Source organism: Kosakonia sp. AG348 (assembly GCF_003337365.1).
In the GTDB taxonomy this organism is placed as follows: Bacteria; Pseudomonadota; Gammaproteobacteria; order Enterobacterales; family Enterobacteriaceae; genus Kosakonia.
The window spans coordinates 343,952-398,938 of the sequence record NZ_QPJR01000001.1; the positions used below are offsets into that span (position 1 = coordinate 343,952).

The 54,987-nt window shown below is 52.2% G+C and carries 63 protein-coding genes and 5 pseudogenes (2 of these 68 only partly in view); 26 read left to right on the top strand and 42 right to left on the bottom strand.

From position 1 onward, the window contains the following. The 4 genes from poxB to DFO56_RS01735 form a co-directional block, all read left to right on the top strand. A protein-coding gene (gene poxB / locus DFO56_RS01720) for a ubiquinone-dependent pyruvate dehydrogenase (protein WP_020457208.1) crosses the window boundary here: on the top strand, positions 1–525 show its 3' end. Its footprint begins 1,194 nt before the window's first position; 525 of the gene's 1,719 nt are visible here — the last part of the coding sequence; the start codon falls outside the window, past its left edge; its stop codon occupies positions 523–525. A gap of 38 nt (positions 526–563) precedes the next feature. Further along, positions 564–1,562, top strand: coding sequence for a low-specificity L-threonine aldolase (gene ltaE / locus DFO56_RS01725; protein ID WP_045506634.1), 999 nt, complete (start codon positions 564–566; stop codon positions 1,560–1,562). A gap of 10 nt (positions 1,563–1,572) precedes the next feature. Continuing rightward, on the top strand, positions 1,573–3,009 hold the full coding sequence (locus tag DFO56_RS01730) for an SDR family oxidoreductase (RefSeq protein ID WP_045506631.1): 1,437 nt from the start codon (positions 1,573–1,575) through the stop codon (positions 3,007–3,009). A 94-nt stretch (positions 3,010–3,103) separates the two neighbouring features. Next, positions 3,104–4,117 (top strand): NAD(P)-dependent oxidoreductase, encoded by a 1,014-nt coding sequence (locus tag DFO56_RS01735; RefSeq protein ID WP_020457205.1) that lies wholly within the window; start codon positions 3,104–3,106, stop codon positions 4,115–4,117. 5 nt (positions 4,118–4,122) lie between these two features. On the opposite strand, the gene DFO56_RS01740 is transcribed toward DFO56_RS01735, so the two are convergent. From DFO56_RS01740 to DFO56_RS01750, 3 genes are all read right to left on the bottom strand, one after another. Beyond that, entirely contained in the window at positions 4,123–4,656 is a 534-nt protein-coding gene (locus DFO56_RS01740) for a WG repeat-containing protein (protein ID WP_233500360.1), read from the bottom strand. A gap of 67 nt (positions 4,657–4,723) precedes the next feature. Further along, entirely contained in the window at positions 4,724–5,554 is an 831-nt protein-coding gene (locus DFO56_RS01745; protein WP_045506628.1) for an N-acetylmuramoyl-L-alanine amidase, read from the bottom strand. Further along, the gene (locus tag DFO56_RS01750; protein ID WP_020457202.1) at positions 5,551–5,874 is read right to left on the bottom strand and encodes a heavy metal-binding domain-containing protein; all 324 of its coding nucleotides are present in this window, start codon (positions 5,872–5,874) and stop codon (positions 5,551–5,553) included. The genes DFO56_RS01745 and DFO56_RS01750 overlap by 4 nt, the downstream gene beginning before the upstream one ends. 102 nt (positions 5,875–5,976) lie before the next feature. On the opposite strand from DFO56_RS01750, the gene DFO56_RS01755 reads away from it, so the two are divergent. From DFO56_RS01755 to artJ, 6 genes are all read left to right on the top strand, one after another. Beyond that, entirely contained in the window at positions 5,977–6,492 is a 516-nt protein-coding gene (locus DFO56_RS01755) for a lipoprotein (protein WP_020457201.1), read from the top strand. 209 nt (positions 6,493–6,701) lie between these two features. Next, positions 6,702–7,430, top strand: a complete 729-nt coding sequence (gene artP, locus DFO56_RS01760) for an arginine ABC transporter ATP-binding protein ArtP (protein ID WP_020457200.1) — start codon at positions 6,702–6,704, stop codon at positions 7,428–7,430. Positions 7,431–7,449: 19 nt separating this feature from the next. After that, the gene (gene artI / locus DFO56_RS01765; RefSeq protein WP_045506626.1) at positions 7,450–8,181 is read left to right on the top strand and encodes an arginine ABC transporter substrate-binding protein ArtI; all 732 of its coding nucleotides are present in this window, start codon (positions 7,450–7,452) and stop codon (positions 8,179–8,181) included. A 6-nt stretch (positions 8,182–8,187) separates the two neighbouring features. Further along, positions 8,188–8,904, top strand: a complete 717-nt coding sequence (gene artQ / locus DFO56_RS01770; RefSeq protein WP_045506623.1) for an arginine ABC transporter permease ArtQ — start codon at positions 8,188–8,190, stop codon at positions 8,902–8,904. Continuing rightward, positions 8,904–9,572: an arginine ABC transporter permease ArtM gene (gene artM, locus DFO56_RS01775; protein ID WP_017456142.1), complete on the top strand. Its 669-nt coding sequence runs from the start codon at positions 8,904–8,906 to the stop codon at positions 9,570–9,572. Before artQ ends, artM begins: the two co-directional genes overlap by 1 nt. Positions 9,573–9,742: 170 nt before the next feature. Further along, a complete protein-coding gene (gene artJ, locus DFO56_RS01780; RefSeq protein WP_020457197.1) occupies positions 9,743–10,474 on the top strand; it encodes an arginine ABC transporter substrate-binding protein ArtJ in 732 nt (243 codons plus the stop codon). A 31-nt stretch (positions 10,475–10,505) separates the two neighbouring features. On the opposite strand, the gene DFO56_RS01785 is transcribed toward artJ, so the two are convergent. The 10 genes from DFO56_RS01785 to nfsA all read right to left on the bottom strand — a co-directional run bounded on the left by DFO56_RS01785 (position 10,506) and on the right by nfsA (position 21,470). Next, positions 10,506–12,830, bottom strand: a complete 2,325-nt coding sequence (locus DFO56_RS01785; protein ID WP_045506617.1) for an FdhF/YdeP family oxidoreductase — start codon at positions 12,828–12,830, stop codon at positions 10,506–10,508. Positions 12,831–12,953: 123 nt separating this feature from the next. Beyond that, complete coding sequence (gene rlmC, locus DFO56_RS01790) at positions 12,954–14,081, bottom strand: 23S rRNA (uracil(747)-C(5))-methyltransferase RlmC (protein WP_045506615.1); 1,128 nt, start codon at positions 14,079–14,081, stop codon at positions 12,954–12,956. Positions 14,082–14,122: 41 nt separating this feature from the next. Then, positions 14,123–14,593, bottom strand: coding sequence for a YbjO family protein (locus tag DFO56_RS01795; protein ID WP_020457194.1), 471 nt, complete (start codon positions 14,591–14,593; stop codon positions 14,123–14,125). Positions 14,594–14,666: 73 nt separating this feature from the next. After that, positions 14,667–15,512 (bottom strand): putrescine ABC transporter permease PotI, encoded by an 846-nt coding sequence (gene potI / locus DFO56_RS01800; RefSeq protein ID WP_017456138.1) that lies wholly within the window; start codon positions 15,510–15,512, stop codon positions 14,667–14,669. Next, the gene (potH, locus tag DFO56_RS01805) at positions 15,509–16,462 is read right to left on the bottom strand and encodes a putrescine ABC transporter permease PotH (protein ID WP_020457192.1); all 954 of its coding nucleotides are present in this window, start codon (positions 16,460–16,462) and stop codon (positions 15,509–15,511) included. Before potH ends, potI begins: the two co-directional genes overlap by 4 nt. Positions 16,463–16,471: 9 nt before the next feature. Beyond that, positions 16,472–17,605, bottom strand: coding sequence for a putrescine ABC transporter ATP-binding subunit PotG (gene potG, locus DFO56_RS01810; RefSeq protein ID WP_045506612.1), 1,134 nt, complete (start codon positions 17,603–17,605; stop codon positions 16,472–16,474). A gap of 140 nt (positions 17,606–17,745) precedes the next feature. Further along, positions 17,746–18,858: a spermidine/putrescine ABC transporter substrate-binding protein PotF gene (gene potF / locus DFO56_RS01815; RefSeq protein ID WP_020457190.1), complete on the bottom strand. Its 1,113-nt coding sequence runs from the start codon at positions 18,856–18,858 to the stop codon at positions 17,746–17,748. 349 nt (positions 18,859–19,207) lie between these two features. Next, positions 19,208–19,687: a YbjN domain-containing protein gene (locus DFO56_RS01820; RefSeq protein WP_020457189.1), complete on the bottom strand. Its 480-nt coding sequence runs from the start codon at positions 19,685–19,687 to the stop codon at positions 19,208–19,210. Positions 19,688–19,772: 85 nt separating this feature from the next. Then, positions 19,773–20,675 (bottom strand): 30S ribosomal protein S6--L-glutamate ligase, encoded by a 903-nt coding sequence (rimK, locus tag DFO56_RS01825; RefSeq protein WP_020457188.1) that lies wholly within the window; start codon positions 20,673–20,675, stop codon positions 19,773–19,775. Positions 20,676–20,747: 72 nt separating this feature from the next. Then, on the bottom strand, positions 20,748–21,470 hold the full coding sequence (gene nfsA, locus DFO56_RS01830; protein ID WP_020457187.1) for an oxygen-insensitive NADPH nitroreductase: 723 nt from the start codon (positions 21,468–21,470) through the stop codon (positions 20,748–20,750). Positions 21,471–21,644: 174 nt separating this feature from the next. Between nfsA and DFO56_RS01835 the strand changes: the two genes are divergently transcribed. After that, positions 21,645–21,908, top strand: a complete 264-nt coding sequence (locus DFO56_RS01835) for a GrxA family glutaredoxin (protein WP_017456131.1) — start codon at positions 21,645–21,647, stop codon at positions 21,906–21,908. 30 nt (positions 21,909–21,938) lie between these two features. Here the strand turns inward: DFO56_RS01835 and ybjM are convergent, their stop codons facing one another. Next, positions 21,939–22,304, bottom strand: a complete 366-nt coding sequence (gene ybjM, locus DFO56_RS01840; RefSeq protein ID WP_045506610.1) for an inner membrane protein YbjM — start codon at positions 22,302–22,304, stop codon at positions 21,939–21,941. Positions 22,305–22,585: 281 nt separating this feature from the next. On the opposite strand from ybjM, the gene DFO56_RS01845 reads away from it, so the two are divergent. Then, positions 22,586–24,271, top strand: coding sequence for an aspartate:alanine antiporter (locus tag DFO56_RS01845; RefSeq protein ID WP_020457185.1), 1,686 nt, complete (start codon positions 22,586–22,588; stop codon positions 24,269–24,271). Positions 24,272–24,633: 362 nt separating this feature from the next. Beyond that, a complete protein-coding gene (locus DFO56_RS01850; RefSeq protein ID WP_045506607.1) occupies positions 24,634–25,503 on the top strand; it encodes an HNH endonuclease in 870 nt (289 codons plus the stop codon). A 120-nt stretch (positions 25,504–25,623) separates the two neighbouring features. On the opposite strand, the gene DFO56_RS01855 is transcribed toward DFO56_RS01850, so the two are convergent. The 9 genes and pseudogenes from DFO56_RS01855 to DFO56_RS01895 form a co-directional block, all read right to left on the bottom strand. Next, the gene (locus tag DFO56_RS01855; RefSeq protein WP_072051601.1) at positions 25,624–25,839 is read right to left on the bottom strand and encodes an ogr/Delta-like zinc finger family protein; all 216 of its coding nucleotides are present in this window, start codon (positions 25,837–25,839) and stop codon (positions 25,624–25,626) included. 67 nt (positions 25,840–25,906) lie between these two features. Beyond that, a pseudogene (locus DFO56_RS01860) lies at positions 25,907–26,044 on the bottom strand (phage late control D family protein); the annotation flags it as partial. Next, positions 26,044–26,274, bottom strand: a pseudogene (locus DFO56_RS01865) (phage major tail tube protein); the annotation flags it as partial. The pseudogenes DFO56_RS01865 and DFO56_RS01860, both read right to left, overlap by 1 nt. Before the next feature lie 9 nt (positions 26,275–26,283). After that, positions 26,284–28,112: pseudogene (locus DFO56_RS25115) on the bottom strand (phage tail sheath subtilisin-like domain-containing protein). Further along, positions 28,098–28,487: pseudogene (locus tag DFO56_RS25120) on the bottom strand (phage tail protein); the annotation flags it as partial. The pseudogenes DFO56_RS25115 and DFO56_RS25120, both read right to left, overlap by 15 nt. Continuing rightward, entirely contained in the window at positions 28,484–29,089 is a 606-nt protein-coding gene (locus DFO56_RS01880; protein ID WP_045506605.1) for a phage tail protein I, read from the bottom strand. The gene DFO56_RS01880 and the pseudogene DFO56_RS25120, both read right to left, overlap by 4 nt. Beyond that, positions 29,082–29,990, bottom strand: coding sequence for a baseplate assembly protein (locus DFO56_RS01885; RefSeq protein ID WP_045506601.1), 909 nt, complete (start codon positions 29,988–29,990; stop codon positions 29,082–29,084). The genes DFO56_RS01880 and DFO56_RS01885 overlap by 8 nt, the downstream gene beginning before the upstream one ends. Then, the gene (locus DFO56_RS01890; RefSeq protein ID WP_045506598.1) at positions 29,977–30,336 is read right to left on the bottom strand and encodes a GPW/gp25 family protein; all 360 of its coding nucleotides are present in this window, start codon (positions 30,334–30,336) and stop codon (positions 29,977–29,979) included. The genes DFO56_RS01885 and DFO56_RS01890 overlap by 14 nt, the downstream gene beginning before the upstream one ends. Next, positions 30,333–30,911 carry a phage baseplate assembly protein V gene (locus DFO56_RS01895; RefSeq protein WP_045507224.1) on the bottom strand — a complete coding sequence of 193 codons (579 nt, stop codon included), beginning with the start codon at positions 30,909–30,911 and terminating at the stop codon, positions 30,333–30,335. The genes DFO56_RS01890 and DFO56_RS01895 overlap by 4 nt, the downstream gene beginning before the upstream one ends. A gap of 90 nt (positions 30,912–31,001) precedes the next feature. On the opposite strand from DFO56_RS01895, the gene DFO56_RS01900 reads away from it, so the two are divergent. Next, positions 31,002–32,696, top strand: a complete 1,695-nt coding sequence (locus DFO56_RS01900; RefSeq protein ID WP_147271661.1) for a hypothetical protein — start codon at positions 31,002–31,004, stop codon at positions 32,694–32,696. A gap of 77 nt (positions 32,697–32,773) precedes the next feature. Here the strand turns inward: DFO56_RS01900 and DFO56_RS01905 are convergent, their stop codons facing one another. From DFO56_RS01905 to DFO56_RS01960, 12 genes and pseudogenes are all read right to left on the bottom strand, one after another. Further along, positions 32,774–33,220: a phage virion morphogenesis protein gene (locus tag DFO56_RS01905; protein ID WP_045506594.1), complete on the bottom strand. Its 447-nt coding sequence runs from the start codon at positions 33,218–33,220 to the stop codon at positions 32,774–32,776. Continuing rightward, positions 33,213–33,644, bottom strand: a complete 432-nt coding sequence (locus tag DFO56_RS01910; RefSeq protein ID WP_045506593.1) for a phage tail protein — start codon at positions 33,642–33,644, stop codon at positions 33,213–33,215. Before DFO56_RS01910 ends, DFO56_RS01905 begins: the two co-directional genes overlap by 8 nt. Then, complete coding sequence (lysC, locus tag DFO56_RS24865; protein WP_233500371.1) at positions 33,607–33,855, bottom strand: Rz1-like lysis system protein LysC; 249 nt, start codon at positions 33,853–33,855, stop codon at positions 33,607–33,609. The genes DFO56_RS01910 and lysC overlap by 38 nt, the downstream gene beginning before the upstream one ends. Further along, positions 33,740–34,147, bottom strand: a complete 408-nt coding sequence (gene lysB / locus DFO56_RS01920; protein ID WP_045507221.1) for an Rz-like lysis system protein LysB — start codon at positions 34,145–34,147, stop codon at positions 33,740–33,742. Before lysB ends, lysC begins: the two co-directional genes overlap by 116 nt. Positions 34,148–34,161: 14 nt before the next feature. Continuing rightward, positions 34,162–34,677 (bottom strand): lysozyme, encoded by a 516-nt coding sequence (locus DFO56_RS01925; protein ID WP_045506578.1) that lies wholly within the window; start codon positions 34,675–34,677, stop codon positions 34,162–34,164. Continuing rightward, positions 34,658–34,873 carry an HP1 family phage holin gene (locus DFO56_RS01930; protein WP_045506575.1) on the bottom strand — a complete coding sequence of 72 codons (216 nt, stop codon included), beginning with the start codon at positions 34,871–34,873 and terminating at the stop codon, positions 34,658–34,660. The genes DFO56_RS01925 and DFO56_RS01930 overlap by 20 nt, the downstream gene beginning before the upstream one ends. 3 nt (positions 34,874–34,876) lie before the next feature. Next, entirely contained in the window at positions 34,877–35,080 is a 204-nt protein-coding gene (locus tag DFO56_RS01935) for a tail protein X (RefSeq protein WP_045506572.1), read from the bottom strand. Next, positions 35,080–35,544: a head completion/stabilization protein gene (locus tag DFO56_RS01940; protein ID WP_045506569.1), complete on the bottom strand. Its 465-nt coding sequence runs from the start codon at positions 35,542–35,544 to the stop codon at positions 35,080–35,082. Before DFO56_RS01940 ends, DFO56_RS01935 begins: the two co-directional genes overlap by 1 nt. A gap of 93 nt (positions 35,545–35,637) precedes the next feature. Next, positions 35,638–36,285 (bottom strand): terminase endonuclease subunit, encoded by a 648-nt coding sequence (locus DFO56_RS01945; protein ID WP_045506566.1) that lies wholly within the window; start codon positions 36,283–36,285, stop codon positions 35,638–35,640. A 3-nt stretch (positions 36,286–36,288) separates the two neighbouring features. After that, a pseudogene (locus tag DFO56_RS01950) lies at positions 36,289–37,227 on the bottom strand (phage major capsid protein, P2 family); the annotation flags it as partial. Further along, entirely contained in the window at positions 37,202–37,705 is a 504-nt protein-coding gene (locus tag DFO56_RS01955; RefSeq protein ID WP_045507218.1) for a phage regulatory CII family protein, read from the bottom strand. The gene DFO56_RS01955 and the pseudogene DFO56_RS01950, both read right to left, overlap by 26 nt. A 65-nt stretch (positions 37,706–37,770) precedes the next feature. Then, positions 37,771–37,974: a hypothetical protein gene (locus DFO56_RS01960; protein WP_045506560.1), complete on the bottom strand. Its 204-nt coding sequence runs from the start codon at positions 37,972–37,974 to the stop codon at positions 37,771–37,773. 146 nt (positions 37,975–38,120) lie between these two features. Between DFO56_RS01960 and DFO56_RS01965 the strand changes: the two genes are divergently transcribed. The 5 genes from DFO56_RS01965 to DFO56_RS01985 all read left to right on the top strand — a co-directional run bounded on the left by DFO56_RS01965 (position 38,121) and on the right by DFO56_RS01985 (position 42,762). Next, a complete protein-coding gene (locus DFO56_RS01965) occupies positions 38,121–38,672 on the top strand; it encodes a phage repressor protein CI (RefSeq protein ID WP_045506557.1) in 552 nt (183 codons plus the stop codon). A gap of 16 nt (positions 38,673–38,688) precedes the next feature. Next, on the top strand, positions 38,689–39,954 hold the full coding sequence (locus DFO56_RS01970; RefSeq protein WP_052679779.1) for a HEPN domain-containing protein: 1,266 nt from the start codon (positions 38,689–38,691) through the stop codon (positions 39,952–39,954). An 83-nt stretch (positions 39,955–40,037) separates the two neighbouring features. After that, positions 40,038–41,054 carry a tyrosine-type recombinase/integrase gene (locus DFO56_RS01975; RefSeq protein ID WP_045506554.1) on the top strand — a complete coding sequence of 339 codons (1,017 nt, stop codon included), beginning with the start codon at positions 40,038–40,040 and terminating at the stop codon, positions 41,052–41,054. Between the two features lie 59 nt (positions 41,055–41,113). Then, a complete protein-coding gene (locus DFO56_RS01980) occupies positions 41,114–41,875 on the top strand; it encodes a hypothetical protein (protein WP_045506551.1) in 762 nt (253 codons plus the stop codon). A gap of 254 nt (positions 41,876–42,129) precedes the next feature. After that, positions 42,130–42,762 (top strand): hypothetical protein, encoded by a 633-nt coding sequence (locus DFO56_RS01985; protein ID WP_045506548.1) that lies wholly within the window; start codon positions 42,130–42,132, stop codon positions 42,760–42,762. Here DFO56_RS01985 and DFO56_RS01990 read toward each other — a convergent pair. Further along, the gene (locus DFO56_RS01990; protein WP_052679778.1) at positions 42,759–43,322 is read right to left on the bottom strand and encodes a hypothetical protein; all 564 of its coding nucleotides are present in this window, start codon (positions 43,320–43,322) and stop codon (positions 42,759–42,761) included. The genes DFO56_RS01985 and DFO56_RS01990 overlap by 4 nt on opposite strands. A gap of 26 nt (positions 43,323–43,348) precedes the next feature. Here DFO56_RS01990 and DFO56_RS01995 point away from each other — a divergent pair, with 26 nt between their 5' ends. Both DFO56_RS01995 and DFO56_RS02000 read left to right on the top strand, forming a co-directional pair. Then, entirely contained in the window at positions 43,349–43,567 is a 219-nt protein-coding gene (locus DFO56_RS01995; protein WP_045506545.1) for a hypothetical protein, read from the top strand. 11 nt (positions 43,568–43,578) lie between these two features. After that, a complete protein-coding gene (locus DFO56_RS02000; RefSeq protein WP_045506542.1) occupies positions 43,579–44,325 on the top strand; it encodes a 2-phosphosulfolactate phosphatase in 747 nt (248 codons plus the stop codon). Here the strand turns inward: DFO56_RS02000 and DFO56_RS02005 are convergent. Then, positions 44,296–44,838 carry a TetR/AcrR family transcriptional regulator gene (locus tag DFO56_RS02005; RefSeq protein WP_045506539.1) on the bottom strand — a complete coding sequence of 181 codons (543 nt, stop codon included), beginning with the start codon at positions 44,836–44,838 and terminating at the stop codon, positions 44,296–44,298. The genes DFO56_RS02000 and DFO56_RS02005 overlap by 30 nt on opposite strands. 80 nt (positions 44,839–44,918) lie before the next feature. Here DFO56_RS02005 and DFO56_RS02010 point away from each other — a divergent pair, with 80 nt between their 5' ends. Next, complete coding sequence (locus DFO56_RS02010; protein WP_044489599.1) at positions 44,919–46,121, top strand: MFS transporter; 1,203 nt, start codon at positions 44,919–44,921, stop codon at positions 46,119–46,121. 31 nt (positions 46,122–46,152) lie between these two features. Here the strand turns inward: DFO56_RS02010 and DFO56_RS02015 are convergent, their stop codons facing one another. Continuing rightward, positions 46,153–47,385 carry an MFS transporter gene (locus tag DFO56_RS02015; RefSeq protein ID WP_020457178.1) on the bottom strand — a complete coding sequence of 411 codons (1,233 nt, stop codon included), beginning with the start codon at positions 47,383–47,385 and terminating at the stop codon, positions 46,153–46,155. 274 nt (positions 47,386–47,659) lie between these two features. Here DFO56_RS02015 and ybjG point away from each other — a divergent pair, with 274 nt between their 5' ends. Both ybjG and deoR read left to right on the top strand, forming a co-directional pair. Then, on the top strand, positions 47,660–48,268 hold the full coding sequence (ybjG, locus tag DFO56_RS02020) for an undecaprenyl-diphosphate phosphatase (protein WP_017456076.1): 609 nt from the start codon (positions 47,660–47,662) through the stop codon (positions 48,266–48,268). A 65-nt stretch (positions 48,269–48,333) separates the two neighbouring features. Further along, positions 48,334–49,092: a DNA-binding transcriptional repressor DeoR gene (gene deoR / locus DFO56_RS02025; RefSeq protein ID WP_020457177.1), complete on the top strand. Its 759-nt coding sequence runs from the start codon at positions 48,334–48,336 to the stop codon at positions 49,090–49,092. 31 nt (positions 49,093–49,123) lie between these two features. On the opposite strand, the gene dacC is transcribed toward deoR, so the two are convergent. Then, positions 49,124–50,326, bottom strand: coding sequence for a serine-type D-Ala-D-Ala carboxypeptidase (dacC, locus tag DFO56_RS02030; RefSeq protein ID WP_045506529.1), 1,203 nt, complete (start codon positions 50,324–50,326; stop codon positions 49,124–49,126). A 336-nt stretch (positions 50,327–50,662) separates the two neighbouring features. Between dacC and DFO56_RS02035 the strand changes: the two genes are divergently transcribed. Next, positions 50,663–51,292: a glutathione S-transferase family protein gene (locus DFO56_RS02035; RefSeq protein WP_020457175.1), complete on the top strand. Its 630-nt coding sequence runs from the start codon at positions 50,663–50,665 to the stop codon at positions 51,290–51,292. 117 nt (positions 51,293–51,409) lie between these two features. Here the strand turns inward: DFO56_RS02035 and DFO56_RS02040 are convergent, their stop codons facing one another. The 3 genes from DFO56_RS02040 to DFO56_RS02050 all read right to left on the bottom strand — a co-directional run bounded on the left by DFO56_RS02040 (position 51,410) and on the right by DFO56_RS02050 (position 53,383). Continuing rightward, a complete protein-coding gene (locus DFO56_RS02040; RefSeq protein ID WP_233500361.1) occupies positions 51,410–51,871 on the bottom strand; it encodes a hypothetical protein in 462 nt (153 codons plus the stop codon). Between the two features lie 52 nt (positions 51,872–51,923). Further along, positions 51,924–52,277 carry a hypothetical protein gene (locus DFO56_RS02045; protein WP_045506526.1) on the bottom strand — a complete coding sequence of 118 codons (354 nt, stop codon included), beginning with the start codon at positions 52,275–52,277 and terminating at the stop codon, positions 51,924–51,926. A gap of 215 nt (positions 52,278–52,492) precedes the next feature. After that, positions 52,493–53,383, bottom strand: a complete 891-nt coding sequence (locus tag DFO56_RS02050) for a LysR substrate-binding domain-containing protein (RefSeq protein WP_020457172.1) — start codon at positions 53,381–53,383, stop codon at positions 52,493–52,495. A 753-nt stretch (positions 53,384–54,136) separates the two neighbouring features. On the opposite strand from DFO56_RS02050, the gene DFO56_RS02055 reads away from it, so the two are divergent. Then, positions 54,137–54,987: the 5' portion of a flagellin gene (locus tag DFO56_RS02055; protein ID WP_020457171.1), read on the top strand. The gene runs 55 nt beyond the window's last position; 851 of the gene's 906 nt are visible here — the first part of the coding sequence; its start codon is at positions 54,137–54,139; its stop codon lies beyond the right edge, outside the window.

A 54,987-nucleotide genomic window follows, 5' to 3' on the forward strand; every position in this document is an offset into this window, starting at 1 on the left:
CTGATTGGCTCCTTTAACCATGGTTCGATGGCCAATGCTATGCCGCAGGCGCTGGGCGCGCAGGCCACATTCCCACAACGGCAAGTGGTCGCGCTGTGTGGCGACGGGGGTTTTAGCATGCTAATGGGCGATTTCCTGTCGGTCGTGCAGATGAAACTGCCGTTGAAAATCATCGTTTTTAATAACAGCGTGCTCGGTTTTGTGGCAATGGAGATGAAAGCGGGCGGCTACCTGACGGATGGCACAGAACTGCAGGATACCAACTTTGCGCGTATCGCCGAGGCCTGCGGCATTACCGGTATTCGCGTGGAAAAATCGGCCGATGTTGACGATGCGCTGCAACGCGCCTTCTCGATCGATGGTCCGGTACTGGTGGATGTCACCGTGGCGAAAGAAGAGCTGGCGATCCCGCCGCAAATCAAGCTGGAACAGGCCAAAGGCTTTAGTCTCTACATGATGCGCGCCATCATTAGCGGGCGCGGCGATGAGGTAATCGAACTGGCGAAAACCAACTGGCTCAGGTAAAACAGAGGGCATTACCCATCGTAAGATAAGGAAATGCCGTGATCGATTTACGCAGTGATACCGTAACCCGCCCGAGCCGCGCCATGCTGGAACAGATGATGGCCGCCCCGGTCGGGGACGACGTTTACGGTGATGACCCGACGGTCAATGAACTGCAACGTTACGCCGCCGAACTGAGCGGTAAAGAGGCGGCGTTGTTTTTGCCGACCGGTACCCAGGCCAACCTGGTCGCCCTGCTCAGCCACTGCGAACGTGGTGAAGAGTATATTGTCGGCCAGGGGGCGCATAACTATCTCTACGAAGCGGGTGGCGCGGCGGTGCTTGGCAGCATCCAGCCGCAACCGATTGATGCCGCCGCCGATGGTACGCTGCCGCTGGATAAAGTCGCGGCGAAAATCAAAGCCGATGACATTCACTTCGCTCGTACCAAACTGCTGAGCCTTGAGAACACCCACAACGGCAAAGTATTGCCGCGCGACTACCTGCGACAGGCGTGGGAGTTTACCCGCGAACGTGGGTTGTCGCTGCATGTCGACGGTGCGCGCATCTTCAACGCGCTGGTGGAATATGACTGCGAGCTGAAAGAGATCGCCCAATTTTGCGACTCGTTCACCATTTGCCTGTCGAAAGGTCTCGGCACGCCAGTAGGCTCCCTGCTGGTGGGCGATAAAGCGTATATCACCCGCGCTAATCGCTGGCGCAAAATGACCGGCGGCGGTATGCGTCAGGCCGGTATTCTGGCGGCGGCGGGCCTTTATGCATTACAAAACAACGTCGCGCGGCTGAAAGAAGACCATGAGAATGCCGCGTGGCTGGCCGCGCAGCTGAAAGAGGCTGGCGCAGATGTGATGCGCCACGACACCAATATGCTGTTTATCCGGGCGGGCGATAACGCACAAGCGCTGGGCGCGTATCTGCGCGAGCGCGGCGTGTTGATCAACGCCTCGCCAGTGGTGCGCCTGGTCACGCATCTGGATGTTAATCGTCAGCAACTGGCAGAGGTGGTTCACCACTGGCAGGCCTTTTTACAGCACTAAGGAGCGGGATGTGGCGCAGCGGATCCTGGTGCTTGGTGCCAGCGGCTATATTGGACAACGACTGGTCGAAGCGCTCAGCCAGCAAGGTCATCAGATCAAAGCGGTCGCGAGAAACTTAACTCGCCTGCAAAAGCAGCAACTGCCGGGCGTAAGCTGCCATCGCGTTGATCTCTGGTGGCCGCAGGAGTTGCCCGCGTTACTGCGCGATGTCGATACGCTCTACTATCTGGTGCACAGCATGGGCGAAAGCGGCAATTTCGTCGCCCATGAGCGGCAAATCGCGCTGAATGTGCGCGATGCGCTGCAGGGGTCGTCGGTTAAGCAGGTTATCTTTCTCAGTTCGTTACAGGCGAAGGGCGAAACGAATTCCGACCACCTGCTGGCCCGGCAATACACCGGCGATCTGCTGCGTGCGGCGGGCATTCCCGTTACCGAATTACGCGCCGGCATCATTGTTGGTGCAGGTTCCGCCGCCTTCGAAGTGATGCGCGACATGGTATTTAACCTGCCGGTGTTAACGCCACCGCGCTGGGTGCGCTCGCGCACCACGCCGATTGCGCTGGAAAACTTGCTGCACTATCTGGTCGAACTGCTTCAGCACCCCGCGCAGGAACACCGGGTGTTTGAGGCCGCCGGGCCGGAAGTATTGAGCTACCAGCAGCAGTTCGATCACTTTATGCGCGTCAGCGGCGTTCATCGCCCGCTGATCCCGATCCCCCTCCCCACCCGACTGATTTCCGTCTGGTTTTTACACCTCATCACTTCTGTGCCGCCGACCATCGCCAAAGCGTTAATTCAGGGCTTAAAGCACGATTTGCTGGCAGATGATACCGAATTGCGCCGCCTGATCCCGCAGACCCTGATCCCGTTTGACGACGCGGTGCGCCGCACCCTGCAGGAGGAGGAAAAACTGGTTAACTCCAGCGACTGGGGTTACGACCCGCAGGCGTTTTCCCGCTGGCGTCCGCAATATGGTTACTACCCAAAGCAAGCGGGTTACACAGTGAAAACCGCTGCCAGCCTGAGCGCATTATGGGAAGTGGTTAACCGCATCGGTGGTAATGAGCGCTACTTCTTCGGCAACATTCTGTGGCAAACCCGCGCGGCGCTTGATCATTTAATTGGCCACAAATTGCCGCATGGTCGACCTGCGCGCCCGTTTTTGCAAACCGGTGACGCGGTAGACAGCTGGAAAGTGATCATCGTCGAGCCCGAGCAGCAACTGGCGCTGCTGTTTGGTATGAAAGCACCAGGGCTGGGACGGCTCAGCTTTACGCTGACCGATAAAGGCGATCACCGGCTGCTGGATGTCCGCGCATGGTGGCATCCGCACGGTATGCCGGGGCTGTGGTACTGGTTATTGATGTTCCCGGCGCATCTGTTTATTTTTCGCGGCATGGCGCAGCGTATTGCCCATCTGGCAGAACAAAATAGAGAAAAAGTCTGAGCTTAACCGCTTTTCTTTTCGTCATCCCATTGCATCAGAGCGTAATTCACGGAAGAATGCCCGCGATAAAGCCTTTTCAACACAATGGATCGATATGAAAGTACTGGTCACGGGCGCAACCAGCGGTTTAGGCCGAAACGCGGTCGAGTATTTGCGGCAAAAAGGAATTAGCGTCAGGGCCACTGGTCGTAACGAAGCCATGGGCAAGTTACTCAGTAAAATGGGCGCTGAATTTGTGCACGCCGATCTGACCGAACTGGTCTCCTCGCAGGCAAAAGTGATGCTTGCCGGGATCGACACGCTGTGGCACTGCTCAAGTTTCACGTCGCCGTGGGGCACGCAGGAAGCGTTTGATCTGGCAAATGTGCGCGCGACTCGCCGTCTCGGTGAGTGGGCCGTCGCCTGGGGCGTGCGCAACTTTATTCATATCTCCTCCCCTTCGCTCTATTTTGACTATCACCACCATCGCGATATCAGCGAAGACTTTCGCCCGGTGCGTTTCGCCAATGAATTTGCCCGCAGCAAAGCGGCCGGTGAACAGGTGATCGACCTGCTGGCGCAGGCGAACCCGAATACCCGTTTCACCATTTTGCGCCCGCAAAGCCTGTTTGGTCCGCACGATAAAGTCTTTATTCCACGTCTGGCGCAGATGATGCACCACTACCGCAGCGTGTTGCTGCCGCGCGGCGGCGATGCGCTGGTGGATATGACCTATTACGAAAACGCAGTGCAGGCAATGTGGCTTGCCAGCCAGCCTCAGTGCGATAAGCTGCCTTCCGGGCGGGCGTACAACATAACCAACGGCGAGCCGCGCTCGCTGCGCAGCATCGTGCAGACATTAATTGATGAACTGGGTATTCACTGCCGGATTCGCTCGGTGCCTTATGCGATGCTGGATATGGTAGCGCGCAGCATGGAGCATTTCGGCGATAAACGCGCCAAAGAGCCTGCGTTCACCCATTATGGCGTGTCGAAGCTCAACTTTGATTTCACGCTGGATATCAGCCGCGCCCAGCAGGAACTGGGCTATACGCCGATTGTGACGCTGGATGAAGGCATCAAACGCACGGCGTACTGGTTAAAAGACCACGGCAAACTGCATCGCTGAATGATTTAAAACGGGCCGGATTTGACGTCAGAAATTTTCTGCCCGCTTTTATCGATGTAGAACCACTCCCCGCCGACCAGCGCGGTATGCTCGCCATCCTTTTGCGGTTTGCAGCCGTTACACACCAGCGCTCTGCCCTCTTTAAACTGCCAGCCGTAATCGAACTGTGGCGCGATGCGGTTGCGGAAATTGTCGTCCCAGTAGCCCACTTTGCCGTTCTGGCGCGAGCGCACCAGCCCTTCAACAAACCAGTCCGGCCCATTATCAAAATGCACAACGGAAAGGTAGCTGTCCGGCGAACGCACATAGTAATCGGCATCCATCAACCCGGCGGCGCGCATATAGTCATACAGACCGACCCACGACATGCCCTCGACATCACGGGTTTTTGCAAACAGCGCAGGCAGGAATCTGAGCTTGCCCTCTTTCACTTCAACGCACTTATCGAGCTTTTCCACGTTATCCGTGGATTTATCCCAGTAAGCACAGCTGAACACCGTCACCGGGTTTGGCGCGGCATGGGCAGAAAAAGCCGCCATCAGCAGCGCGCCTGATATGATGCGAAACCTCATCTCCATTGACCTCGTCATAAAAAAGCAGTGGGAATTACCCCGCCTGGCCATATTTTTCCAGTAATGCCTCGGCAATCGCCTGGCTTTCAGCGTCAGCAATGCCGTTCCACAGCCCCGGACGGAAATGCATTTGAAACGCCATGATGACCCGTTTTTGCTCTGCGGGCGACATCTGCGGTTTCACGTCGTAACCGTACCGCGCCAGTAAATCAAGCAAGGAAGCCGTATCTACCGGTTCATGCGCCGAACGACCATTCAGGTAAAACGCGACACGCTGCGCATCCGGCCAGGCGCCAATCCCCTGGGAGAACAGCGTTTGCCACGGGAACAACGGGCCAGGATCGTCTTTACGCTGCGGCGCGATATCCGCATGTGCTACCACATTCTGCGGTGCAATGTGGTAGCGCGAGATTATATCTTTTACCAGAGGAATCAATGCATTAATTTGCGCGGGCGCAAAAGGTGCGAATTGTTTTCCGCCAGAAGTACGTTGCCAGCCGCGATTTTCCAGTTCAATGCCGATGGAGGTGTCGTTGATGCGTGTTGCGCCACGCCAGAAACTCGCCCCTGCATGCCAGGCTAACTCCTGCTCTGGCACCAGTTGCCAGATCCGCGGTTTACCGTGATGCAGCGGGGGATCCGCCGGGATCAGGTAATGGGCGCTCACCTGCTTATCCGTAAGCGTTGCCAGCGACACATCAAAATCATCGGCGGTGTAGTGAATAACCAGCACTTTAATACGCGGATACGCCGCCTGCGCCTGCCGCCGGGTATCAAGCTGATAACCGTCTTTATCAATGATGCCTTTTTCACTGGCGCAACCTGCGAGCAGCAGCGCCAGCAGCAGTAACGCGATGTTTTTCATGTCCGCGTTTTCACCGCCGTACCGCTGACGCACACCATTAGCATACTGCCGTCCTTGCCCACCGTTTCGTAATCAACATCAATGCCGACCACCGCATTTGCACCCAGTGCTTTAGCCTGCTCGCCGAGTTCGCGAAATGCGATATCGCGCGCCTTGCGTAGCTCTTTTTCATAAGCGCCGGAGCGGCCACCGACGATATCGCGGATGCCGGCAAAGAAGTCACGAAAAATATTCGCCCCGAGAATCGCTTCCCCGGTCACGACCCCGCAGTACTCGACAATCGGTTGCCCTTCCAGCGTCGGTGTGGTTGAAAACTGCATCGGTTTCTCCTTTTAACGTTCAATGCGTTACACCACACATTATCAGATCAATACACTATTCTTGAAAGGTCGTGACTTCTGAAGAGAAATAAGGAAATCAATATGCGCTATTCAGTTTTGACTCTCGCCTTGCCATGCGCGCTGCTGTTAAGCGCCTGCACCACGGTAACCCCGGCATTTAAGGATACGGGCGCGCGTGTTGGCCCGTGTGTGGAAGGCGGCCCGGATTCCGTAGCACAGCAATTTTATGACTACCGCATCGCGCACCCCGGTAACGACTGGACTGCGCTGCGACCCTATCTGAGCGATGATCTGAGCAAAATGCTCACCGCCGCCAGCCGAGATTCGCGCAATGCCACACTTTTAAAAGCGGATCCGTTCTCCAGTCGCAACGTCACCCCTGAAAAGGCTGACGTCGCCAGTGCATCGACCATTCCGAATACCGATGCACGGAATATTCCGCTGCGCGTCACGCTCACCAAAGGTGACCAAAGCTGGCGGGATGAAGTGCTGATGATCCGCGAAGGCCAGTGCTGGGCAGTAGACGACGTGCGCTATCTCGGCGGCACCGTTCATGCCCCCGCCGGAACGCTACGTCAGTCGGTAGAACATCGGTGATTATTTCATGCCGCAATAGATAACCCCCGTAAAATGTCTGGCATTCCGCGGTGAATGCCGACATTTATGCCTGGTTCCCGCACCGCTCGGTATTTTGTGCTAACTTTATGTAGGAAGTTGGTTTATTTTTAAGTTTTAACGCACAAATATTGCATAACTATTCTGTCAACGTTACTATTTGCGGCCTCAATTGCTATCAGACTGCTTCGATGAGTATTAAATTAAACAGCATCAATTGCTTTTATGGCGCACACCAGGCGCTGTTCGATATCACGCTGGATTGCCCGCAAGGGGAAACACTGGTGCTGCTCGGCCCAAGCGGTGCGGGTAAAAGTTCGCTGTTGCGCGTACTCAACCTGCTCGAAATGCCGCGTTCCGGCCAGTTAAGCATTGCAGGCAATCACTTCGACTTTGCCAAAACCCCGTCTGATAAAGCGATCCGCGAATTGCGCCAGAATGTGGGCATGGTATTTCAGCAATATAATCTCTGGCCGCATCTGACCGTGCTGCAAAATCTGATTGAAGCGCCGTGCCGCGTGCTCGGTTTAAGCAAAGATCAGGCGCTGGCGCGCGCGGAAAAGCTGCTGGAGCGTTTACGTCTTAAACCGTATAGCGACCGTTTTCCGCTACATTTATCCGGTGGTCAGCAGCAGCGCGTCGCTATCGCCCGTGCGCTGATGATGGAGCCGCAGGTGCTGTTGTTTGATGAACCTACCGCCGCGCTCGATCCGGAAATCACCGCGCAAATCGTCAGTATCATTCGTGAGCTGTCGGAAACCGGCATCACGCAAGTTATCGTGACCCACGAAGTGGAAGTGGCGCGTAAAACCGCCAGCCGCGTGGTGTACATGGAAAATGGTCACATTGTTGAGCAAGGGGATGCGGGCTGCTTTGCCGCGCCGCAGACCGACGCGTTTAAATATTACCTATCTCACTGAAGAATCGGGATTAATGACAATGAAAAAAGTACTGATTGCCGCGCTACTTGCAAGCGTAAGCCTTACCGCTACAGCAGCCCAGACTATCCGTTTCGCCACCGAAGCGAGCTACCCTCCGTTTGAATCAACCGACGCGAATAATAAAATCGTCGGTTTCGATGTCGATCTGGCTAACGCGTTGTGTAAAGAGATTGATGCGACCTGTACCTTTACCAACCAGGCGTTTGACAGCCTGATCCCGAGCCTGAAATTCCGCCGTTTCGAAGCGGTGATGGCCGGTATGGACATCACCCCGGAACGAGAAAAACAGGTTCTGTTCACCACGCCTTATTACGACAACTCCGCGCTGTTTGTGGGTCAGCAGGGTAAATTCACCAGCATTGACCAGCTGAAAGGCAAACGTGTAGGCGTGCAGAACGGCACCACCCACCAGAAATTCATTAACGACAAGCACCCGGAAATCACCACCGTTCCTTACGACAGCTACCAGAACGCGCGTCTTGATCTGCAAAACGGCCGTATTGATGCCGTGTTCGGTGACACCGCGGTGGTCACAGAATGGCTGAAAGCGGATGCGAAACTGGCGGCAGTTGGCGATAAAGTAACCGACAAAGAGTACTTTGGTACCGGTCTGGGCATCGCGGTACGCCAGGGCAACACCGATCTGCAGCAGAAATTCAATGCCGCGCTGGAAAAAGTGAAGAAAGATGGGACTTACCAGACCATCTATAACAAATGGTTCCAGAAGTAATCCTTAATGAACGAAATGTTTCCATTAGCAAGCGCCGCCGGGATGACCGTCGGCCTTGCCGTTTGTGCGCTGATCATCGGCCTGATTCTGGCGATGATCTTTGCCGTTTGGGAGTCCGTTAAGTGGCGCCCGATTGCCTGGATTGGCACCGCGCTGGTCACCATACTGCGTGGCTTGCCGGAGATCCTGGTGGTTCTGTTTATCTATTTCGGCTCTTCACAGCTGTTGCTGACGCTCTCTGATGGTTTCACCATTAACCTGGGTGTAGTGCAGATCCCGGTGCAGATGCAGATTGAAAACTTCGACGTTAGCCCGTTTCTGTGCGGTGTGATTGCGCTCTCCCTGCTGTATGCGGCTTACGCCTCGCAAACTTTGCGCGGTGCGTTAAAAGCCGTACCGGACGGGCAGCGGGAATCCGGCCAGGCGCTGGGTTTGTCAAAAGGGGCGATCTTTTTCCGCCTGGTGATGCCGCAAATGTGGCGTCACGCGCTGCCGGGGCTGGGTAACCAGTGGCTGGTACTGCTGAAAGATACCGCGCTGGTATCGCTGATTAGCGTGAACGATTTGATGCTGCAAACTAAAAGCATTGCTACCCGTACGCAGGAACCCTTTACCTGGTATATCGTGGCGGCGGTGATTTACCTGGTTATCACACTGTTGAGTCAGTGGATCCTTAAACGCATCGATATGCGCGCGACCCGCTTTGAACGGAGGCCGGAATAATGCTCGAGTTTTTACCAGAGCTGTTCAAAGGCCTGCACACCAGCCTGACGCTCACTGTGGCCTCGTTGATTGTGGCGCTGATCTTATCGCTGCTGTTCACCATTGTGTTAACGCTGAAAACGCCGGTGCTGACACACATTGTGCGCGGTTATATCACGCTGTTCACTGGTACGCCGCTGCTGGTGCAGATCTTCCTGATTTACTACGGCCCAGGGCAGTTCCCGTCGCTGCAAAACTATCCGGTTATCTGGCATCTGCTCTCGGAACCGTGGCTGTGCGCGCTGCTGGCGCTGTCGCTGAACAGCGCGGCGTACACCACACAGCTATTCTATGGCGCGATTCGCGCCATTCCGGACGGGCAGTGGCAATCCTGCGGCGCGCTCGGGATGAGCAAGAAAGACACGCTGGCGATTTTGCTGCCTTATGCATTTAAACGCGCGCTGTCGTCCTACTCCAACGAAGTGGTGCTGGTGTTTAAAAGTACTTCGCTGGCGTACACCATTACGTTGATGGAAGTGATGGGCCACGGTCAGCTTCTGTATGGTCGCACTTATGACGTCACAGTTTTCGGTGCCGCAGGGCTGATTTATCTGGTGGTCAACGGGTTGTTAACGCTGATGATGCGCCTGATTGAGCGTAAAGCGCTGGCATTTGAACGCCGCAACTAATTGCATAAATAGTAAACAAAGGCGAGCTAATGGTTTCATTACTCGCCTTTTTTATTTGAATGAAAATATATTTAAGCATTTTTATTGAATATAAATTCATTTAATGGCATGGTTAGCGTCACGCTTTAGACACGGCAACAACCATAAGATTGACCGACAGGAGTTCGATAATGAAAAAACTGGTACTCGCCGCCCTTCTCGCTTCGTTCGCCGCTGGTGCTTCTGCAGCAGATAAAATTAACTTCGGTGTTTCCGCCACTTATCCGCCATTTGAATCGATGGATGCCAGCAACAAAATCGTCGGCTTTGATATCGATCTGGCAAACGCACTGTGCAAACAGATGCAGGCCGAATGTACGTTTACCAATCACGCCTTCGACAGCCTGATTCCGTCACTGAAATTCAAAAAATATGACGCGGTAATTTCCGGTATGGACATCACCCCGGAACGTAGCAAACAGGTCGCTTTCACCGACCCGTACTACGCTAACTCCGCGCTGGTGATCGCCAAAAAAGATGCCTTTAAATCTTTTGATGATCTGAAAGGCAAACGTATCGGCATGGAAAACGGCACCACGCACCAGAAATACCTGCAGGACAAGCACCCGGAAGTAAAAACCGTGGCTTATGACAGCTATCAGAACGCGATTATTGACCTGAAAAACGGGCGTATCGATGGCGTGTTCGGTGACACCGCCGTGGTCAACGAGTGGCTGAAAACCAACCCGCAGCTGGGCGTAGCGACACCGAAAGTGACCGACCCGCAATACTTCGGCACGGGCCTTGGCATTGCGGTGCGCCCGGATAACAAAGCGCTGCTGGAAAAACTGAACGCCGCGCTGAAAGCGATTAAAGCTGATGGCACTTATCAAAAAATCAGCGATCAGTGGTTCCCGCAGTAATTACCTTTCAGGCCGGGTAGCTCCCGGCCTGTTAACGCAGCGCCCCCGACGTTTCCGTTCCCCGCCCGACACGCTCCATCGCCACCGGAATGCTTTTATAAGCCGGAATACCGCTTTTGGTATCGTGGCTGTCCAGCGGCACCAGGATATTCGCTTCCGGGTAATACGCGCCGACCGAACCCGGTGCCATATCCAGCACCACAATCGTCAGGTTATCCATGCGCCGCGAAGTGGGGTTACCGTCAGGATCGAGCGCGATAATATTCACCTGATCACCGACGCGTAACTGCCGCGTTTCTGCCTCATCGGCATTAATAAACAGGACATCGCGCCGCCCGGTCACTCCGCGATAGCGATCGTTAAGCCCGTACAGCGTAGTGTTGTATTGATCGTGGCTGCGCAAAGTGGTTAATACCAGATCGTGACATTTCAGCGATCGCGGATCTTCGTTAATCCCCTGCATCACTTTGAACTGCGCCAGACCCGAGGGCGTGTTCCATACGCGTTCCGAAGCCGTATTACGCAAACGAAATCCCCCCGGTTTTTTAACCCGCTCGTTGAAATTGCTAAACGCCGGGAAAACCGCTTCGATCGCATCGCGAATAGTGCTGTAGTCGCTGACCATTTTATCCCAGTCCACCACGCTATCCGGCAGAGTTGCTTTCGCCAGCGCGGCCACCAGCGCAGGCTCGGATTTCAGGTGCGGCGAAGCTGGCGTTAAACTCCCGCGCGACGCATGTACCATCGACATCGAATCTTCGACCGTCACGCTCTGCGCGCCCGATGCCTGCATATCCGTTTCCGTGCGCCCTAGCACCGGTAGCAGGTAATTATGTTTGCCTAACAGCAGATGCGAGCGGTTCAGTTTCGTCGCCATATGCACCACCAAATCGAGCTTGCGCATCGCCGGGAAGGTGGTTTGCGGATCGGAAATCGCTTCCGCCAGGTTGCCGCCAAGGCACAAAAGCGCATTCACTTTGCCATCGCGCATCGCCTGGATAGCGGCCACCGCGCCGTGCCCATGTTGCCGTGGCGGCTTGAAACCAAATACCTTTTCAATATTGTCCAGCAACTCGGGATACGGGATCTCAGTAATGCCCACCGTGCGGTCACCCTGCACATTCGAGTGGCCGCGCAGCGGGCAGATGCCCGCCCCTTGCTTACCTATGTTGCCGCGCATCAGCAGCAAGTTGGCAATTTGCTGCACATTCTGCGTACCGTACTGGTGCTGGGTGATCCCCATGCCGTAACAGATAATGGTGCGTTCGGCACTGGCGTACAGCCGGGCGATATTCTGGATCTCTTTGCGCTCCATGCCAGAGACTTTAAGAATGTGTTGCCAGTCGGTCGCGTCGAGATCGGCTTTCAGCGCCTCAAACCCTTGCGTATGCTGGCGAATAAACGCCTCATCAATCACGCCAGGCTCACCTTTCGCCAGCGCCTCTTCGTGCATCGACAGCAGGATTTTCATCACCCCTTTCAGCATCGCCGCGTCACCACCCACCCGCACTTTGTAGTAGGTCGAAGCCAGCTTCGTGGAGCTTAGCGCCAGCATTTCAATCGGGCTTTGTGGCGACGTGAACCGCTCAAGCCCCCTTTCGCGCAGCGGATTGATGGCCACAATCGTCGCGCCGCGTTTTGATACTTCGCGAAGCGTGCCAAGCATTCTGGGGTGGTTGGTTCCAGGGTTGTGGCCGATGCACAACACCAGATCGCAGTGGTCGAAATCTTCCAGTTCCACCGTGCCTTTACCGACCCCAATGGATTCCGGTAAACCCACACTGGTCGGCTCATGGCACATATTGGAGCAGTCCGGGAAGTTATTGGTGCCATATTCGCGGGCAAACAGTTGCCACAGAAAAGCGGCTTCGTTGGAGGCGCGTCCGGAGGTATAAAACTCGACGCTGTTGGGATCGTCGTAGCCGCGCAGAAGTTCGCCAATTTCGCGAAAGGCGGTAGCCCAGTCGATGGGCTGATAGGTATCGCTGGCGGCGTCATACTTCATCGGGTGGGTTAAACGCCCTTCGCCTTCCAGCTCAAACGCGTTCCTGTTCCACAACTCACTGACCGTATGCGCCGCGAAGAATTCCGGCGTCGTGCGTTTACTGGTGGCTTCCCACGACACCGCTTTCGCGCCATTTTCACAAAATTCAAACGACGAGGTATGTTGCGGATCGGGCCACGCGCAGCCGGGGCAGTCGAACCCCTGCGGTTGATTAACTTTGAACAGCGCGATGACGTCCTGTTTCACCGACATTTGCCCGCGCAGTGCATCCGCGACTGCTTTCAGCGCGCCCCAGCCACCTGCCGAACCGCCATACGGCGCGATACCTGTTGTCCGATTTTGATCTTTCATGTTGCCCCATTTTTCTGTGACCAGCGTTGGCTTAAGCCTGGTACAGAAAACGCGGGCTGGAGCGGCATAACAGGAACTTAGTCGCACTAAGTTCTTAAAAAATGTTTCCGCGTTGCGCTGGGATCAGCGTTTAACCAACAGCGTCAACACCTCGTAATGCGCGGTATGCGGGAACATATCGAACAGTTGAACGCGCTCAATGCGATAACCCGGCAGCAGGCGAATATCTTTCGCCATCGAACTGGCGTTACAGCTGGAGTAGATGATGTACGGCGGTGCCATGCGGCTTAAATAGTCGCACAGTGCCGCGCCAATCCCGCGCCGGGGCGGGTTAACCAGCACCAGCACAGGAATATCGTGCGAAGCGGTAGCAAACTGGGTGGAATCCAGCGCCTGGAAATGCAGATTTTGTAAGCCAAGCGCTTGTGCCGATTGCGTAGCGCAGACAATCGCTTCCGGGGCGATTTCAATACCGGTCAGGCGCATCTCCGGCGTTGCGCAGTGCAGACCAAAACCGCCGACGCCGCAAAACAGATCCCACATATGGTTAACCGGCAGCGCCCGAACCCAGTTGCGGGCGGTCGCGTACAACGCGCTGGCAACGGTCGGGTTGGTCTGGAAAAAACTCTGCGGGCGGATCCACAGCGGCACGCCGTTAAAGTTTTCCGCCAGCGCCTGCTGCCCGGTGAGAAAAATCTCCGTCTCACCTTCCATGATCGCCATATGTACCGGCTGGATATTGGCGGAAATCACTTTCAGTTGCGGTAATTGTGCTTGTAACTCAGGCAACGCCGCGCGCAACTGGGCGAGTTTCGCCTCCGAGCGCAGCACAAAGCGCAGCATCATGCCGCCATCCTGCTGGCTTTCAGTCAGCAGCAGGTATTTCAGCTCACCGCGTTTACGCGCCACGTTGTAAGGCGTTAACCCGGCGCGGGCAATAAACGGTTTGAGCGCGGCAAAAACCGGTGCGAAAGTCTGCGGATAGAGCGGGCAGTCGGTGAGATCTTCCGGTGTCCCGTCACGATGCAGCATCCCAAACAGCGGTTTTTCTACGCTGCCGCTGACCACCATTTTGGCTTTATTACGAAAACCCTGCTCCGGGCCACTCACTGGCGAACACCACTCGGCAACAGGCAAGCCGTCCAGCAGCGTGTGGAGATCGTCCATTTTTGCGGTAAGTTGCTGTGAGACCGGTTGTGCTATCCATTGACAGGAACGACAACGACCAGCATCGAAGAGAGCGCACTGCATAGTAAAGCCTTTCATTTTGCGGGGCCGGGATTGTACCACCGTTATTGCAGGCGGAAAAAGCGTCGGCTGGGCGCGGGAACAAACAGCAGGAATAACACCAGCAGATCGGGGAGTTTTTGCATCACTAACGCCTGGAAAATCTCCCGCCGGGAACCACCCGCAATACTGAACAGTTCCGGATAGCCATACCCGAGCGAAGCGGCCCATAAATAACCGGTCGCCACCATTTGCGTGGCGAGGTAAAGCCAGCGCGCCCAACGACGTCCTTTAACCACCGAGAAAGCACAGAGAATTTCGACAAACACTAAAAACAGGCTGCCAAGGAAAACCAGCGTCAGGCTCCAGGTCTGCGCGCTGCGCTGCACAAAATCGAGCAGGCCGCGCCAACCCAGCAAATTCAGTATCATCAATACATCCACACAGCGAATCATAATAATGGCGATGGCCGCCACCTGCACCAGCGCTGGCACATTCAATTTCGCGTGATGAGCGGTTTTCTTGAAGAACCCCAATCCGATGATTTCCCTGTGAAAAATGCCGCGACAAGCGCGGCATCAGCAACACAATTTCACGATTCTAATAAGTTCAGCCTTGTCTTGCACGCTGGATATCACGGATCCGCTGTTTTTCCGCCCGCGCCATTAAATACCAGGCGATAAAACCAACAATCCCGACCACGCCAAGGATAAGTGTCGCCAGCGCGTTGATTTCCGGGTTCACCCCCATGCGCACGCTGGAGAAGACCAGCATCGGCAATGTCGTCGCTCCCGGCCCCGAAACAAAACTGGCGATCACCAGGTCATCCAGCGACAGGGTAAAGGCCAAAAGCCAGCCGGAAACAATCGCCGGCATGATCATTGGCAGCGTGATAACGAAGAACACTTTTAGCGGTGTCGCACCAAGATCCATCGCCGCCTCTTCAATGGAGCGGTCCAGTTCGCGCAGACGCGAGGAGATAACCACGGCAACATAAGCGGTACAGAAGGTCACATGGGCCAGCCAGATAGTGAGCATCCCGCGGTCGGCGGGCCAGCCAATCGCATGGCCGAGCGCCACAAACAGCAGCAGCAGCGACAAGCCGGTGATCACATCCGGCATCACCAACGGTGCCGTTATCATAAAGGCGAAACCGTTTGAGCCACGAAAGCGGCCAAAACGCACCATCACCACCGCCGCGATAGTCCCCAGCACCGCCGCCATTGTCGCCGCACAAGCGGCGATGGTCAGGCTTAACCCCACCGCGCTCATCATGGCGTCGTCGTGAAACAGCTCTCCATACCAGCGCGTCGACCAGCCCGCCCACACGGTCACCAGTCTTGAGCTGTTAAAGGAGTAGATCACCAGCATCAGCATTGGCGCGTACAGGAACGTAAAACCGAGCACGAGGATCAAAATGCGCCACGGAGAGCGCACTACCGGTAAGTTGTTCATGCGTGGTCCTCCCCTTGTTTCTGCTGATGTTTGTGGAACCACATGATCGGCACAATCAGCAACAGCAGCATAATCACCGCCACCGCCGAAGCCACCGGCCAGTCGCGGTTATTAAAGAACTCCTGCCACAACACACGACCGATCATAATGCTGTCCGGGCCACCGAGCAGTTCCGGGATGACAAACTCGCCAACTGCCGGAATGAACACCAGCATCGATCCGGCAATAATCCCGCCTTTGGTCAACGGCACAATCACGCTGAAAAAGGTTTTCAGCGGGCGCGCCCCAAGATCCAGTGAGGCTTCCACCAGTGAATAATCAATACGCGTCAGCGCGGTATAAATCGGCAACACCATAAACGGCAAATAGGCATAAACAATCCCGATATATACCGCGAGATTGGTATGCAGGATCGTCAACGGCTGATCGATAACCCCCAGCCACATCAGGAAGTTATTCAACACGCCGTTATTTTTCAGGATCCCCATCCATGCATACACGCGGATGAGAAACGACGTCCACGACGGCAAAATCACCAGCAGCAGCAGAATATTTCGCGTCGACGGTTTGCTGTGCGCCACAGCCCAGGCCAGCGGATACCCCAGCAGCAGACAACAAAGCGTTGAGATCGCCGCCACCTGTAACGACTGCAGATAGGCTTCAAAATAGAGCGGGTCGTCGGTAAGTTGCAGGAAGTTGCCGATATTCAGCGTGACCGTCAGCTGGCTGTCCGCCCACTCGATAAGATCGGTATACGGCGGGATCTGCCGCGCCATCTCTGCAAGGCTGATTTTGAATACAATCAAAAACGGCAGCAGAAACAGCAAAGTCAGCCAAATATAGGGCAGCGCAATAACCAGTTTGCGCCCGTGACGCATCTGCATGCGCCCCAGCCATAAAGTGAAACCGCCCGGTTTTTCGACGCGGGACGGTGGCTCCAGTGTACTCATCGCCGCTCCTTAAACCGTCAGAACCACACAACTATCGGCATCCCAGCAGAGGCGAACTTCATCGCCCCAGGTTGGCGCGCCTTTACGGTAGCGATGCGCGTTCTGCAACTGGGCGCTGATCATCTGCCCGCTTTGCAAACGCACGTGATAAATAGAGAGGTCGCCAAGGTAGGCGATATGCACCACTTCCCCGACGGCAAAATTATAGCCGTCGGCCGGTGGATCTTCGCAGAGCATGATCTTTTCCGGGCGCAGCGCCACGAACACCGGCACGTTATCCACCACCGACGCATCGGCGTCCACTTTCAGCGGATGCACCAGCCCCGGGGAGTCGATCACCAGACCATCTTCCTGACGCTCTTTCAGCAGCCCTTCGAACACATTCACCGAACCGATAAACTCGGCGCTGTAACGCGTGGTCGGGTGCTCGTAGATCTCTTCCGGTTCGCCGATTTGCACAAACTTCCCGCGGTTCATGATGGCGATACGCCCGGCCATGGTCATCGCCTCTTCCTGGTCGTGGGTCACCATGACGCAGGTCACGCCAACACGCTCAAGAATATCCACCACTTCGAGCTGCATCCGGTCGCGCAGCTTTTTATCGAGCGCGCCCATCGGTTCATCCAGCAGCAGCAGTTTCGGCCGTTTCGCCAGGCTGCGCGCCAGCGCCACGCGTTGACGCTGACCGCCGGAAAGCTGATGCGGCTTACGTTTGGCGTACTCGCTCATGTGCACCAGGTGCAACATTTCGGCCACGCGGCTGGCGATTTCCGCTTTCGGCAACTTGTCCTGTTTAAGGCCAAAAGCAATGTTCTGTTCCACGGTCATATGCGGAAAGAGCGCGTAGGACTGGAACATCATATTGATCGGGCGCAAATAGGGTGGCACATGCGCCAGGTCTACGCCATCAAGCATGATTTGCCCGTGGGTAGGCAGCTCAAAACCGGCGAGCATGCGCAGCAATGTTGATTTGCCGCAGCCGGACGCACCAAGCAGGGCAAAAATTTCACCTTTATAAATCGTCAGACTGACATCATCAACGGCGTGCTGACCATCAAAGGATTTGGTCAGATTGCGAATTTCCAGCAGCGGCGTCAGATCCTTGCGGCTCTTCGCCTGTGGGCGGGGGATAGCGTCATTCACTCAAGTGCTCTCCGGCAAAAACATCAACTCGTTTCAACGAGTTGTCGTACAAATGACTGGACAGAGGCGCATCACCTCTGTCCATTTTTGGGGCAGGCGCACCGCCACGGTGCAGCCTTATCACCTGTCAGGTGATTGAATTATTTGCCGCTTTTAACTTTAGTCCACGCGCGGGTTCTTACGCGGTCGATTTTCGGATCCTGGACTTTCAGCGTAAAGAGTTTGGCGAAAACATCCGGCGGCGGGAAGATAGCCGGGTTATCACGCACTTCTGCGCTGATCAGCGGAACCGAAGCTTTGTTACCGTTCGCGTAGAACACATGATCGCTGATATGGGCAATCACATCCGGGCGCATCAGGTAGTTGAGGAACTGATAGGCTTCGTCTTTGTTTTTGGCATCAGCCGGCATCGCGAAGACATCGAAGAACGCCAGCGCGCCCTCTTTCGGAATGGTGTAAGTGATATTTACGCCATTCTTCGCTTCTTTCGCGCGGTTTGCCGCCTGCCACACATCACCCGCCCAGCCAATAGCCACGCAGATGTCGCCATTTGCCAGGTCATTAATGTACTGAGAAGAGTGGAAGTAACGAATGTTAGGACGCAGTTTTAACAGCAGGTCGGTTGCGGCAACGCTGTAATCATCCGCTTTGCTGCTGTTCGGATCTTTGCCGAGGTAATTAAGCACGGTGGCAAAAATCTCTTCCGGCGCATCAAGGAATGAGACGCCGCAGCTTTTCAGTTTTTCCAGGTTTTCCGGCTTCAGCACCAGATCCCAGCTGTTTACCGGCGCGTCTTTGCCGAGCGCAGCTTTCACTTTGTCAATGTTATAGCCAATACCGGTGGTGGCCCACAGGTACGGAATAGCGTATTTGTTGTCAGGGTCGTGTTTGGCGACCATTTTCAGCACGTCTGGATCGAGGTTTTTCCAGTTCGGCAGTTTGCTCTTATCCAGCGGCTGGAATACCCCGGCGGCCAACTGGCGCTCAAGGAAACTCGCGGACGGCACCACCAGGTCGAAGCCGGTGCTGCCCGCCATCAGTTTGCCTTCCAGCACTTCGTTGGAGTCAAACACGTCATAAATGACTTTGATGCCCGTCTCTTTTTCAAAATTCGCGACGGTGTCCGGCGCAATATAATCAGACCAGTTATAAACATGCAGTGTCTTTTGCTCGGCTGCGAGCGTGCTGGCAGAGACAGCCATCAACGCACCCGCGACAAGACCTGATACCCATTTTTTGCTCAAGGCGGTCATATCTCATTCCTTCTGGAAAGTCCGTTAACATACGAACTAAATGTACGCATCATAAGATATGCAAGAATCATGCATATTTTGTCACTCTGCACAGCCCCGGAGAAGAAAACGCTTCCGGCTGACACCGCATGCTGTTTTAAGCATCGCAAGAATAACTGTAGCCAGGGTTTGAGGCTATAGGTCAGATTAAAAAACGCCTTTTATCAATTTTTTATGCAGGATACGTCTATGTGATAAGCCGTTACGCGAGGAATAGCGGTGAAAAATTCTTTAAGGAAAGGTTAATAGCAGAATAAAAATATTTATTATGCAGCCGCCGTGGCAGCGACTGCGTTAATGCTGCACAGAGTCAGTGGAGAAAATTGTGCGACTCTTCACCTGCCACCATCTCTTCTTCGCCTGGCGTGAACAGCAGTTGATGTGCGTTGGCTTCCATAATGACCATTGAAATCTGCTCTTCGCTCTGGCGCATAAACCAGGCGAACTGTTCAAACGTAATGGCCGGCCCGACGCATAAAGACTGGCAAACCACCAGCTTCGGCAGATTATCATCCTGAAGGTCGAGGAATGCTTTTACCGTCAAAGAACTGGCATTAATGGCGGAGAGATCGGCGGCCAGCGCCAGCAGTGCCGACGGTTTGACTTCCGCCATGGCGGTAAACAGCACAACGTCATTAACAAGGTCGACTTTTGCATCAAACACGCCATCAAAATTTTGCATGTGCGGCAGGTGTAGCGCCTGGCAGTTATCGCACTCAAAAAAGTTAATGCCCAGTTCATCCAGCCAGTGACGCAGCGTGTCCAGACCCGGAACGACGAGTGAATCCATAAAACAGTGCTCTCTTAGCGAAAAAATTGGCCATAGCTTACGCAAAAAGGCCAGAACGTACCATTCATTGCGCGGGAAAATCGCCTCAGCCGCCGGTTTTAAGGCAAAAACCCGGCGTTGCCTGGCGTTCGATCCACTGGATCATGCGGCCCGCAATATCGATGCCGGTGGTTTTTTCAATGCCTTCCAGCCCGGGCGATGCGTTAACTTCCATCACCAGCGGGCCACGTTCGGCGCGCAGGATGTCGACGCCAGCCACATCCAGCCCCAGCGTTTGCGCAGCAGCCAGCGCGATTTCACGCTCACGCTCGGTGATATGTGCCACCAGCGCCTTGCCGCCGCGATGCAAATTAGAGCGAAAATCCCCCTCTTTCGCCCGGCGTTCAATGGCGGCGACCACATCATTGCCGACGACCAGACAGCGAATATCGGTTCCCTTCGCTTCGGCAATGAACTCCTGCACCAGGATATGTGCATTCAGACCGCGAAAAGCGTCAATTACGCTCTCCGCTGCCTGGCGGGTTTCCGCCAGCACCACGCCGATGCCCTGCGTCCCTTCCACCAGCTTCACCACCAGCGGCGCGCCGCCGACCATATCAATTAAATCGCTGGTATCGTCTGGTGAATGGGCAATGCCGGTTACCGGCAGATCAATCCCCTGGCGCGCCAGTAACTGCAACGAACGCAGCTTGTCTCTGGCGCGGGTGATCGCCACCGACTCATTGAGCGGATAACTGCCAAGAATTTCAAACTGACGCAGCGCGGCGGTGCCGTAGAAGGTGATGGCCGAGCCGATACGCGGGATCACCGCATCGAAATGCGGCAGCTGGCGGCCTTTGTAATGAATGGACGAGGCCGCCGGGCTGATATTCATATAACAGGAAAGCGGATCGAGGATCTCGACCAGATGACCGCGCTGCATCGCCGCTTCGCGCAGGCGTTTACACGAATAGAGCGTTCCATCCCGGGACAATATGGCAATTTTCACCCTGCACCTCTCTAAAAAGACCTGTCAAAGCAGGCGTATGATACACGCAGCGACGTGCAGGATGAACGGGAATTAGCGTGTCGCCCATCCCTGTTTATGCAAATAGTCGAGAATAAACGGGCGGCTCTCTTTAATGATGGTGCGGCGGATATGATCGCTCCAGGTGTCACGCCGCGTATTGCTGTCGCGCGTCATATAGTAGTGGGCGATCTCCTCGTCATATTGCGCCAGCACATCTTTATCCAGCGGCTGATAGCGGTTTTCATGCACCACCAGTTGCGCAGGCAGACGCGGTTTCTTATCCGGCGTGTCGGCAGGCCAGCCAAGGCACAGGCCAAACAGCGGTAACACATGTTTTGGCACCTGCAATAACTCACCTACGGCTTCAATGCTGTTACGAATTCCACCGATATAAACGCCACCCAGCCCGAGCGATTCTGCCGCAGTGAAAGCGTTTTGCGCCATCAGCGCGGTATCGACTACGCCGAGCAGCAACTGCTCCGCCAGCCCAGGATTCGCCTCTGGGCAAATCTGGAAATTACGATGGAAATCAGCGCAGAACACCCAAAATTCCGCCGCCTGCGCCACATGTTGTTGCCCGCCGGTGAGCGTCACCAGTTGCTGGCGTAGCGCAGGATCGGTGATGCGAATTATCGAACTGCATTGTAAAAAGCTGGAGCTGGATGTCGCCTGCGCGCTGGCGATAATCGCCTCGCGCTGCGCCTGGGTAATCGGTTGATCGGTAAAATGGCGAATGGAGCGATGGGCGCACAGCAATTCAATAGTTGGTGTCATGAATAATCCCCCAAATAAACAAGACCCTCAGTATAGGCGAAGCCTGCATCCTCGTTGTATCCGCAATTTGCGCTGAAAGGTTGTAAAGATTAAAGCAACAGGCATAACCTGCTTTTCATTACGCGCAGTTATGGTCATGATAACCGGCAGTTACCTTCAGATTTGGGAGAGAGTATGTTTGCTGTAATTTTTGGCCGCCCAGGCTGCCCATACTGTGTACGCGCAAAAGAACTGGCAGAAAAACTGACCGCCGAGCGTGATGATTTCAACTATCGCTACGTGGATATCCACGCGGAAGGCATCACCAAAGCCGACCTGGAAAAAACCGTCGGGAAACCGGTTGAAACTGTGCCGCAGATTTTCCTCGACCAGAAACACATTGGCGGCTGCACCGATTTCGAGGCCTATGCCAAAGAACATTTCGGCCTGTTTGCCTGAGCCGAGCAACGCCCTCTTTCTGAGGGCGTTTTATTTCTTGCAGCGCAGAATCTTGCGCACAAAAAGATAGAATAACCCGCCCATTCCGCACCAGAAAATCGCGCTGAACAACCAGGCAATAACCTGCCAGTTCGACTGCGAAGAGGCTAAATGCAAGTAAATCAGCACATAGCAAAATGGAGCCGCCAGCACGGCGCCGAAAAGCGGCACGATCGCTTTGCGTCGGCGAGCAATCAGCCCACCGACAATACCGGGAAGCGTGAAAAGCAGTAAGCCTAATTCTGGATTACCGGACACGGGTAGCGCGCCGTTCATATTTATGACCAGCAACAAACACACCGCAATAAAAAGTAATGCGCAGCAAATAACGCCGACCCGACTTCGCCTGTTCTTCAAACACGCCTCCTGACTTTTTCTCTATCGCACTAACAACTCGTTCAAAAGAATGTCCGGACAGATAAAGCGTTGCGGCAATCCGTGCCAGAAAAGCACCCACGTAAATACGCGATTCTCACTAGCCGTTGTAATCTAATACGATTAAACTAGCGGCCTGTTTTTGTTTTGTGAGGAGTGTCTGGTGTTGCACCGCTTTTTTCGTACGCCAGCGCATGAGCAAAACACTAGCTCAAATAACCATTTCTTTCAACAGCTTACAAGTAAACAAGAAGTTAGCCTCCGTGAATATAAACGTCGCAGATTTGTTAAACGGGAATTACATACTGTTATTGTTTGTCGTTCTGGCACTCGGACTTTGTCTCGGTAAATTACGACTGGGTTCTGTTCAACTCGGTAATTCCATTGGCGTTTTAGTGGTTTCATTATTATTAGGCCAGCAACATTTCAGCATTAACACGGATGCACTTAATCTTGGCTTTATGCTGTTTATTTTTTGCGTTGGTGTTGAAGCCGGACCAAACTTTTTCTCTATTTTTTTTCGCGACGGTAAGAATTACCTCATGCTGGCGCTGGTATTAGTGGGCAGCGCGCTGTTGATCGCTTTAGGCCTTGGCAAACTGTTCGGCTGGGATATTGGCCTGACGGCAGGCATGCTGGCCGGTTCGATGACCTCGACACCAGTTCTGGTGGGGGCGGGTGACACGCTGCGTCATTCCGGTATGGAAAATGGACAACTCTCCAGTGCGCTGGATAACCTGAGCCTCGGTTATGCCCTGACCTATCTGATTGGTCTGGTGAGCCTGATTTTCGGCGCACGCTATTTGCCGAAATTGCAGCACCAGGATTTACAGACCAGCGCCCAGCAGATCGCCCGCGAACGCGGTCTGGACACGGATGCGCACCGTAAAGTGTATCTGCCGGTGATCCGCGCCTACCGCGTGGGGCCGGAGCTGGTGGCATGGGCCGATGGTAAAAACCTGCGCGAGCTGGGGATCTACCGCCAGACAGGATGTTATATCGAGCGCATTCGCCGCAATGGCATTCTCGCCAGCCCCGACGGTGATGCCGTACTGCAAATGGGCGACGAAATTTCGCTGGTCGGTTACCCGGATGCGCACGCGCGCCTTGACCCGAGCTTTCGCAACGGCAAGGAGGTGTTCGACCGCGATCTGCTCGACATGCGTATCGTCACCGAAGAAGTGGTGGTCAAAAACCATAACGTGGTTGGTCGTCGCCTCGCGCAGTTAAAGCTGACCGATCACGGCTGCTTCCTCAACCGCGTGATCCGCAGCCAGATTGAGATGCCGATTGACGACAATATCGTGCTCAACAAGGGCGATGTTTTGCAGGTCAGCGGTGACGCGCGCCGCGTGAAAACCATTGCCGACCGCATCGGCTTTATCTCTATTCACAGCCAGGTCACCGACCTGCTCGCCTTCTGCGCGTTTTTTATTGTCGGCCTGATGATCGGTATGATTACCTTCCAGTTCAGCTCTTTCAGCTTCGGCGTGGGTAACGCCGCCGGCCTTCTGTTCGCCGGGATCATGCTCGGCTTTCTGCGTGCCAACCACCCGACGTTCGGCTATATCCCGCAGGGCGCGCTAATGATGGTGAAAGAGTTTGGCCTGATGGTATTTATGGCGGGCGTGGGCTTAAGCGCCGGTAGCGGCATCGGCAACGGTCTTGGCGCGGTGGGCGGCCAGATGCTGATCGCCGGGCTTATTGTCAGCCTGGTACCGGTGTTAATTTGTTTTCTGTTTGGTGCGTATGTGCTGAAAATGAACCGTGCTCTGCTGTTCGGCGCGATGATGGGTGCGCGCACCTGCGCTCCGGCAATGGAGATCATCAGCGATACAGCGCGTAGCAATATCCCGGCGCTGGGCTATGCGGGCACCTACGCCATCGCCAACGTTCTGCTGACGCTTGCAGGGACATTAATCATCATTATCTGGCCTGGTCTCGGATAAGTCTGAAGCTGAGAAATATTTCAGTTATGCGCAGAACTTTTTTGTGGGGCGTCAGTCATAACTAGTGCCACTGCTTTTCTTTGATGTCCCCATTTTGTGGAGCCCATCAACCCCGCCGCTTAGGTTCAAGGTTGATGGGTTTTTTGTTGCCTAAAATTCTTAGCCTTTATACTCAGTAAGTTAGGTAGCAACTATGAGGAGTATGGCGGCAAAATGGCGGCAGATAATTTACCCATTGATTTCTTTTTAGGTAGCCGTTCCTGCTAATAAAGGCCAAATGGTAACTCACTGATAGATATAAGTCTCAACTAGTAATAGATTCAATAAATATTTTTATGATGAAACTGTAACAAGGGGGGCAGATGTTTTTCCGCAGCAGAAAACAAGCATTGGAGCACTTTAATAGTCTTTATAGTGATGACGAATTCAATTGCTCTATTCTTTTCTATGAGATTTTTAGCAAATACTCCTATGTTGCAGAGCCTATTCCTCCGACTAATACGAACCAAATTAACTCTATTAAAAAAGTCACATTCCTTAAAGAGGCCTCTTCGAGTTTCAACAAATCAAGCATTGATACGGTTCGTAAATCAAAAAAAACAGCGCCAAAATCTAGCTCAGTTGTTAAAGATGATCTGTTCAGGACTGATAAACTTCAGGCAAATAGAATTAAAAAAATTGAAGATGAACCGTTATCAGATGAAGCAATCAAGGCTGTAATTGCATGTCGAGCGAAACGAAAACAACCAGTACCATATGTATATGAGGAATTAAGTTCGACATCATTATTAAATATTAATCAACATGATTCAGATCGACCGAGATGTATTTATTGTGGTGACTCTAAATCCGGTATAGTTCGTGATCATGTAGTTTCCGTTGCATGGAGAGGTGGCGTGAGACACTATGACCGCCGTCACACCGTGCCATCTTGCCCGCAGTGTAACAGCCTTCTGGGTGATAAGCCCTTACATAATATTGCAGATCGCGCAGCATTTCTTGTTGCTGCGATTGAGCGTCACGAGCGTAAATATCTGCTTACTGTTGATAGAACAGTTGAGGAATTGGCAGAACTAGACCATTTTTTAGCGATTTCGGTAAGAAGTGCGATGTATGAAAAGGCTCTTGCCTTACAGCGTATCGAATATGCTAAGCAGGTTGCGGCAGGGTATTATGACTACGCGACAATAAAGCATTTGGTAAAACAGGGTAGAGAAATTCCTGAAGAGTGAAAATTATTATCTATGCAGCTTTCATTATTGATTAACTTATACACAATGGCTGTTCTTCTAGGACTCTTTTATTACGCAGCAGAACCCGGAAAATTGAAACCCGCCAGCGGCGGGTCAGAATCAGTAAGCTAATTGCCCCTGCGTTCCTTTTGGATGAGGCGGAGCCGCGCTGATTTTCTGCGGGCGGCATACAGAGCGAACATAGGTTTCATGCGTGACGAAAGTATGCCCGCATTCAATATTCTTGCACTGGTTGTATCGTTCCTTGGTTTCGCTGGAAACCTGAAAGCTACTGCGGGTATGCGCGGCCTGCCCGCACAATGGACAATTCATCATTATTAATAGCCCTCACTCTTAACCAGTTCGCAATAATGATACCTTATTGTTCTCATTATGGAACTAATCATTCAATTTCGAACTCATCTATTTTCACTTCGAGATCCAGACTGGTGATAAATCCACTGTCCGGGCTGACGGAGTGCGTCAGCGTAGTGATGGTCCACTCTGCATCATCGATAGGCTGCTTAAAGCCGCTCACCTTTTACCCAGTTGCTTGAAGATCAGCGACTCCATCCCGCCAATGGAAAACTCCGTGTCCAGTGCGCCGTCATCCAGCCCCATATCCACATCGACCGCGCCCGACATGCCGCCACCGCGATACTTTTCAAATTTGCGGGTGAATTTCGGCAGCGTCAGCGACTCGACGATCCCCTGCCAGTTGTTCCCGTCGTTGAACAGGTTTAGGTGTTTTAACTTGCGTGGTAAAGCCATGGTGTCCCCTTACGCGCTGGCCTGACTGGAGAAGTCCAGCAGGTACTGATCGGTGATGCGCTGGCGCAGCATCAGGTTTTCAAGCGGCGGCACCGGCGTGTAGTCGTAGTCGATAGTGAGCTTGCCGGCTTTCAGGGAGTCTTTATCGTTCACCGACTCATCCAGCCAGCAGTCTGCGCCGAAGATGTAGCCCTGCGATTTCAGGCTGCGCAGCTTGGCGCGGATACCTTCGATAATGTCGCGAGCCAGTGACGGGTTAAGCACGCCATCCACCGCCCACATGTGCGCTTCTGCGATGGTGTCAGCCAGCACCTGCGCCGTGCGGGTATAGTTCTCAAAGGCAAACAGCGGATCATCACTGAGGCAGCGGGAACCCCAGAAGCGGAAGCCGTCTTTGCGAATAAGCGTGGTCACGTCATTCTGGTTAAGCAGCCCGGCGTCGGTTGCCGGGTCCTGCAGATCCCAGAACACATCGGCGGAAAGGCCGGTAACACCGTTCACGCCGACATTAGACAGGGTTTTGTGCCAGCCGGTCTGCTCGTCGATTTTGGCGCGCAGACCGAGCGCGCGGGCGGAGGCGTAAGCCGTCGCGTCTGCATTCAGCACCGTGTCAAAATTGATGAAATCAGGCCAGATCAGCATCCCCTCGCGCTGGCTGAAATTGGCGCGGTAGGCAATGGCTTCCTCCACGGTTTTGCAGCCGTAGGCAGAGAGGTAGGCAAACCCGCGCAGGCACTGCGCCACGCTCAGCAGCTCCGTGGCAACCGCCTGCGTGTCATGCCCCGGCACGCCAAGAATGCGCGGCTTGACGCCAAGCTGCGACTGCGCCGAAAGCAGCGCTTTCATCCCCGTTTTTTTACCGTCAGCCGTACGCCGCCGATAATGTTGGAGGTGGTTTCCGCTTCGCTTTCGCCCTGCGCTACCGATGGCATAATGGCAGCGCTACCCGGAGCACCGTATGCATTAATCTCGCCACCGGAACCCAAACCGCCAGCACCGCCGGACATGATGTAAGAGGAGTTGTTTGTTGCGCTGGTTCCAGCCCCTCCATCCCCACCAGTGGCTGAACAAATTGAGCCAAATGACGTCAAACCTCCAGCGCAGCCGGAATAACCAGATTGCCCTCCAGGCACACCACCGGCACCAATCGTTACGTTGACTACCTGAAAATCTGTATTTACTTTTAGAGTTTGCTCAGAATACCCACCGGCTCCACCGCCCCCGCCAATAGCGGTATATCCATTGCTAGTTTGCCCTGCGGCGCCACCACCACCTCCTCCACCGACAACTCTGACGCGTATCATTTTTACATCGCCGCCTGGTTTATAGTTCCCGCTAGCAGTAATGAACCGACGACGCAAAAATCGACCAGGTACAACATCAGGTAAGCCAATATTTTTCAAAAATAACTGGGGATCAGGTATATCGGCACCATTCTGCGATTTATCCATTTTTCCGCTGAGTTGGGTCAGTACGGTCGTGGCAAAATTAGGGTCGTTACCAAGCGCTTCAGCCAGTTCTTTAAGAGTGTCGAGTGTTTCTGGAACACTTCCTGCCAATGTCGCCAGTGTTGAAGCAACAAACTCTGTCGTTGCAAGCTTTTTACTTTTGTCGCCAGCCTCCGGCGTTGGTGCCGTGGGCGCACCGCTAAATACCGGACTGTCTTTTTTTGCATACTGCTGATGAGGATCAACTGCCTCTATGTGTTTATTAAGCCTATCGTCAGCATAAGCTTTGAGTTCAATCACCTTGTCATCCACATACTGACGGGTTGCCAGTACCACGGATGGATCAATTTTCAGGGTGATGTTATCGGTACTGCTGGTAATCAGTATCATCCGCACGGTCTGCGTGCGCCCACTGCCCTCTGCCAGTTGTGGCTTGTAGCTCTCCGGGCAGTTGCCCACGGCGATCAGCGCGCCGGTTTCATCGAATAGCCCAACCTCGCGAATCCACCAACCGCCTTCGGTTTCAGGAATCACCTGCTCTGCAATAATCTGGCTGCTGTTCTGTGGATCGATATACAACATGTTCAGCGCTGCACGGCGCTTTTCGGCAATCAACATGGTTTGTTGTGCGCTGGGCGTTGGCAGCACGCCGCCACCGTCCCCCACTGCCATTCGGGTAATTTTCAGCGGCACGCCGAGCGCGGCGGCGCTTGCCAGTTTCGCCACGCCGATCTCCGTCAGCAGGGTATAGAATTTTTGGCTCATGGATGCACTCTCATTGTGTCAGTAACATGGACCGCGCCACCCTCGTAAGCAGTGCCGCCGGAAATAATGGTTTCGTTGATATACGGATAGATGGTGATTTCTTCGCCGCTGTAGCTGGCTGCGCCCGTAAAATACGGCCCGCTGGTCTGCAGGTTGATGGACATGCCGACAAGATGACGGCTGCACGGTTTGGCGTCGCTGATCAGGCGTTCCAGCTCGAGATAGGTTTCTTCGGTAATGCCCTGGTCCTGCACGCCAATGTCCAGGCGAAACGTCCCCGGCATCTCGCCGGTCTGCCACCACTCAATGATGCGGATCAGGAAGCCGAACGGCTCGACCACGCGCCGCACAGCGCTGGTTGTTCCTTTGTGCTGATGAATATAGAAAGCATCCTGCACCACCCGGCGCTTGACGCTCTCCGTCCAGCTTTCGTCCCAGCGGTCTACGGAAAAGGCCCACGCCAGATACGGCAGAAAGCTGACCGGACACGTTGCCGGGTTCCACAAATCACGCAGCGGCACCTGCAAATCCGTAATTGCGCTGCAGCTCTGCGCCAGTCGGCGCTCAAGCGGTGATGAACCAGGCGGTAGCAGGCTATTCATCCGTGCCCCCGTTGGTCACGCTCCATTCCGTGCAGGATGCCGCCTGCGTCTTGTTCAGCACCACGTCATTCAGCGGTGACGCCAGCTCCACACGTTGCACACCTTCAACATGCAGCGCGGCATAAATGGCGCTGCGCCGGATATCACGTCCCAGCCGTGTCTGGCTGGCGATATACTTCTGCAGGCTGGATTTTGCCGCCGCCATCACTGGCTCAGCTTCCGGTCCAGGATAAAGAAAGATCGTCGCATCCACACTGTAGGGGATAATTTCGGCACTGCGTACCGTCAGGCGGTCTGCAACCGGGCGCACGTTCTCGCTGTTAAGCGCCTGCTCAACCAACGCCAGCAGATCAGTTTCTGCCGAGCCATCTCCCTCGCGGCTTAGAACCGTAAGTACCACCTCAGCCGGCGCCGGGCTGGTTGCGCTGGCATCCGCCACGCGCCCGTCCGCGCTTTTGGCGTGAAACTCATAGGCCGCCGTCGGGCCAGCCACGGACAGCCCCTCAAACGCAGCGGGAACACGCAAGCGCAGCGCCTCGTCGCTTTCCATCACCGCTGCAACCGGCGGCACGGCGTTGTTGTCAGCCGGTGTTACCGTCAGGCGTTTGACGTTGTAGTTGCCAGCCAGTTGCTCGAGATCGCTGCCGATGGCATACGCCACCATGACCGCCTGCGCCGCCTCGTTGATACGCTGACGCAGCAGGATTTCGCGGTAGGTGCTTTCCTGCAGCAGCTTGGTGACGGGTTCTGATTCAAGGGCCAGGGTGCGCCGAACGGCGGCTTGTTCTTCTGCAGGATAAAGCGCAATGAATGTCGCCTTACGTTCAGCCAGTAGCGTCTCAAAATCCGGTACGTCCACAATCTGCGGCGCGGGGAGTTGGGAAAGGTCAATGACCGGCATTGGCTGCTCCTGTGGATACGGAAAAGGAAACAGGCGCGCCGCTATTACGTTTACCGGTAAGCTCAACCAGCATGTCGCCGTCAAAGCTGCTGCTTATAGTGATGGAATCCAGCGTAAGCCGTGGCTCCCAACGGGTCAGCGCCACATAGACTGCAGACATGATCTGCAGGCGCAGCGCCGGGTTCTGCGGCTGGTCAATCAGCGCGGAGAGCAAGGAACCGTATTCACGGCGGGCAAGCCGGCTGCCCTGCGGCGTCAGCAGAATATCGCGCACCGACTGGCGCAGATGCGCCGTGTCCGTCATCGCCCGCCCGTCATCACGGCTCATGCCGATATAGAGCGTCATACCGGGCCTCCCGAGGTGTCGCCGCCCGCTTTCACTTTAATGTGCGCGTGATTATCCACGACGATCCCGTTGGAACTCATGGCGCCACCGCCCTGGGTGACGCCGCCATTGATCACCACCGCGCTGTTTATGCGTGTGTTGTTGGCCTCCACCACGAACTCACCAGTTTTCAGGGTGATATTATCTGCCGCCTCGATCACCATGGATTTAATGCCTTTGACGAACCAGCGCCCGGTGGCGGGTTCATATTCAAACCAGCCGCCGTCCGGGTATTGCGTCACGCAGCCGTCAGGGGAATCTGAGGGCGGCGCAAATTGATTGGAATAAATCGCGGGCAGCGCAAAAGCGGTTTCCAGATTGCCGCCCATGCTCAGTACCACCACCTGCTCATCCGGCGACGGACACCACCATGTCCGCGCACCGCCGGCGCGCAGGGTCAGCCAGTTAATCCAGTTGGTTTCGAGTTCGCCCACCTTTACCCGGCACAGCCAGTTTTTCCGATCCACTTCGGTGACTGTGCCGGTGCGGATCAGATTGGTGATAAGGCGCATGATTTCGGTAAGTTGTGCGTTCATAAAATAATTTTGAATCGTACTCAATGGATTTTCTTTAGTGAGGTATTGTAAGGTTAACAATACAATCCAAATCCTCGTTAGGTGCGTAATATGCTTCAATTCTGCAATGGGAATTTCTTACAAACGGATAAGCTCTATAAAACTCAACACAGAACCCCTCTATATACGAACTTAGAAATACCGCGAGAAGGTATTGATTTTTGTATTGGGAAAATATTGCCATCATCAATGTATTTATCTCCTATGGTCATTATATGTGAGGTTGAAGAAAGGCAACCATCTGAAAACCCTGATGGCAGCAAAGCTGTTCTCATTTCGACAACCGGGCAGGATTTAATGGATGATCTGGCCCACGTAATTTCCTTTTATTTCCGTGGTCTATGCACAACATCTCAGTCATTTACAAAACAATTGCTAAGCGGTGAAAAAATAGCCGGACATACAACTAGCGATTATTTATGCAGTTTCTTTGATGAGAGAATAACCGTCACACAGGAACAAGCATCAGAATTCCAATCATTCTTTAGCAAATTAGTAAATTCGCCCAGGACTCATTACGAGAAATCCATCCAGGCAATTCGTCGTTATGTTACTGCGGCAATTAGAATATCTGACGATTTAGATGCGGCATATACATTATTTGTTGCATCAATCGAATCTTTAGCGCAAGACACTCTTGAAACTGAAATAACCTGGAATGATGTCCCCCCCCAAAAAAGAAAGGGATTAGACAGAATCTTAGAAAATTTAGATAATCCAATAGCAAACTCTATAAGAGCAGAAATAATTGCTCACGAGCATCTTGCTTTAAGTCGTAAATTTATTAAAGCAGTAATGAGTTCCTTGAATAAAAATTTTTACAAGACAGAAAACAAGAAGTTTAGATTGGTCGGTGAAAACGAACTAAGAATAGCCACAAAAAATGCTTATAACCTTCGTTCAAAATATGTGCATATACTTAAACCACTACCTACCGAAATATCAGAACCTTACAACCTTGATTACTGCGTTGAGGTAGATGACAAACCCCACCTAACTTTCAATGGATTATCGGCAGTTACCCGGGAAGTTATTCTTAAATTTGTTAATGACATGCCAGTTTGTAAAAAAGAAAATATAGATATCCTAAAAATAATTCCTGGCGTAAGATTTGCCCGCATGTCAGAACTATATTGGATGAATGACGTAAGGGCATTGGTTAAAGGAAATTACATCTCAATATTGAATGCAGTATTATCTCGAATCGAACATGGAATTGTGACTGAAAAACATGAAATCCCAAACATGCAACCCATTGTCAATGAAATCGGAAACCGGCTCAAAACAGAGAACAACAAAGATGACATACGAATACTAATGTCAATATTAATTTTATTATCAGGAATTTACAAATTCACTCTAGATGATACCTATGAAAAAACAATACAAAAGCACTCTTATATTTATGAGAGTAAAGGAATAGAAATGTTGCTTATCAACACCATGTTTGGGAAAAAACTTGAAAGCATCAACGAGTATTACACATCATTCAAAGAATATGCCAACTTTAAGTATCAAAAGAACAAACTAAAACTATCTGAATTTTTCGAATCATTAATTTGCGCTAACCTCGTCAATCATTTCTCCGATAATCCCAACAACCCTGTCATTCAAGAGCTATTAGATTACATTGATTTCAACACACCTAACTCACCTATAAAGACCGAACACTATTATAAAGACAAGGGAGCAAAATTTGATATATATGGATATTTAAAACTCAAAAAACACTCAAATTCTAACTGAACCAAATATTAAAGGAGTGTTAATAAACACTCCTTTTATCCACATCTAGCATAATCATAATAAATACCCAATTTTAACTAGCCATTAATCCAAAGAAGTAAAATATCGTCAATAGAGGCTCGTATTTTACCATTAATCCCAAGTAGTCTCCGCTCCGCATAACACACCTCTCCTCCTTTATGGCTAACACGATCTCGCAAACCATAATGATGTACCCGCGCAATGCGCTGCACCTGCCCTGCAAACTGCACGCTGGCTGAATCCGCGCTGGCGGCAATTTTTAGGTACTTCGCTGTGCGGAGTTTGGCGAACATCTGGCGCTTGATGCGCCCTTTTTTGGTTCTGGCTGTTACCCGGCGCGGTTCGTAGGCGGTGCCGTCCGGATTGCGCTGCAGGCGGATATTGTTTTGCTGGCTCCGACGTAATTCCTGCGCCAGCTCGCGCATCATACGTTTGCGTGCTGCCGGTTCCAGATTCGCCAGCAGTGCCGTTAACCAGTCATCTACCTTATGCAGATTATCCACGCTTCACCGTCCACATTTCTTCTGCCTCGTCGGGTTCCTGCTCCGCCTCAACCGTTGAGATCGCGCCGTCGGCACTGACCAGCACGCGCTCGGTAAGCTGCAGGTTAAGGCTGATATCGCAGATATCATTGCGCAGAATATCGATCTCAAAAGTGAATAGCTTTTCGCGCAGCTCCGGGTTATTAATGGCGTCCGGCTGGTTAGCACGGAGCCACAGCAGCACTGGAGCCATCAGCAGGTTCTGGTCACCGCTGAAATCTTCGATCACCACGTTCAGGGTGTAGCGGTATTCCCATGACATGGAGCTGGCACCGGTTGCTACCAGTGAGCCGTTATCCACGAAAAGATGCAGTTTGTCCGGGTTATCGCGTACATAAGGCACCGCTTTATTCAGCGCGTGGCGTAAGGACTGCGGCTTGTTCACTGTTTCGCTCCTGACACGCAATAATGGTGTCTACTTTGTCGGCACAGCGCGCCCAGGCGGCCTCCGTTTCATCCAGTAGCGCATTCAGATCGCCGTTACTGCGCGGCGCTGATCTTTCCAGCCGGCACTGCGTCACTTTTGGACAGCCACTCACGGTAAGCTGCACCTCCGGCGAGGGCCGGACGTTCGCGCAGCCGGATAATGTCAGCAGGCAAAGGAGTGTCAGCCCAGCGGCGCAAATCCTCGTTTTCACGTTTCAACTCCTCGATGCGGTGCTGGCGACTTCGCAGCAGCGCGGTGGTCTGTTCCGCTGCTGCATAAAGCCGCGTCTGCTCCCGGCTGTTGGTTTCGGTCAGGATGGACAAGCCGATCAGCTGACTGTTTTTCTTCGCCAGTTCCTGCGCCTGGCTTGCCAGCGTCGCGCCCTGCGTCTCGATGGTGTGGCTGGCGTTATTGAGCCGCCACGACTGCCAGCCCAGCGCCGCCAGCAGCACCACTATCATCACCAGAGTACGCGTCACGTGCTGGCACCCTGCAGACACCAGGCCATTTCCCGCGCGCGGCGGTTTTCCAGCCCCTGATTAAACACACCGTTGACGTACACCCAGCGCGGTAGCTGGCGGCACGCATCCGCCCAGCGCTTTTGGTTCAGCAATTTAACTAACGTGGAGCTGCAGGCGTTACCGGTGCCGACGTTGAAAGTGAACGACACCACCGCGTCATAAACCTTTTGCGGCATCGGCTGCGCCACACACTTTCCTAGTCGTCGCTCCACTCGCAGCACATTGGCGATCAGCCCCTGCGCCGCCTGCCGCTCGGTGATGGTTTTACCGGGCACCACGCCGGACGTGTTGCCAATTCCGTCAGTCCAGATGCCCGCGCTGCACTGATAAGGCTGCAGCCGACATCCCTCAAAATCGGCAATCAGTTTCAACCCTTCCACAGAGGTGTGAAGTTGCTGGAAACCGGGCAAAGTGGCGGCGATAACCATCACTGCGCCAGCAAGGCACCGCTTAGCGATTGAAGGATTCATAATCCTCCCGCGTGATTTGCCCCGCGCGCAACAGCAGGTATGTCTTGTGTTTGTAGTACCAGTTGATCGCCAGCATCAGCACACCAATCAGGACACCGCCTACCGTAGAGGCATCTTTGAGCGACAGATCGCCCAGCCACGCGAGCACCACGGCGATGCAGTACGTGGTAAAGGCACTTATTCTTTCAAGCGTCATTATTCAGTCCCATAGCTGGACGGTCTGCGCCGTGGTGGATGCCGTAATGTCCGGCAGTTCCACCTGCAGCCCGTGCGGTAAAAGTGGGCCATACTCTGCCAGCCCTGGATTGGCTCGCAGCACCTGCTCCGTAACGCCCTGCGTGCGCCCGTAATGCCGCCAGCAGAGCGCATCCACCGTGTCATATTGGTGCGCACGCACTTTCATCAGATAAGCTCCACCGTACAATGCGCGGCATCCTGCACCCGGCTGATTGCCCAGCGGGCATCACGCCACAGATCACCGCTGGCCTCTGCCAGCTCGTCCCCGCGCTTAACACCGGACGCGGTGGCGTCATAATCCTGGTAGCGCTCATTGAGCACGGCACGCGCCCAGCAATAAACGGCGTTGTGGTAGTGCCGGATTCGCTCGTTTTTGCCGTCGAGGATTTCCGCCGGAACCTCAGCCAGCGCCCGATAGCCGAGCATCTGCTGGCGGTGACGGAAGTCGTACAACTCAGCGTTAACCTCTGAAATTGCCGTCAGCACCACTTGCTTTAAACGTGGCTGCGTCACCGTGCCGTCAGTGCGCATCACACTGCGAAACTCCGACAGATCCACATCAGGCCAGAACGGCGTATTTTTGATGACCTCCGCCTGTTCCGGTGCCTGTTCGGGGGCAACAAACTTCATGCGGGTTTCTCCTGAATAAGTGGGCGGTGGACGGGGTTTTGATGTGGCAATGCCTTTCGCCACCCCGTGCCGCCCGTGCGCGGGGCACGTTCTTTAGCGGTCGTTGCGCAGTCTGCGCTCCAGTTGCTGTTTTTCTTTTTTCACACCGCAGCGAGGATCAAGCTGCAGCGCATGGGTGATGTGATTCAGAGCCGATGCCGGGTTGCTTTCACTCAGTACCAGTCCGATGGCTTTATGCAGGCGCGCCCGCGACTGGTCTGGCATATCGAAATCCGTTGTCAGATCCACCGTCTGCAGAAGCAAACCGGCATCAAAAGCGGTAGCGGCAAGCAGCGCGCTTTGCGCGGCGTCTGCCATTTCTTCTGCCAGAACGGTTTGCACATTACGGTTGCCCAGTGGCATCACCCAGCCGTGGCGCAGCGCATGGTGCCCGATTTCAAGCGCGCCGGCATAATCGCCGGCATCGATACGCCACAGCATCACGTACATCAGCACATCGTCCTGCTGCGCGCCGTCGGCAGCCAGCACGCCATCAGCCCAGGCGGCATACTTCGGTAGTAGTTCCACCTTGATTTCCGCCTTTTTCACCGTGGACTGGATGCCCTTGAGGCGGCGGCGGTCCTCTGCCAGTTGCAGCAGCATCAGGTCATAGCCCATTGCGTGGCGAACGCTGCCGCCCTCACGGGCGGCCTGCTCGGCCTGAATACGCAGGCGGTGCTGCCGTGCCGGACTCAGGCTCATGCGTTACTCCCCGGTTTCTGTTTCAGGGGTTTCTGACGAGGCCACAGACGCGCTGAAATCACCGATTTCGATGTTTTCAACCAGCGCCGCGCAGCGGTAATCCTCCATCACATACGCCTCGTTAACCGATTCGAAGTTTTCAATCCGGTCCCGTTTCGGGTTGTCGATAACAGAGCGGCGGCGGGTGTCTTCCTGCCAGTAGATGGAGAGGTTATCCAGGCGGGTGATCAGCAGGGCATTCGCCGGAAAGTAAGGTGCACGCACGGCCTGCAGGCCGCCCATACGCTTCTGGCTGATGATCAGATCGGCTGCCAGCTTCTCGCTGTTTTCCTGCTCTTTGTTGACCAGCGGGAAATATTTGTCGGACAGCAGCTCGCGCCCGCAGATAACAACCAGATCATCATCATCCTGATAAACGGCGTCGATCAGCTCGTTGACCGCATCCATCACCACGGCGTCCAGGTTGGCGTAGTCACCGCCCTTGCCTACTTTCACCGCGCCTTTAGTGGTTACGCCGTCTTTGGTCGCGCTGCCCATCACGTGATCGGGCGCGTCTTCGCGGATTTTCTGCAGCCAGCCCTTGTTCACGTCCTGCAGCAGCGGGTTGTCAGCACGGCTGGAGGTTTTGGCGCGCTTCTCGCCGTTGAAGCCGATCATGATGCGGTCCAGCGCCTGACGCTTAACGATGGCGTCGCGGATACGCACCTGAAAGTCCTGGAACTTGGCCCACAGATCCAGCTTGGCGTAGGTCAGCACCGTATCAAAGTTGGTCTGCTCGCATTTATATTCCGCGTCCTCCATCAACGTCGGATCAGTCGGTTCACGCTCTTTGGTGGTGGTATCGGTGGTTCCGGCAATGGTGCTGCCCACGCCCAGCCCCAGCAACTGACCGGACTGCTCCGCAACCGGCGTGATGTTAATCAGCGTCAGGAATGCGGCGGATTACGGTATCTACCGCGCTTGCCATTGCAGGGTTAACATGCAAACGCGCCTGCAATGACACGGCAGTGAGTGCCATCAGGCGCGTAACAGCGTTAACGCTACTGATCACATCGCGGCGCCCTGCCGTGGTTTTCACCTCACCGGATACCGCGCCAGCGGCGACACGCCCGATTTCAGCGGTCGCGCTCATGACGTAATGCGGCAATTTCTCTTTTGCCACCTCATTCACCGGAACACACGGCAGGCAATGGATCTGCGCCAGAAAACCATCGACCAGCGTTGAGTCCTCCGTGAGATCGGTCAGCAACCAGATATCTGCTGCCGTGAGCTGGTGAGGCTGCAGGGGATTAAGCTTGTTACGCAACATCTGGACGTTCATACCGGCACGCTTTGCCAGCTTCGCCATGTTATGGCTTAGAGCGAAAGCCCGGCAGGCGTCATTGAAAAGTTCTTGTTGGGAAACCTTAAAATCAAACATAGTTTTCATATGCAAACCCATCGCAAAATCGAACTGGTGAAACCATGAAAATACCCATCCGATTTTCAAGCGGACAATGCATCAACAGTCAAAGCGGCAATGTTAATCATTACCTTTTCACGCTTTTTATCTTTGCGTAAGCGATGGCGAGGCAGGCGACCATCTGCCAGCATATCGTTAATGGTATCGACGGAGAGACCAGTCAGTTCGCTATAGCGTTCAATAGTGACGTGTGGAGTATTCAGAGTGATTGAAATGTTAGGGGCCATAGTGCAACATTCCTTATTCAGTTCGGCTTGTGGCGAGCCGGTGTCGTTCATGATGAGTAGTGAAGGCTCCAAAAGAACACTTCAGGTTCAACTTTAAGATCGCTTTTGGAATCTGTCAATGCATTTTGGTTTGATTTAGAGGACTTATGGATTTCAATAGCGGCGGCAAGAAAGTCATTGAGCGTTTAGTCGAGGCATATGGGTTTACTACCCGCCAGGCTCTATGCGATCACTTAGGTGTCTCAAAAAGCACTATGGCGACGCGCTACATGCGTGACATTTTTCCTGCGGATTGGATTATTCAATGCGCCATAGAGACAGGATATTCGTTGCAATGGCTATCCTTTGGCGTTGGAGATCGTACAAGCGCGACAGCACCTATTTCGTTAAATAAAAAAATATTAACTGGAAACAAATTAGAAAATGCAGGAATAATTTTATTTGACCGTTCCTTGTTAAACTTTAACTATCGAGAACTAATATTTATTATTGACAATAGCATCGGATACATTTGCGAAACAATTCCTGAGACTATTTCAGATGGCAAATGGTTAATATCAATTGACGACCAACAAAGCATTCGAAATATTACCAGAATACCAGGGAATAAGTTAAAGGTTGAGGGCAATGATTCTTGTTTTGAATGTAACATAGATGAACTATCCCTTATTGGATTAGTAGTAAAAACTATATTATAAGAAATAGGAAATAAAAATGGCCGATAAGCTTACGATAGAGCGCTGCAATGTTGAGATGTTATTTATAATAAATAAAAACTCAGCAATTGGTAAAACCCCTTCGGCTTTTATTAAAATATTAGAAGCCACAGAAGAATTATCGATAAAAAATGATAACTTAGTTTTCAAAAAAGCTCATTTCAAACTAAATATTTCTGAGCACGACAAAAAAAAAGAAGCTTTATTTATTAAGCTATCACTAAAAGAAATTTCCGATGAGAATTTATTATCATTTTCTCAATTAATTAGAGTATTCCGTAAGGTTACCAGTGAATGTCAGATTGGAAAAATCCAACTTATATGGGATGACATTAGTAAACACTATTGTATTCTTGCGTATCCTTTGATATATGAAATTGAAAACTTGATGCGTAAACTGATAACAAAATTCATGTTTATTAATGTCGGATTATCATGGACAAAAACATCAATCCCAGAAGAGTTTTTAAGCATAAGATCTTCAAAATCATTTGAAGAACACAACATGATGTATCAAATAGATTTTATTCAGTTGACGAATTTTCTTTTTAAAGCATATCGTGAAATAGAAGTAACTGAATTAATAAAAAAATTATCTGGATTAAACTTTCAGGATTTAGATGCTAACTTATTTTCGGAAATTAAAAAAATAGTCCCCCAGTCTAACTGGGAAAAATATTTCTCACCACATATAAAAGTCGACCCTAAAACAATTATAAATAACTGGGAAAAATTATATGCATTACGCTGCAAGATCGCGCACAATAGAGATTTTTCAAAATCAGATTATCAAGAAACCATAAACCTTACAGATAAATTAATCCCTATTCTGCAAAAGGCTATAGATAAAACAGAGGCTATAAGTATCGATGAAGGTGATCGCACTGAACTTGCGGATCAATATGAGGATAATTTCTTAAAAAGAACTAAAAGTGACATTGAAATTTTTTATGACGCCGTATTTAAAATGTATGAACAAATACGAGAATTATATTCAATTGTGATAGACTCAAATTTCGATAAAAAAACCCCCATTGACAAAATAATAGATAGCGTATTCACCAATGTTATTCCTGACGAAAAATATACCGCGCAGGATGTAAAAGACCTAATTAGCGTAGTATTCGACGAAGAAAACATTAACAAATATGACAATTTTGAATTACATAACTTAATCGGTCAAAGCCTTGATATACGTGAAATGATTATTGATAAAATCCATCAAATAGAAACTATAAAAGAGGAATCAGACGAGGATAATTGATCGTGTATGTTTCATCATAATTAAACATTGATAACTGTCCAAACATACAGTTAAATTTAGCCCTCAGATATGAGGGCTTTTTTATGACAGTACGGAAACTGGATACCGGGAAATGGATTTGTGAATGTTACCCCGCCGGGCGCAGCGGGCGTCGTGTGCGTAAGCAGTTCGCCACCAAAGGCGAGGCATTAGCCTTTGAACGCCACACGATGGATGAGGCGGAGACTAAACCTTGGCTTGGCGAATCGGTAGATCGCCGGACACTCAAAGACGTCGTTGAACTCTGGTTCAAACTGCACGGTAAATCCCTGACGGCTGGCGAGCACGTTTATGACAAGCTGCTCCTGATGGTTGATGCTCTCGGAAATCCTCTCGCTACCGATCTCAGTTCCAAAATGTTCGCGCACTACCGCGATAAACGTCTCACCGGCGAAATCTACTTTAGCGAGAAATGGAAGAAAGGAGCCAGCCCGGTAACCATCAACCTTGAGCAGAGCTATCTAAGCGGTGTTTTCAGTGAGCTTGCACGCCTCGGGGAATGGATCGCGCCGAACCCGCTGGAGAATATGCGTAAGTTCACCATCGCAGAAAAAGAGATGGCCTGGCTGACGCATGAGCAAATCTCTGAGCTTCTCTACGACTGCAAACGCCAAAGCGCCCTTCTCGCTTTGGTTGTCAAAATTTGCCTCAGTACCGGCGCACGCTGGCGCGAAGCGGTGAACCTCACCCGTTCGCAGGTCACTAAATACCGCATCACCTTTGTCAGGACCAAGGGCAAAAAGAACCGCAGCATTCCGATCAGCAAGGAGCTGTATGAAGAAATCATTGCGCTGGACGGCTTCAAGTTCTTCACCGATTGCTACTTTCAGTTTTTGGCAGTGATGGAGAAAACATCGATTGTGCTTCCCCGCGGACAACTTACCCACGTGCTGCGCCATACGTTCGCAGCACACTTTATGATGTCGGGCGGTAACATCCTTGCTCTACAAAAAATACTGGGGCACCACGACATAAAAATGACCATGCGCTATGCACATCTGGCGCCCGATCACCTGGAAACAGCACTTAAGTTCAATCCAATTGCTACAATGTCTATATGAGAATTGATTACAACCATTTCGCTCTGTAATATGTACAAAAAATTTTCGATTCAGAGATAATGAAACTAAATATTCCCTTAACAACAATAGCTACTGGCTTATCCTTAGTTAGCGGCATAATCTATATATTTGGATTATGGATAGCATTTGATTTGCCCGCCAGTACCTTAATAAATTTCCTAAGCTTTTCCGATGTAATTAAAGCTAGTTTATACCCCATACTTATTATATCTATCCTTGTGTTTATTGACATTCCCAAGCTTATAAAAATGCATAGTGAAGAAACAACTGTTTCTCCAGACAGTATTTCATCACCAAGGGGTAGTAAAGCCAAAAACATCCTCATACTTACACTAATTTTTATATGCATTAGCTTTCTTTATTTTTATGCCAAAAAACTCCCTAGCTTTGCTAGTTCTTGCATTTTACTGATCACTTATTTAGCCTTTTATTATATACGCGGACTTGATGATTTTATTAACATTAAGAGCAAGTTAAAAAACCACTCATTAAAAATTATTATGCTGATTCCTTTTTTGTCCTTTAGTTATGGCATAAACCAATCCTTAATGATCAAAAACTATCCTGACGTTATTGTTTTTACTAAAGACTCTCATTGCGGGAATAAGAGCCTTGCCTTTATTGCCACCTATAGCGACAAAGTTTTTGCATATAATAAAGAAAATAACACCATCTGCATTATGCCTGCCGATTCAGTTGAGTTAGGTACGCCTCAGCCTCCGAACCAGTCAAATACGTCCCAAGCATCATATTCTGATAGTGGCGACAAAGTGGCGGCAGAGGTTGGTATTACCCCGTAGTTGCCCCTCCTTACCACAAACCTAATTCATTGATTTTTATACAAGTGGTTCTTTTTGAAAACCCATTTACATAAATGGGTTTTTTGTTGCCTTTTTCCCATTATCCTTCCTCGATTTGAACCGATAAGAAGCCTGTGTTTCGCCTTCCCTCTGCCGCTGGCGAAGCAACAAAGATTTGGTAATATCGATGCCGAAAACAGCATAACTTGATATAACGGGACGACGATGAAAGCGGAAGAAAACATACTTGAAAGTTGGTTAAAAAATCATTATACCGCGATGTTTTTTATAAAATCGGTATGTGGTGCATTATCTCCATTATCTCGTTTTATATCGCAGGAAAAACAGCGAATTTTGATATTGCAAATTATCTGCTTAGTTTTCTGGATAAAAGTATGCCGCAAATTAATTACGGCTGGATGGTGTTATGTATTATTATCCCGATCTCATTTTTCATGAAAGATATGGAAGCAATGAAACCCGACACATGGGGAATGGACACCCTGCGAGGCAGGTTTGGCGCAGCCCTGCGCAAAGTGACCAGCGACCTGCTGCTGTGGTCCGCCGGGATTTCTACCGCATTACTGACAACATCATTAATTGCACTGGCGATTCTCTTTTACAGAGAACCTCAAGTGACCTATAAAAGCCTTGCGCAAATCGCATTTGTATTAACGGTATTATTCATTTTCTTATTTGCCAATATATGGTGTTATTTCATATTAAAACGCAACAACGCTGTGCTCTTTTCTATTATGAATAGTCAGCGTGGAATAAAGTTAGGACATCTTGTTATTATTCTGTTGTGTTTGTACGCTGCGCATAAAATATCTGTCGATATCGACAAAAAAGCAACAACGGAACAATCGCAGCCCAAAACCTCTTAAAACGCCAGACGAAACCATATCGCCCACAGCACATAAACGCCTCCTGCTAAAAAGCAGAGCCCGTAGGCCAATACAATCCCCGCTTCGCGACGCAGGTAGAACTTAAGCGGGTTGCGGTGCAGATTCGCGGCGTTATAGGTTTTATGAAAATGCGTCATCTGTTGTGCACCTTTGCTGATAAGCGCAAAGAAAAAACTCACCGTTATGATCATCGCAAACGCCATATAACACTTTAAAAACAGCCTGAGACCGGTAAGCACCCACGGACCGGAGTCTCTGCTAACACCCGCAACGCCGTGCTTTTTCAGCATAATGGCAGCACCGCTCAACATCAGATGCACAAGCAAAAAAAGGGCAAAATGTTTCGCATTGGTGGCAAAGGTATTTTTTAAAGTGATACCAAAGATCCAGGCGAGAAAAGCTGCCACGGATATTAGCCACATTACAGTGTCTAAAAACATTTTATTCCTTTTCAATGGGTTGTTTGAATTACCTATTTTTGCATTAATACTAAAGCAATCGCCAGCGCCGTGTTTTTCATTGTGCTCTTTTTTAACCATTACCCGACACCGAAAGGAGCTCCCTGATGCTGATTTACAACGTTTTTGGCCGTTATATTGGGGTAAAACGCGTGGCGGATGGCTGGCACGTGTTCCGCGTGGACAGAAACGAAGGCAAGCATTCGCGCCTTTATAACTTCATCGTTCCGAGTGAATTAAGCGAAGCGGAAATCCCCGGCTGGTTGGGGGATATTTTCCATGAGGCCGCAACGGAACAACATCCTGATGTTTTTCGCGTGGAATAAAGGAGCAGAAAATGTGTGCACAGTGGTACAGCCAAAGCTCGTTCGATGTGCGTCTGGAGTGGGGTTTAACTGCAGCGGAGCAGCTGGCGCAGGAAGCCGATTGTGTGGTGATTGTCGACGTGATGTCGTTCTCCACGTGCGTTAGCATCGCCACTGATAACCAGGCGCTGATTTACCCATGGCCATGGAAAGATGCGAGCGCGCAGCGCTACGCACAGGAAAACCATGCCGACGTCGCCAGTTTTGACCGCACCTTTGCCGGTGGGAATTACACACTCTCGCCCGCCTCGTTACTGCATATTCCCGCCGGACACCGGCTGGTGCTCCCCTCACCTAACGGTTCCACGCTTTCGTTTAAAGCACGCGATTGCGGCGCAGCGGTGTTTAGCGGCTGTTTTCGCAACCGACTGGCGACCGCGAAAGCTTGTGCAGGCTTTGAGCGCATTTTGCTGATCCCGGCCGGGGAACGCTGGCCGGATGGTAGCCTGCGCCCGGCGCTGGAGGATTATCTGGCGGCAGGTGCCATTATTGCCGCACTTGGCAAGCGTAAACTCTCGCCTGAAGCGCAAGTGGCAAAGGCCGCATTTCAGGGCGGTGACTTCAGTGCTCTTCATTACTGCGCATCCGCCAGTGAACTCCACGCCCGGGGTTTTTCAGCGGACGTAGAACTGTGTCTCGCGCTTGACGCAAGCCATCGCGCCTGTGCATTAATCGACAACGCGTACCGCTCATTGCCCGGCGAGACGCCCAATCATTAAGCGAATAGCTTCGCGGCTCAGCGGCTCGCGATCGACCACAAAATGCAGCGTCATCCCTTCGATAAACGCATCCAGCGCACGTGCCGTCATCGGTTCGAACCAGTGCTCCAGCATGGTCTGGCTGGTGCGCATCCAGTCTTGCATCACACTTTTCAGCGTGGGCTGGCGGCTCATAAACGCATACAGCTGGTACATCAGCTCCATATTGCGCGCGGTGGTCACCTGGGCGCTGTAAATCAGCTCGGTTAGCGCCTCACAGGCTTTTGCCTGACTGTCAACGCCGTCGAAAAAAGCGGCATATTGCGCCGACATCTGCCGGGTAAACAGACTGAAAGCCTCTGCTAATAATGCATCGATACCGGAAAAATAATAGGTCATTGAGCCCAGCGGCACATCCGCACAGCTGGCGATTTTACGGTGCGTCACCGCCTGAATCCCGTGTGCGGCAATGGTATCCAGCGTCGCTTGCAGAATGCGGTCACGCCGCTGCGGGTCGTTGGGTCTTCGGGTCATAGATCCTCTCACTCATTTATGTACAAATGTACACTTGCTTGCTAGTGTTGTCTTATCTTTTCCCTCTTTGCCGTGACGTTATGACTGGAAATGCTTCGCGAAAAGCCCTGCAACATCGCTTGTGGGCGCTGTTTACCTTCTTTTTTATACCGGGGCTATTAATGGCCTCGTGGGCTACACGAACGCCCGCAATCCGCGATATTTTATCGGTTTCCACCGCTGAAATGGGCGTGGTGCTGTTTGGCCTGTCGGTCGGTTCGATGAGCGGCATTCTCTCCTCCGGTTGGCTGGTGAAGCGCTTTGGCGCGCGGAAAGTGATCCGCGCCAGCATGTCGTTCAGCGTCATCGGCATGGTGGTGCTGAGTATCGCATTGTGGCTGGCATCTCCACTGTTATTTGCCGTTGGTCTGGCTCTTTTCGGCGGCAGCCTGGGGGCGGGCGAAGTGGCAATGAACATCGAAGGCGCGGAAGTCGAGCGTGAGATGGGCAAAACCGTGCTGCCAATGATGCACGGTTTTTACAGCTTCGGCACGCTGGTCGGCGCAGGCATTGGTATGAGCGTTACCGCTGTTGGCCTGGCGGCCAACTGGCACATTCTGGCGGCGGCACTGGTGGCGATTGTTCCCATCATGCTGGCGATTTCCGCCATTCCGCCTGGCACCGGCAAAGACTCCGCCGAGGAGAAAGCGCGCGCGAAAAAAGGGCAACCGTTCTGGCGTGATACCCAACTGTTGCTGATTGGCGTGGTCGTGCTCGCCATGGCGTTCGCTGAAGGTTCCGCCAACGACTGGCTGCCGCTATTGATGGTGGACGGGCACGGCTTTAGCCCGACGTCCGGCTCGCTGATCTACACCGGTTTTACCCTTGGAATGACCGTCGGGCGATTTATCGGCGGCTGGTTTATTGACCGTTACAGCCGCGTCACAGTGGTGCGCGCCAGCGCGTTGATGGGTGCGCTGGGCATCGGGCTGATTATCTTTGTTGATAGTGCATGGGTGGCGGGCTTCTCGGTGATTTTGTGGGGGCTTGGTGCCTCGCTCGGTTTCCCGCTGACCATTTCCGCCGCCAGCGATACCGGCCCGGACGCGGCAACCCGCGTCAGCGTGGTCGCCACCACCGGCTACCTGGCGTTTCTCGTTGGCCCGCCGCTGCTCGGTTTTCTCGGCGAGCACTACGGCCTGCGTAGCGCCATGCTGGTGGTGATGGGGCTGGTGCTGATTGCCGCCGTGGTTGCCCGCGCGGTCGCCAAACCGGCTCCGGAAACACAGGCTGAAACCTGCTGATTACGCGGCGGCGCTGTTAATGCGCGCCGCCCTATCCTTCCAGCGAATTCCCCACTCGTTTATCACGCAGAAATACCACCATCAAGCCCAGCCACAGTACGCCATTAGCCAGGTTGAAGAGGCTGAACAAGCCATTGCCGCCGCTTAGCCAGGCGTGTTTACTGATTTCGATACCGACGGTAAAGATAAACATCTGCAACATGCCCATTGCCGCCGAAACGGTGCCTTTACTCATGTCGCTGGCAAACAGGGTCAGACGCACCAGCCCGGCATTCGCCAGCCCGATACCAAAGGCGTAAAGGCTCAGCCCGGCGGTCATCCACAAATAGGCATGCGAAGAGGCAACTGTCGCAACAGCCGCCAGCAGCAACCCGGCCGCGATAGGCCAGCCACCCATAATGATCAACGCGCGCACAGTGCGCCGTGAAGTCAGTCGCGCCAGTACCAGGTTACCGATAATCAGAGCGCCAAAAATCGGCACCTGCAACAAGCCGTATTCATAGCTACTCAGTTGCTCGCCGCTGATGATGATAATCGGGGACTGGGCAATCCACGCCAGCAAAGGCAGGCTGACAAAGCCTGTCGCCAGCGCCCCGGCGACAAAACGCAGGTTCTTCATCACTTCGACGTAGTCGCGCCACAAGGCTTTAAAGGAGAGCTTTTCACCCAGCCGCGTGGCGGTCTCCGGCATTGCCCGTTGCAGGCCAACAAAGGAGAAAGCCGCCAGCAACGCGAAAAGGACAAACATTCCCTGCCACGGCGCGGCATGCACCCACGCAGCGCCCACCAACGGGCCGAGCAGCGGCGCTATCAGCGCCACGTTTGCCATCAGCGCGGTGATTTTTATGCACACCGCTTCTTCGAAAGATTCCTGGATCGCCGCGTAACCTACCGCGCCAATAAAGCACAGGCTAATACCCTGCAAAAAGCGCAGTAACGTGAATTGCTCAATGTCCTGCGCCAGCAGTGTTGCCAGGCAAGTAACGATAAACCACACCACGCCGGTCAGCATCACCGGGCGGCGTCCAATGCGATCCGACAGCGGCCCCAGCAGCCACTGCAAAAACATGCCGCCCGCGAGGTAAGCGGTCATTGACGTTGGAACCCACTCAATGCCGGCGTTGTACTGCTCCACCACGGCCAGCATGCCGGGCTGGATCATATCGTTGGCGATATAGGTGGAGAATTCGTAAAGCACCAGGCAGAGAGGAAACAGTAGCGCCCGTCGTCCCAGACGTTGGCCCGTTAAGGAATGGTTTTGCATGCAATCTCTTCATCTATGAAAAATCGCGCAGAGTGTAATCAAAGCCGCTTTGCAGCGATAGGAAATTTTCAGTCACACAATAAATAAAGCACATTTCAGTTCGTTTAAGGTTCACTTAAGTGCACCGCCGTACTATACGTCTTCCGTGCTTTACTCCAGGAATCGTCTAACTCTCAGATGAGTAAGACAAAACCGCTTTACCGTTAATCATGCCGCTTTTAAGGTGGGCACTTTCGCGTCAATTTTGCTTATTTCATCAAAGAGTAACAAACGTATGTTAGAGAGCCTGAATTACACCCTGTTTTACTGGATTAACGCCACGCCAGACTCTCCGCGCTGGCTGATTGCGTTTGCCGATTTTGCCGCCAGCGATTTGATTAGCATCGTGCCGCTGTTAGCCGTTGGCCTCTGGTTATGGGGTCCACGCGAGCAGGTCAACGCGCAGCGCCAGCTGGTAATTAAAGTCACGCTGGCGATGCTGGTCAGTCTCTGTTGTTCGGCGTTGTTGGGGCATTTTTTCCCCCACGATCGCCCCTTTGCCGATCGCGTGGGCTACAACTTCCTGCACCACGCACCGGACAGTTCTTTCCCGAGCGATCACGGCACGGTGATCTTCACCTTTGCGGTCGCTTTCCTTGCCTGGCACCGTTTGTGGTCGGGCGCGCTGTTGATGGTCATCGGTCTGACCATCGCCTGGTCACGCGTTTATCTTGGCGTGCACTGGCCGCTGGATATGCTCGGCGCGCTGCTGGTTGGCATCGGCGGCTGTTTGTCGGCGCAAATCCTCTGGCAAGGCTTTGGCCCGGCGCTCTACCACAGTGTGCAACAACTCTATCGTGCCTGTTTCGCCATGCTGATTCGCCGCGGCTGGGTACGTGACTAAGCCCTGAGGCAAAGGTAATATGAACGCCCTGCTCAATGCAGGGCTTTCTTTTATTCAGGGGAATTATGGAAACAAGACGCGACGAACGGATAGGCCAGCTGCTGGCGGCGCTCAAGCGCAGCGATAAACTGCATCTAAAAGAGGCGGCGACGCTGCTTGGCGTATCTGAAATGACCATTCGCCGCGATCTCAGCGCCAACAGCGCGCCGGTCGTGCTGCTGGGCGGTTACATCGTCCTGGAGCCGCGCTCCGCCAGCCATTATCTGTTAAGCGACCAAAAAAATCGTCTGGTAGAAGAGAAGCGCCACGCGGCAAAACTTGCCGCCGGGCTACTTAAAGCGCATCAGATGGCCTTTTTCGATTGCGGCACCACCACGCCGTGGATCATTGAAGCCATTGCGGACGATCTGCCCTTCACCGGCGTCTGTTACTCACTGAACACCTTTCTGGCATTACAGGAAAAACCGCAGTGTCGCGCCATTCTCAGCGGCGGTGAGTTCCACGCCAGCAACGCCATTTTCAAACCGTTGAACTTCAACGAAACGCTGAACAATCTGCGCCCGGATATCGCCTTTTATTCGGCGGCGGGCGTGCATGCGCAGCAGGGCGCGACCTGTTTTAATCTGGAAGAGTTGCCGGTAAAACACTGGGCGATGGCCTGCGCGCAATACCACGTTCTGGTGGTGGATCACAGCAAGTTCGGCAAAGTGCGTTCGGCCTGCATGGGGCCATTAAGCCGTTTTGATGTGCTGGTCAGTGACTGTCGCCCCGACGAGGCGCTGGAGAGCGAAGCAAAAAAACACCAGCTAACGTTGCTCTATTGACCGTGCCCGGCTGGGCACGGTCGAGGTTGTATCAGGAGAACCAGCCGCCAAACCACTGATGAAATTTCAGCAACACAAAATCCCACATCCGGCCAATGAAACCGGCCTCTTCCACCGCTTCCATCACCACCAGCGGACGTTGCTCAATGGTTTTACCGTTCAACTGAAAATCGATGGTGCCCACCACCTGGCCTTTAGCCAGCGGTGCCTGCAGTTCCGGCTGCGTTAAGGTGTAGCTGGCTTTTAGGTTATTTAATTGCCCCTTAGGAATGGTGATAGAGCCTGTATCGCCCGCGCCAAGTTTCGCTTCGCTCTCATCGCCAAACCACACGCGCTGGCTGACAAACGTCGCGTCAGGCTTGATAGGCGTAACCGTGTCGAAGAAACGGAAACCCCAGGTGAGCAATTTTTCTGACTCATTAAAACGGATGCGGTCGGTTTTCGCGCCCAGCACCACAGAAATCAGGCGCATATCGCCTTGTGTCGCCGAGGCCACCAGGTTGTAACCCGCGCCATCGGTGGTGCCGGTTTTCATGCCATCCACGTTCATGCTGGTGCTCCACAGTAACCGGTTACGGTTCGGCTGGCGGATCTTATTGAAGGTGAACTCTTTTTCTTTGTGAATGGCGTACTCATCCGGCACATCACGAATCAGTGCTTTGCCGAGCAGCGCCATATCACGCGCGGTGCTGAACTGACCCGGCGCATCCAGCCCATGTACCGTTTTAAAGGTGGTATTGGTCAGGCCGAGTTTTTGCGCGTAGCTGTTCATCAGGCTGACGAATGAGTCCTGACTGCCCGCCACAAAATCTGCGATGGCGATACTGGCATCGTTGCCGGACTGGATAATCACGCCTTTGTTGAGATCGGCCACGGAAACCTGATCGCCGGGTTTCAGGAACATCAGCGAAGAGCCACGCAGCGCCGGGTTGCCGGTCGCCCAGGCGTCTTTGCCGACGGTCACTGTATCAGTGAGATGAATTTTTCCGGCTTTCAGCGCCTGGCCAACTACATAGCTGGTCATCAGCTTCGTGAGGCTGGCAGGATCAAGCTTCTCGTCAGCGTTGCCTTCTGCCAGCACCTTACCGCTGGCGTAATCCATCAGGATCCACGCCCTCGCATCGACGGTAGGCGCACCCGGCGTTTGTTCCACCGCGTACAACGAAGGGGAGAAAAGCATCAACAGCGCAGAGCCCGCAACCAGGCCGCGAAGGGATAAAGAGAAATGCGTCATAGGGGCCACCCGAGTATCCATTCAAAAACGTCACAACACCGTGCCGCAACAAACGGTGAGTAATAGCGCACAAACGAAACGAAAAAAACCGTCACTGGGTAAAGTTTTTAAAGTTTACGCAATAACAGCGTGTTGCGCTCCGTTTGTGCTGAATATTTATCCCCTAAATCATTCGTGTTGCACCTCGCGCGTTGAGCCGTGCTTGCGCTGGCGTCGAAGGAACGACGCTTACGAAGAAACCGGTAACAAAACCCGCACATCTGCAACTTGAAGAATGTCGGAGATTGGCACACGATGAATGTCACACCGACACTCATTCACACCACTGAGGTAAAAATGATAACGCTATGGGGCAGAAATAACTCTACTAACGTCAAAAAAGTTCGCTGGCTGCTGGAAGAGCTGGAATTACCGTACCAGCATATTCTGGCGGGCAGAGAGTTCGGCGTGAACCATGAGCCTGAGTATCTGGCGATGAACCCGAATGGTCTGGTGCCGCTGCTACGGGACGATGAAACCAATGTGGTGCTGTGGGAGTCCAACACCATCGTGCGTTACCTGGCGGCGCAGTACGGTCAGGGCCGTTTGTGGGTCGACTCCCCTGCTGAGCGTGCGCAAGGGGAAAAGTGGATGGACTGGGCGCTGAGCACCCTGTCGCCAAAACATGGCCCACTGCTGCAGGGGCTGGTGCGCACCGCGCCGGAACAGCGCGACAACGCCGCGATTGAAGCCAACAAAAAAGCGCTGGATGGGCTGTTCGCGATGCTCGACGATGTACTGGCAAAGCAGCCCTGGCTCTCAGGGGAAGCGTTTGGCTGCGGCGACATCGCCGTCGGCCCGTTTATCTATAACCTTTACAATATCCCCGGGTTAAGTTGGGCACCGCACGCCAACCTGCAACGCTGGTATGCGCAATTGTGCGAACGTCCCGGCTTCAAAAACGCGGTAATGATCCCGGTGACCTGAACCAGTTTTTAACCGGTGGCGCTGATGTTATCGCCTGCTGTTGACAGCAAACGCGCCGGCGCCATCCGGTACACCCACGCGGCAATCTATAAAGTCTGGCAGCCAGCAGCAAAGACGCTACTCCTCTTCGCCCTCGCCATCCGCAAACAGTGGATCGTCTTCTAAGGGAACCAGGCTACTTTCATCCCATTCGATCTCATCCGTCGCGTAGTCAATACGATCCACTTCGCAGCACTCTTCCAGCAGCGCTTCGGCCTCATCAAGAAGCTCGATTGCATCCTGATAAAAGGCCATCACGTCAGGTTCGGCCACTTCATCATTATTTATCGCGTCGAGTTTATGGATAGCAAAATCGATATTTTGCAGAGTCTCCTGCAAAAGCGTCACCTCTTCGCCAAACTCCATACCCGAAATCACCGCAGCATGATCATCACTCAGCGCATCATCCCGCTGAGTAAAAGCGTAACCGGCTAAGCCAGATTGTCTGGCGACCGACAGAAATGATTGCGATCTTTTCTTTAAAAAACTTGCCCGTTCTAACGACAGCCCCAACTGCTCAGTGGCGACATTATCCATCATACCCATCTCGTAAAGTGATATAAGATTTCCGCTACAGCTAAATCATTAATTTTCACATGGCTTGCATGCGGTACTGAACCGAAACACGCCGCAGCAATACCGGGACGGTTTCTATATATTGAAAGCAGGTGCTAATGGCGTGACTCATTTCTCTGGGGGAGCTGGAGTGTAAATAATCATCCAGTGTTATCAACGCACATTCATAGGTAAATAAAAAATCGGTCAACTCTGGCGGATATGGCTGCAGCGTCAGTTCAACGCGAAGTTCATTATACAGCGACATCAATTTTTTCAGCGCAAAACAGGCGTCCGTTCTTTTATTTTCAAAAGCATGTTCATTCAATGCAGGTTTGATAATGGCAAGTAGCGAACGATGAACGTTGGTATATTTTGGATTAAGAAACATGAGTCACCTCTGACATCATTAAATTTGCCAGCGTCTACACCCGGCGTTTTCATTGATGATTAAGCGCAATAAAACGGACTAATCCCAAATTAAAGACACAGTAATAGGGCTGAGAGACAAACACTTTTCAAAAAAAGAATGTTTGTATCTCAACATATGTTCATAGCCAGCGATCACGAGGCTGTGGTTACCGCGTAATTAAGTCAATAAAATCATTACAGCGTATTCAGCCTTGCGTTAATTCTGCCGCCAACGTCGCTGCCAAAACTATAATATTTTTCCTTCATAATATCGCCTTCACGCACCATCATGAAAACCCGACGGGATAAATTATTATTTTTGATATTAATATATTTTATACTGTTGTGATCGTTACCGAGCGTTGAAAGTTTTGGAAAAAACGAGACATTATCCGAATTTTTTACCATATATCGGATAGTTTCCAGATCGTTTGAAATACTCCGCGCATGGTTGAGGATCTCTTCGCTGCCAGGTTCAAGATTGAGATGTTCTGGCATCGATTTGGTCATAATAAGTTTATGTTTTTTCAACTCGCTGAGATCAATCACTTCTTGTTTCGACAGCGGATGGCTGTTGTTTACGCCCAGCACAAATTGCTCTTCATAGAGCTGAGCCTCGAGGAAGTTATCGTTAGCAATCGGCCCTATCAGCAGCCCCAACTGTAATTGCCCTTTCCCTAACATACTCAGCAAATTATCTTCACTGACTTCATGGAGCTTGATCTCATTATCCGGAAATTTTTCTTTGAAGGCGCTGAACAGGTCTTCATATATATACGACCCAAGCGTCGGGGTTACACCAATATTGATAACGCCAACCGGTTGAAAACGTAGCCGCTGCGCTAACTCATGCAGGTTATGCACCTCTCGAAGAATATTTTCGATCAGTGGCAACAAATGCAAGCCGATCGGCGACAGGCTAAACCCTTTACCTTTGCGGTGCAGCAATGGAATGCCTAATTCCTCTTCCAGTTTTTTGATTTGAATGCTCAGGGTGGGTTGAGAAACATCGCACTCCTCAGCCGCCTTTTGAAAATTCATATGTTTTATCAACGCGACGAAGTATTCCAAATCTTGCGTTCTCATAACGTCAACTCTCCCGTGTGCAGACAAAAAACACAGAAACACCACACAATATAAGCCTTTTATGTTTCAGCCAGGGCAGCAAACACGACCGGGACTGATGCGTGATTTTTCGTGCTAAATTTAATTTAAGTGCCATCTCCGGCACAACTATTCAGTTATTTGTTATATAAACAACGCAATATTCTTTCTAATCAGTAATCGAAATTCTGGCGCAAAACTTTAATTGTTAATTCATATCATCAACCGCTTAATAGGATGCAACGATGCAATAATGTTAGAATTTGCTTTTAGTACCCACATTATGGGCAATATTTAACCTTTCAGGACAAATAACGTTGAAGACAACCACCTGATTAAATATGAGCCTAGCAGCATCCTGGCGTCAGGAAAAGCGAATTTACCTGCATTAAAGTTACAAAAAATATTCTTTCCAACAAACAATTCAACAATACTTAATTGTAGTTTAGCAATGCTAAACTAGTCTAATGCAGTTATTCTTATTTCTCACTAACCTATGCGAAATTATGATCGAATCAGCCTATAAGCATTATTAAAATAGAATGCATCAGCGGCAATTTAAATATATTTAAAACCACTATTAGTTATAAAATCATCATATTAAATAGCTTCTTTTATAAAAATAAACTATTAGGCATTTAAATTTAAAGTTTTATTCCCCTTGGACGATATCCATTTCGCCCAGCGATATTGGGCAATACTCATAGATTACTTCTATATTTCTGGAGAAATGAAATGGCCGTTATTAATACCAACACGTTGTCTTTAATGACCCAAAATAACCTGAGCAAATCTCAGTCTTCTTTAGGCACGTCTATTGAGCGTCTGTCATCCGGTCTGCGTATTAATAGCGCAAAAGATGATGCTGCTGGTCAGGCAATTGCTAACCGTTTCACGTCAAATATTAATGGTCTTTCCGTTGCGGTGCGTAACGCGAATGACGGCATTTCACTGGCGCAGACTACCGAAGGCGCACTGAGCGAAGTGAATAATAACCTGCAGCGTATTCGCGACCTGACTGTGCAGGCGCAGAATGGCTCCAACTCCGCGTCCGATGTTGACTCCATCCAGGCGGAAGTGAACCAGCGTATGGAAGAGATCAACCGTATTACCACCCAGACCGATTTTAACGGCCTGAAAGTGCTGAATACCGGCTCGGGCGACAGCCAGTATAATTTCCAGGTTGGCGCGAAAGATGGCGAAACCATCAGCATTACCGTGAGCAGCAGCGACGCGTTCAACCTCTACAACACCACCGGTGCGACGGCCGCAACAACAGGCCAGATCGTCAACGGCAGCGCACGTTCTACTGACGCCCATGGCTTTGATGTGCTGCAGGGCGTTGTCAGCTCCGGCGGCACCACCGACGGTAATCCGCTGGCCGATCTGGATAAAGCCATCAAAGCCGTGGATACCGAACGCAGCCTGCTCGGTGCATCCCAGAACCGTTTTGAATCAACCATTTCCAACCTGAACAACACCGTGAACAACCTGTCGGCAGCGCGCAGCCGTATTCAGGATTCTGACTACGCGACAGAAGTGTCTAACATGTCCCGTTCGCAGATCCTGCAGCAAGCTGGCAGCTC

Bases quoted from the DNA above. Each gene is read 5' to 3' on its own strand.
- DFO56_RS01995 (WP_045506545.1), top strand. From the start codon at position 43,349: ATGCTGATTTACAACGTTTTTGGCCGTTATATTGGGGTAAAACGCGTG.
- DFO56_RS01930 (WP_045506575.1), bottom strand. From the start codon at position 34,873: ATGACGCTTGAAAGAATAAGTGCCTTTACCACGTACTGCATCGCCGTG.
- DFO56_RS01965 (WP_045506557.1), top strand. From the start codon at position 38,121: ATGGATTTCAATAGCGGCGGCAAGAAAGTCATTGAGCGTTTAGTCGAG.
- dacC (WP_045506529.1), bottom strand. From the start codon at position 50,326: ATGACGCATTTCTCTTTATCCCTTCGCGGCCTGGTTGCGGGCTCTGCG.
- DFO56_RS02045 (WP_045506526.1), bottom strand. From the start codon at position 52,277: ATGTTTCTTAATCCAAAATATACCAACGTTCATCGTTCGCTACTTGCC.
- DFO56_RS01755 (WP_020457201.1), top strand. From the start codon at position 5,977: ATGCGCTATTCAGTTTTGACTCTCGCCTTGCCATGCGCGCTGCTGTTA.
- artI (WP_045506626.1), top strand. From the start codon at position 7,450: ATGAAAAAAGTACTGATTGCCGCGCTACTTGCAAGCGTAAGCCTTACC.
- artP (WP_020457200.1), top strand. From the start codon at position 6,702: ATGAGTATTAAATTAAACAGCATCAATTGCTTTTATGGCGCACACCAG.
- DFO56_RS01890 (WP_045506598.1), bottom strand. From the start codon at position 30,336: ATGACGCTCTATATCGGCATGAGCCGTGATGACGGGCGGGCGATGACG.
- DFO56_RS01895 (WP_045507224.1), bottom strand. From the start codon at position 30,911: ATGAACGCACAACTTACCGAAATCATGCGCCTTATCACCAATCTGATC.
- DFO56_RS01975 (WP_045506554.1), top strand. From the start codon at position 40,038: ATGACAGTACGGAAACTGGATACCGGGAAATGGATTTGTGAATGTTAC.
- DFO56_RS02005 (WP_045506539.1), bottom strand. From the start codon at position 44,838: ATGACCCGAAGACCCAACGACCCGCAGCGGCGTGACCGCATTCTGCAA.
- DFO56_RS02050 (WP_020457172.1), bottom strand. From the start codon at position 53,383: ATGAGAACGCAAGATTTGGAATACTTCGTCGCGTTGATAAAACATATG.
- DFO56_RS02010 (WP_044489599.1), top strand. From the start codon at position 44,919: ATGACTGGAAATGCTTCGCGAAAAGCCCTGCAACATCGCTTGTGGGCG.
- DFO56_RS01885 (WP_045506601.1), bottom strand. From the start codon at position 29,990: ATGCCGGTCATTGACCTTTCCCAACTCCCCGCGCCGCAGATTGTGGAC.
- DFO56_RS01940 (WP_045506569.1), bottom strand. From the start codon at position 35,544: ATGAAGTTTGTTGCCCCCGAACAGGCACCGGAACAGGCGGAGGTCATC.
- DFO56_RS01785 (WP_045506617.1), bottom strand. From the start codon at position 12,830: ATGAAAGATCAAAATCGGACAACAGGTATCGCGCCGTATGGCGGTTCG.
- lysB (WP_045507221.1), bottom strand. From the start codon at position 34,147: ATGATAGTGGTGCTGCTGGCGGCGCTGGGCTGGCAGTCGTGGCGGCTC.
- DFO56_RS01855 (WP_072051601.1), bottom strand. From the start codon at position 25,839: ATGATGAATTGTCCATTGTGCGGGCAGGCCGCGCATACCCGCAGTAGC.
- potI (WP_017456138.1), bottom strand. From the start codon at position 15,512: ATGAACAACTTACCGGTAGTGCGCTCTCCGTGGCGCATTTTGATCCTC.
- DFO56_RS01990 (WP_052679778.1), bottom strand. From the start codon at position 43,322: ATGGTTAAAAAAGAGCACAATGAAAAACACGGCGCTGGCGATTGCTTT.
- DFO56_RS01955 (WP_045507218.1), bottom strand. From the start codon at position 37,705: ATGTTTGATTTTAAGGTTTCCCAACAAGAACTTTTCAATGACGCCTGC.
- DFO56_RS01925 (WP_045506578.1), bottom strand. From the start codon at position 34,677: ATGAATCCTTCAATCGCTAAGCGGTGCCTTGCTGGCGCAGTGATGGTT.
- DFO56_RS01935 (WP_045506572.1), bottom strand. From the start codon at position 35,080: ATGAAAGTGCGTGCGCACCAATATGACACGGTGGATGCGCTCTGCTGG.
- DFO56_RS01945 (WP_045506566.1), bottom strand. From the start codon at position 36,285: ATGAGCCTGAGTCCGGCACGGCAGCACCGCCTGCGTATTCAGGCCGAG.
- rlmC (WP_045506615.1), bottom strand. From the start codon at position 14,081: ATGCAGTGCGCTCTCTTCGATGCTGGTCGTTGTCGTTCCTGTCAATGG.
- DFO56_RS01745 (WP_045506628.1), bottom strand. From the start codon at position 5,554: ATGAAAAACATCGCGTTACTGCTGCTGGCGCTGCTGCTCGCAGGTTGC.
- artM (WP_017456142.1), top strand. From the start codon at position 8,904: ATGCTCGAGTTTTTACCAGAGCTGTTCAAAGGCCTGCACACCAGCCTG.
- DFO56_RS01750 (WP_020457202.1), bottom strand. From the start codon at position 5,874: ATGCAGTTTTCAACCACACCGACGCTGGAAGGGCAACCGATTGTCGAG.
- DFO56_RS01740 (WP_233500360.1), bottom strand. From the start codon at position 4,656: ATGGCGGCTTTTTCTGCCCATGCCGCGCCAAACCCGGTGACGGTGTTC.
- artJ (WP_020457197.1), top strand. From the start codon at position 9,743: ATGAAAAAACTGGTACTCGCCGCCCTTCTCGCTTCGTTCGCCGCTGGT.
- potF (WP_020457190.1), bottom strand. From the start codon at position 18,858: ATGACCGCCTTGAGCAAAAAATGGGTATCAGGTCTTGTCGCGGGTGCG.
- DFO56_RS01970 (WP_052679779.1), top strand. From the start codon at position 38,689: ATGGCCGATAAGCTTACGATAGAGCGCTGCAATGTTGAGATGTTATTT.
- DFO56_RS02035 (WP_020457175.1), top strand. From the start codon at position 50,663: ATGATAACGCTATGGGGCAGAAATAACTCTACTAACGTCAAAAAAGTT.
- DFO56_RS01980 (WP_045506551.1), top strand. From the start codon at position 41,114: ATGAAACTAAATATTCCCTTAACAACAATAGCTACTGGCTTATCCTTA.
- nfsA (WP_020457187.1), bottom strand. From the start codon at position 21,470: ATGACACCAACTATTGAATTGCTGTGCGCCCATCGCTCCATTCGCCAT.
- DFO56_RS01900 (WP_147271661.1), top strand. From the start codon at position 31,002: ATGCTTCAATTCTGCAATGGGAATTTCTTACAAACGGATAAGCTCTAT.
- DFO56_RS01735 (WP_020457205.1), top strand. From the start codon at position 3,104: ATGAAAGTACTGGTCACGGGCGCAACCAGCGGTTTAGGCCGAAACGCG.
- DFO56_RS02015 (WP_020457178.1), bottom strand. From the start codon at position 47,385: ATGCAAAACCATTCCTTAACGGGCCAACGTCTGGGACGACGGGCGCTA.
- potH (WP_020457192.1), bottom strand. From the start codon at position 16,462: ATGAGTACACTGGAGCCACCGTCCCGCGTCGAAAAACCGGGCGGTTTC.
- ybjG (WP_017456076.1), top strand. From the start codon at position 47,660: ATGTTAGAGAGCCTGAATTACACCCTGTTTTACTGGATTAACGCCACG.
- DFO56_RS01960 (WP_045506560.1), bottom strand. From the start codon at position 37,974: ATGGCCCCTAACATTTCAATCACTCTGAATACTCCACACGTCACTATT.
- DFO56_RS01835 (WP_017456131.1), top strand. From the start codon at position 21,645: ATGTTTGCTGTAATTTTTGGCCGCCCAGGCTGCCCATACTGTGTACGC.
- DFO56_RS01850 (WP_045506607.1), top strand. From the start codon at position 24,634: ATGTTTTTCCGCAGCAGAAAACAAGCATTGGAGCACTTTAATAGTCTT.
- artQ (WP_045506623.1), top strand. From the start codon at position 8,188: ATGAACGAAATGTTTCCATTAGCAAGCGCCGCCGGGATGACCGTCGGC.
- deoR (WP_020457177.1), top strand. From the start codon at position 48,334: ATGGAAACAAGACGCGACGAACGGATAGGCCAGCTGCTGGCGGCGCTC.
- DFO56_RS02040 (WP_233500361.1), bottom strand. From the start codon at position 51,871: ATGATGGATAATGTCGCCACTGAGCAGTTGGGGCTGTCGTTAGAACGG.
- DFO56_RS01820 (WP_020457189.1), bottom strand. From the start codon at position 19,687: ATGGATTCACTCGTCGTTCCGGGTCTGGACACGCTGCGTCACTGGCTG.
- DFO56_RS01880 (WP_045506605.1), bottom strand. From the start codon at position 29,089: ATGAATAGCCTGCTACCGCCTGGTTCATCACCGCTTGAGCGCCGACTG.
- DFO56_RS02000 (WP_045506542.1), top strand. From the start codon at position 43,579: ATGTGTGCACAGTGGTACAGCCAAAGCTCGTTCGATGTGCGTCTGGAG.